Source organism: Vibrio atypicus (genome assembly GCF_009811315.1).
Lineage (GTDB): Bacteria > Pseudomonadota > Gammaproteobacteria > Enterobacterales > Vibrionaceae > Vibrio > Vibrio atypicus.
Genome location: NZ_BLID01000002.1, coordinates 393,859 through 451,529, shown reverse-complemented (window position 1 = coordinate 451,529; position 57,671 = coordinate 393,859). Strand labels below are relative to the sequence as shown.

At 44.3% G+C, this 57,671-nt stretch carries 54 protein-coding genes and 1 other annotated feature (2 of these 55 only partly in view); of the genes, 29 read left to right on the top strand and 25 right to left on the bottom strand.

The features are described from left to right. Positions 1-37 carry the final stretch of a heme ABC transporter permease/ATP-binding protein CydD gene (gene cydD, locus GVO60_RS06585; protein WP_159652097.1) on the top strand. The gene continues 1,748 nt to the left of window position 1, outside the view, so 37 of the gene's 1,785 nt are visible here — the last part of the coding sequence; the start codon falls outside the window, past its left edge; it ends in the stop codon at positions 35-37. Further along, positions 30-1,751, top strand: a complete 1,722-nt coding sequence (cydC, locus tag GVO60_RS06580; protein WP_159652095.1) for a heme ABC transporter ATP-binding protein/permease CydC — start codon at positions 30-32, stop codon at positions 1,749-1,751. Before cydD ends, cydC begins: the two co-directional genes overlap by 8 nt. 75 nt (positions 1,752-1,826) lie before the next feature. Here the strand turns inward: cydC and GVO60_RS06575 are convergent, their stop codons facing one another. The 4 genes from GVO60_RS06575 to GVO60_RS06560 all read right to left on the bottom strand — a co-directional run bounded on the left by GVO60_RS06575 (position 1,827) and on the right by GVO60_RS06560 (position 4,521). Continuing rightward, positions 1,827-2,105 carry a hypothetical protein gene (locus GVO60_RS06575; protein ID WP_159652093.1) on the bottom strand — a complete coding sequence of 93 codons (279 nt, stop codon included), beginning with the start codon at positions 2,103-2,105 and terminating at the stop codon, positions 1,827-1,829. Positions 2,106-2,113: 8 nt separating this feature from the next. Further along, complete coding sequence (locus GVO60_RS06570; RefSeq protein WP_159652091.1) at positions 2,114-2,764, bottom strand: hypothetical protein; 651 nt, start codon at positions 2,762-2,764, stop codon at positions 2,114-2,116. A 135-nt stretch (positions 2,765-2,899) separates the two neighbouring features. Beyond that, positions 2,900-3,511, bottom strand: coding sequence for a glutathione S-transferase (locus tag GVO60_RS06565; protein ID WP_159652089.1), 612 nt, complete (start codon positions 3,509-3,511; stop codon positions 2,900-2,902). A 113-nt stretch (positions 3,512-3,624) separates the two neighbouring features. Beyond that, positions 3,625-4,521 (bottom strand): response regulator, encoded by an 897-nt coding sequence (locus GVO60_RS06560; RefSeq protein WP_159652087.1) that lies wholly within the window; start codon positions 4,519-4,521, stop codon positions 3,625-3,627. 105 nt (positions 4,522-4,626) lie between these two features. On the opposite strand from GVO60_RS06560, the gene GVO60_RS06555 reads away from it, so the two are divergent. Next, the gene (locus GVO60_RS06555; protein ID WP_159652085.1) at positions 4,627-5,370 is read left to right on the top strand and encodes a chromosome partitioning protein ParA; all 744 of its coding nucleotides are present in this window, start codon (positions 4,627-4,629) and stop codon (positions 5,368-5,370) included. Between the two features lie 28 nt (positions 5,371-5,398). Here the strand turns inward: GVO60_RS06555 and rluB are convergent, their stop codons facing one another. The 3 genes from rluB to rnm form a co-directional block, all read right to left on the bottom strand. Continuing rightward, a complete protein-coding gene (gene rluB, locus GVO60_RS06550; RefSeq protein ID WP_159652083.1) occupies positions 5,399-6,364 on the bottom strand; it encodes a 23S rRNA pseudouridine(2605) synthase RluB in 966 nt (321 codons plus the stop codon). A gap of 107 nt (positions 6,365-6,471) precedes the next feature. After that, positions 6,472-7,092, bottom strand: coding sequence for an L-threonylcarbamoyladenylate synthase (locus GVO60_RS06545; protein ID WP_159652081.1), 621 nt, complete (start codon positions 7,090-7,092; stop codon positions 6,472-6,474). Between the two features lie 65 nt (positions 7,093-7,157). Next, on the bottom strand, positions 7,158-8,009 hold the full coding sequence (gene rnm, locus GVO60_RS06540; protein ID WP_159652079.1) for an RNase RNM: 852 nt from the start codon (positions 8,007-8,009) through the stop codon (positions 7,158-7,160). Positions 8,010-8,092: 83 nt separating this feature from the next. Between rnm and trpL2 the strand changes: the two genes are divergently transcribed. From trpL2 to trpA, 7 genes are all read left to right on the top strand, one after another. After that, complete coding sequence (gene trpL2 / locus GVO60_RS06535; protein WP_159652077.1) at positions 8,093-8,230, top strand: tryptophan operon leader peptide; 138 nt, start codon at positions 8,093-8,095, stop codon at positions 8,228-8,230. Continuing rightward, positions 8,177-8,280: a sequence feature (Trp leader region), on the top strand. Its footprint overlaps the gene before it by 54 nt. 129 nt (positions 8,281-8,409) lie before the next feature. Beyond that, positions 8,410-9,987, top strand: coding sequence for an anthranilate synthase component 1 (locus GVO60_RS06530; RefSeq protein WP_159652075.1), 1,578 nt, complete (start codon positions 8,410-8,412; stop codon positions 9,985-9,987). 5 nt (positions 9,988-9,992) lie between these two features. Then, positions 9,993-10,586: an aminodeoxychorismate/anthranilate synthase component II gene (locus GVO60_RS06525; protein ID WP_159652073.1), complete on the top strand. Its 594-nt coding sequence runs from the start codon at positions 9,993-9,995 to the stop codon at positions 10,584-10,586. A gap of 10 nt (positions 10,587-10,596) precedes the next feature. Further along, positions 10,597-11,595, top strand: a complete 999-nt coding sequence (gene trpD / locus GVO60_RS06520) for an anthranilate phosphoribosyltransferase (RefSeq protein WP_159652071.1) — start codon at positions 10,597-10,599, stop codon at positions 11,593-11,595. Positions 11,596-11,626: 31 nt separating this feature from the next. After that, the gene (gene trpCF / locus GVO60_RS06515) at positions 11,627-13,054 is read left to right on the top strand and encodes a bifunctional indole-3-glycerol-phosphate synthase TrpC/phosphoribosylanthranilate isomerase TrpF (RefSeq protein WP_159652069.1); all 1,428 of its coding nucleotides are present in this window, start codon (positions 11,627-11,629) and stop codon (positions 13,052-13,054) included. Positions 13,055-13,114: 60 nt separating this feature from the next. Continuing rightward, entirely contained in the window at positions 13,115-14,305 is a 1,191-nt protein-coding gene (gene trpB, locus GVO60_RS06510; RefSeq protein WP_159652067.1) for a tryptophan synthase subunit beta, read from the top strand. Next, positions 14,305-15,111, top strand: a complete 807-nt coding sequence (gene trpA / locus GVO60_RS06505; RefSeq protein ID WP_159652065.1) for a tryptophan synthase subunit alpha — start codon at positions 14,305-14,307, stop codon at positions 15,109-15,111. The genes trpB and trpA overlap by 1 nt, the downstream gene beginning before the upstream one ends. A gap of 66 nt (positions 15,112-15,177) precedes the next feature. Here the strand turns inward: trpA and GVO60_RS06500 are convergent, their stop codons facing one another. Genes GVO60_RS06500 through GVO60_RS06490 form a run of 3 tightly spaced genes read right to left on the bottom strand, consistent with a single transcriptional unit; the run spans position 15,178 to position 17,506 of the window. Further along, positions 15,178-15,852, bottom strand: coding sequence for a hypothetical protein (locus GVO60_RS06500; RefSeq protein ID WP_159652063.1), 675 nt, complete (start codon positions 15,850-15,852; stop codon positions 15,178-15,180). Continuing rightward, positions 15,852-16,742 carry a hypothetical protein gene (locus GVO60_RS06495; protein WP_159652061.1) on the bottom strand — a complete coding sequence of 297 codons (891 nt, stop codon included), beginning with the start codon at positions 16,740-16,742 and terminating at the stop codon, positions 15,852-15,854. Before GVO60_RS06495 ends, GVO60_RS06500 begins: the two co-directional genes overlap by 1 nt. A gap of 26 nt (positions 16,743-16,768) precedes the next feature. Then, positions 16,769-17,506 carry a hypothetical protein gene (locus GVO60_RS06490; protein WP_159652059.1) on the bottom strand — a complete coding sequence of 246 codons (738 nt, stop codon included), beginning with the start codon at positions 17,504-17,506 and terminating at the stop codon, positions 16,769-16,771. A 452-nt stretch (positions 17,507-17,958) separates the two neighbouring features. Between GVO60_RS06490 and GVO60_RS06485 the strand changes: the two genes are divergently transcribed. After that, positions 17,959-19,266, top strand: a complete 1,308-nt coding sequence (locus tag GVO60_RS06485) for a dicarboxylate/amino acid:cation symporter (protein WP_371862434.1) — start codon at positions 17,959-17,961, stop codon at positions 19,264-19,266. Positions 19,267-19,338: 72 nt separating this feature from the next. On the opposite strand, the gene GVO60_RS06480 is transcribed toward GVO60_RS06485, so the two are convergent. Both GVO60_RS06480 and GVO60_RS06475 read right to left on the bottom strand, forming a co-directional pair. After that, entirely contained in the window at positions 19,339-20,079 is a 741-nt protein-coding gene (locus GVO60_RS06480) for a hypothetical protein (protein ID WP_159652055.1), read from the bottom strand. 221 nt (positions 20,080-20,300) lie between these two features. After that, a complete protein-coding gene (locus tag GVO60_RS06475; protein WP_159652448.1) occupies positions 20,301-20,921 on the bottom strand; it encodes a DsbA family protein in 621 nt (206 codons plus the stop codon). A 141-nt stretch (positions 20,922-21,062) separates the two neighbouring features. Here GVO60_RS06475 and GVO60_RS06470 point away from each other — a divergent pair, with 141 nt between their 5' ends. Both GVO60_RS06470 and GVO60_RS06465 read left to right on the top strand, forming a co-directional pair. Further along, a complete protein-coding gene (locus GVO60_RS06470) occupies positions 21,063-21,842 on the top strand; it encodes a substrate-binding periplasmic protein (protein WP_159652053.1) in 780 nt (259 codons plus the stop codon). A gap of 73 nt (positions 21,843-21,915) precedes the next feature. Continuing rightward, on the top strand, positions 21,916-22,263 hold the full coding sequence (locus GVO60_RS06465; RefSeq protein WP_159652051.1) for a YajD family HNH nuclease: 348 nt from the start codon (positions 21,916-21,918) through the stop codon (positions 22,261-22,263). A 69-nt stretch (positions 22,264-22,332) separates the two neighbouring features. Here GVO60_RS06465 and GVO60_RS06460 read toward each other — a convergent pair whose 3' ends face one another. The 4 genes from GVO60_RS06460 to GVO60_RS06445 all read right to left on the bottom strand — a co-directional run bounded on the left by GVO60_RS06460 (position 22,333) and on the right by GVO60_RS06445 (position 28,929). Then, positions 22,333-22,848 (bottom strand): porin family protein, encoded by a 516-nt coding sequence (locus tag GVO60_RS06460; protein WP_159652049.1) that lies wholly within the window; start codon positions 22,846-22,848, stop codon positions 22,333-22,335. Positions 22,849-22,946: 98 nt separating this feature from the next. After that, entirely contained in the window at positions 22,947-23,444 is a 498-nt protein-coding gene (locus GVO60_RS06455; RefSeq protein WP_159652047.1) for a porin family protein, read from the bottom strand. A 106-nt stretch (positions 23,445-23,550) separates the two neighbouring features. After that, complete coding sequence (gene hrpA, locus GVO60_RS06450) at positions 23,551-27,501, bottom strand: ATP-dependent RNA helicase HrpA (protein WP_159652045.1); 3,951 nt, start codon at positions 27,499-27,501, stop codon at positions 23,551-23,553. 99 nt (positions 27,502-27,600) lie between these two features. Further along, positions 27,601-28,929 carry a MipA/OmpV family protein gene (locus tag GVO60_RS06445; protein WP_159652043.1) on the bottom strand — a complete coding sequence of 443 codons (1,329 nt, stop codon included), beginning with the start codon at positions 28,927-28,929 and terminating at the stop codon, positions 27,601-27,603. Between the two features lie 109 nt (positions 28,930-29,038). Here GVO60_RS06445 and GVO60_RS06440 point away from each other — a divergent pair, with 109 nt between their 5' ends. The 5 genes from GVO60_RS06440 to GVO60_RS06420 all read left to right on the top strand — a co-directional run bounded on the left by GVO60_RS06440 (position 29,039) and on the right by GVO60_RS06420 (position 34,937). Next, entirely contained in the window at positions 29,039-29,407 is a 369-nt protein-coding gene (locus GVO60_RS06440) for a VC1380 family protein (RefSeq protein ID WP_159652041.1), read from the top strand. After that, on the top strand, positions 29,404-31,311 hold the full coding sequence (locus tag GVO60_RS06435) for an alkaline phosphatase D family protein (protein WP_159652039.1): 1,908 nt from the start codon (positions 29,404-29,406) through the stop codon (positions 31,309-31,311). Before GVO60_RS06440 ends, GVO60_RS06435 begins: the two co-directional genes overlap by 4 nt. A gap of 78 nt (positions 31,312-31,389) precedes the next feature. Continuing rightward, positions 31,390-31,842, top strand: coding sequence for a tellurite resistance TerB family protein (locus tag GVO60_RS06430; protein ID WP_159652037.1), 453 nt, complete (start codon positions 31,390-31,392; stop codon positions 31,840-31,842). 274 nt (positions 31,843-32,116) lie between these two features. Further along, positions 32,117-34,624, top strand: a complete 2,508-nt coding sequence (locus GVO60_RS06425; protein WP_159652035.1) for a reprolysin-like metallopeptidase — start codon at positions 32,117-32,119, stop codon at positions 34,622-34,624. Next, complete coding sequence (locus GVO60_RS06420; protein WP_159652033.1) at positions 34,617-34,937, top strand: hypothetical protein; 321 nt, start codon at positions 34,617-34,619, stop codon at positions 34,935-34,937. Before GVO60_RS06425 ends, GVO60_RS06420 begins: the two co-directional genes overlap by 8 nt. 56 nt (positions 34,938-34,993) lie before the next feature. On the opposite strand, the gene GVO60_RS06415 is transcribed toward GVO60_RS06420, so the two are convergent. Then, positions 34,994-35,524 carry a 3'-5' exonuclease gene (locus GVO60_RS06415; RefSeq protein ID WP_159652446.1) on the bottom strand — a complete coding sequence of 177 codons (531 nt, stop codon included), beginning with the start codon at positions 35,522-35,524 and terminating at the stop codon, positions 34,994-34,996. Between the two features lie 87 nt (positions 35,525-35,611). After that, positions 35,612-37,141: a diguanylate cyclase gene (locus GVO60_RS06410; protein ID WP_159652031.1), complete on the bottom strand. Its 1,530-nt coding sequence runs from the start codon at positions 37,139-37,141 to the stop codon at positions 35,612-35,614. Positions 37,142-37,448: 307 nt separating this feature from the next. On the opposite strand from GVO60_RS06410, the gene GVO60_RS06405 reads away from it, so the two are divergent. From GVO60_RS06405 to GVO60_RS06390, 4 genes are all read left to right on the top strand, one after another. Continuing rightward, on the top strand, positions 37,449-38,081 hold the full coding sequence (locus tag GVO60_RS06405) for a DUF2760 domain-containing protein (protein WP_159652029.1): 633 nt from the start codon (positions 37,449-37,451) through the stop codon (positions 38,079-38,081). After that, positions 38,081-40,012, top strand: a complete 1,932-nt coding sequence (locus GVO60_RS06400; protein ID WP_159652027.1) for an Hsp70 family protein — start codon at positions 38,081-38,083, stop codon at positions 40,010-40,012. Before GVO60_RS06405 ends, GVO60_RS06400 begins: the two co-directional genes overlap by 1 nt. A 62-nt stretch (positions 40,013-40,074) precedes the next feature. Beyond that, the gene (locus GVO60_RS06395; RefSeq protein WP_159652025.1) at positions 40,075-42,882 is read left to right on the top strand and encodes an Hsp70 family protein; all 2,808 of its coding nucleotides are present in this window, start codon (positions 40,075-40,077) and stop codon (positions 42,880-42,882) included. Between the two features lie 114 nt (positions 42,883-42,996). Beyond that, complete coding sequence (locus tag GVO60_RS06390; RefSeq protein WP_159652023.1) at positions 42,997-43,215, top strand: VF530 family protein; 219 nt, start codon at positions 42,997-42,999, stop codon at positions 43,213-43,215. On the opposite strand, the gene GVO60_RS06385 is transcribed toward GVO60_RS06390, so the two are convergent. Continuing rightward, positions 43,212-44,240 carry an AraC family transcriptional regulator gene (locus GVO60_RS06385; RefSeq protein ID WP_159652021.1) on the bottom strand — a complete coding sequence of 343 codons (1,029 nt, stop codon included), beginning with the start codon at positions 44,238-44,240 and terminating at the stop codon, positions 43,212-43,214. The two genes, GVO60_RS06390 and GVO60_RS06385, sit on opposite strands and share 4 nt — an antisense overlap. Positions 44,241-44,383: 143 nt before the next feature. Here GVO60_RS06385 and GVO60_RS06380 point away from each other — a divergent pair, with 143 nt between their 5' ends. The 5 genes from GVO60_RS06380 to GVO60_RS06360 all read left to right on the top strand — a co-directional run bounded on the left by GVO60_RS06380 (position 44,384) and on the right by GVO60_RS06360 (position 48,399). Then, positions 44,384-45,406, top strand: coding sequence for a DUF2804 domain-containing protein (locus GVO60_RS06380; protein ID WP_159652019.1), 1,023 nt, complete (start codon positions 44,384-44,386; stop codon positions 45,404-45,406). 16 nt (positions 45,407-45,422) lie between these two features. After that, positions 45,423-46,280 (top strand): sterol desaturase family protein, encoded by an 858-nt coding sequence (locus GVO60_RS06375; RefSeq protein WP_159652017.1) that lies wholly within the window; start codon positions 45,423-45,425, stop codon positions 46,278-46,280. Between the two features lie 67 nt (positions 46,281-46,347). Beyond that, positions 46,348-46,710 (top strand): hypothetical protein, encoded by a 363-nt coding sequence (locus GVO60_RS06370; protein WP_225874901.1) that lies wholly within the window; start codon positions 46,348-46,350, stop codon positions 46,708-46,710. 71 nt (positions 46,711-46,781) lie between these two features. After that, the gene (locus GVO60_RS06365; RefSeq protein WP_159652015.1) at positions 46,782-47,381 is read left to right on the top strand and encodes a thiol:disulfide interchange protein DsbA/DsbL; all 600 of its coding nucleotides are present in this window, start codon (positions 46,782-46,784) and stop codon (positions 47,379-47,381) included. 331 nt (positions 47,382-47,712) lie between these two features. Continuing rightward, entirely contained in the window at positions 47,713-48,399 is a 687-nt protein-coding gene (locus GVO60_RS06360; protein ID WP_159652013.1) for a DNA-3-methyladenine glycosylase I, read from the top strand. A gap of 16 nt (positions 48,400-48,415) precedes the next feature. On the opposite strand, the gene ohrR is transcribed toward GVO60_RS06360, so the two are convergent. Next, the gene (ohrR, locus tag GVO60_RS06355; RefSeq protein ID WP_159652011.1) at positions 48,416-48,877 is read right to left on the bottom strand and encodes a transcriptional regulator OhrR; all 462 of its coding nucleotides are present in this window, start codon (positions 48,875-48,877) and stop codon (positions 48,416-48,418) included. Between the two features lie 119 nt (positions 48,878-48,996). Here ohrR and ohr point away from each other — a divergent pair, with 119 nt between their 5' ends. Further along, positions 48,997-49,419, top strand: coding sequence for an organic hydroperoxide reductase Ohr (gene ohr / locus GVO60_RS06350; protein WP_159652009.1), 423 nt, complete (start codon positions 48,997-48,999; stop codon positions 49,417-49,419). 80 nt (positions 49,420-49,499) lie between these two features. On the opposite strand, the gene metE is transcribed toward ohr, so the two are convergent. Beyond that, the gene (gene metE / locus GVO60_RS06345; RefSeq protein ID WP_159652007.1) at positions 49,500-51,791 is read right to left on the bottom strand and encodes a 5-methyltetrahydropteroyltriglutamate--homocysteine S-methyltransferase; all 2,292 of its coding nucleotides are present in this window, start codon (positions 51,789-51,791) and stop codon (positions 49,500-49,502) included. Positions 51,792-52,069: 278 nt separating this feature from the next. Here metE and metR point away from each other — a divergent pair, with 278 nt between their 5' ends. Then, positions 52,070-52,981 (top strand): HTH-type transcriptional regulator MetR, encoded by a 912-nt coding sequence (gene metR / locus GVO60_RS06340; protein WP_159652005.1) that lies wholly within the window; start codon positions 52,070-52,072, stop codon positions 52,979-52,981. 27 nt (positions 52,982-53,008) lie between these two features. Here the strand turns inward: metR and GVO60_RS06335 are convergent, their stop codons facing one another. From GVO60_RS06335 to GVO60_RS06320, 4 genes are all read right to left on the bottom strand, one after another. Further along, positions 53,009-53,209, bottom strand: coding sequence for a DUF4250 domain-containing protein (locus tag GVO60_RS06335; RefSeq protein WP_159652003.1), 201 nt, complete (start codon positions 53,207-53,209; stop codon positions 53,009-53,011). A 71-nt stretch (positions 53,210-53,280) separates the two neighbouring features. Further along, positions 53,281-53,961 carry an HI_1241 family integral membrane domain gene (locus tag GVO60_RS06330; RefSeq protein ID WP_159652001.1) on the bottom strand — a complete coding sequence of 227 codons (681 nt, stop codon included), beginning with the start codon at positions 53,959-53,961 and terminating at the stop codon, positions 53,281-53,283. 82 nt (positions 53,962-54,043) lie between these two features. After that, on the bottom strand, positions 54,044-56,521 hold the full coding sequence (locus GVO60_RS06325) for an EAL domain-containing protein (RefSeq protein ID WP_159651999.1): 2,478 nt from the start codon (positions 56,519-56,521) through the stop codon (positions 54,044-54,046). 90 nt (positions 56,522-56,611) lie between these two features. Beyond that, on the bottom strand, positions 56,612-57,671 hold the 3' end of the coding sequence (locus tag GVO60_RS06320) for an EAL domain-containing protein (protein ID WP_159651997.1). Its footprint extends 1,397 nt past the window's final position; the window shows 1,060 of its 2,457 coding nt (coding positions 1,398-2,457); its start codon lies beyond the right edge, outside the window; its stop codon occupies positions 56,612-56,614.

Below are 57,671 nucleotides of genomic sequence, written 5' to 3'. Positions count from 1 at the left end.
GCTAAACCAAGCCAATAAGGGGAATCTAGATGCGTGAGTTACTCCCTTATCTAAAACTGTATAAGAAGCACTGGTTTGGTTTATCTCTAGGTATGCTGCTAGCTTTCCTAACCCTAGCTGCGTCCATTGGTCTATTAACTTTATCAGGGTGGTTTCTCTCAGCTGCGGCTGTTGCGGGTTTAACAATTGCTCGCGAAACGTTTAACTACATGTTGCCTGGCGCATTTGTGCGTGGTTTTGCGATGGGCAGAACCGCTGGCCGCTGGGGCGAACGTGTTGTTAGCCATAATGCGACCTTCAAACTGCTTACCGATCTGCGTATTTTCTTTTTCTCTAAGCTAGCGCCTTTGATCCCAGGGCGAGTGTCTAACTTACGCGATGCCGATCTATTGAACCGTCTAGTGGCAGACATCGACGCAATGGATCATGTTTACTTAAGACTTGTGAGTCCTATGGTGGTGGGTTCACTCGGTATTGCTGGTCTGACAGCTCTTATTTGCTGGTTTGATACAGATCTTGGTCTAACACTTGGTGCCATCCTATTTGTTCTGCTTCTTAGTTGGCCGGTACTTTTCTACAAATTAGGTAAACGTAACGGTAGCGAGCTAACCCAAAACAAAGCTGACTTGCGCATTACCACATTAGATTGGTTACAAGGTTACAGTGAGCTGACTCTATTCGGTGCAGAAGAACGCTATCGTAATGCTATTCTGAATACGCAAGAGCGTTTGCTTAAGAATCAGATGTTCAATGCTCATTTTGCGGGTTTAGCGCAGGCATTATTGATGTTGGCAAACGGCTGGACTATCGCTTTAATGCTATGGCTCGCAGCAGATGGTGTAGGTGGAAACATGCCAGATCCCATGATTGCTTTAGTCGTATTTGCAACCATGGCCAGCGTAGAACTCTTGATGCCGATTGCCGGTGCTTTCCAGCATTTAGGCCAGACACTTACCTCTGCTCGCAGGCTTAATGACATTATTCTCTCTGAACCCGATGTACAGTTCCCAGAACAAAAGATTAATCACGACGAGCAATATTCGATTGAATACAATAGTGTGAGTTTCCATTACCCAGACAGTGACGCGCAAGTAGTTAAAGACATCAACCTGCATATTCCTGCCAAGCACAGAATTGCAGTGGTTGGTCAAACAGGTTCTGGTAAATCAACATTACTTCAACTTCTGAATCGCTATTGGGATGTCCAACAAGGGGAGATCAAACTCGCTGGCCAGCCCATTTCTCATTGGAGTGAGAGCCAATTGCGCGAAGCGATTAGCGTGGTTAGCCAACGCGTCGATATTCTCAACGGCTCGCTAAGAGACAACCTGCTCATGGCCTCTCCTGAAGCAGAGGATAGTGTTCTTGCTGCAACACTCACTAAAGTTGGTTTAGAGAAACTACTTGAAGACACCGGGTTAGATACTTGGCTTGGTGACGGGGGTCGTCAGCTTTCTGGTGGTGAAAAGCGTCGTATCGGTATTGCTCGAGCACTACTGCATAACGCACCGATTCTACTGCTCGATGAACCGACAGAAGGTTTGGATAAACAAACAGAACAGCAAATCATGCAGCTGTTTGAAGATCACTTCGAAGGTAAAACCGTGCTGTTTATTACTCATCGCTTAGTTAACTTAGACAAAATGGATTCCATCTGTCTAATTGAGCAAGGTGAAATCGTCGAGCACGGTAGCCATCAAGAGCTCATTTCCCAACACGGTCGTTACTACGAGTTAAATCAGACTCTTTAATCATTAAGCACAAAAAAGCCGAAGTCATTAAACTTCGGCTTTTTATTCCAACATATCTCAAGCTGCTATCGTCGTTTACGAGTTCTCACACACCGTCAGACGATTTAATTTGAACTTGCTGATTGCCATCAAGCGCAATTGTTCTGTCTCCATTAGCGGAACAAGGTAAGCTTGTTCGACTAACTCTTTGTCAAATTTTTCAAATAGTGTGTTGGTAGGAGCTAAACCCTGCTGGCGATATTGCATAACCTGTTCAGCATCTGTTGCCCACTGATCACACTCTTTTTTAATCTCAATACCGCAACCTGCAATACTAATACCGATACAAACTAAACCAATAAATCTGATGTTCATACCTTTGCCTAGTAGTAAATAGATTTGTTTGAATCAGGCAAAACGATAACATTCATACCCGGCCCATAGCCTTGCAGTTGATGTCTTTTGTCGTTGGGCAATTTGAGCTCTGTGCTCTCACTCTTCGCTGCGTCCTCATCTGAACAATAGTTATTGTGAGTCTGATAGATGGCTTTACCTGTGAGCAGATTGTAGTCCAAGGTATAACCACCACATCCCATATTCGCCCCATAACTGACCGTAGCACCAATTAACTCAAAATAGTCGTCTTGCGAATTGTAACGGAAACGATGAATATCTTGCCACTTCTGAGATGAGCCACCGAAGTGTTCGATCACCAATGAACCACGAGAAACCTTCAGATCCCAAAAGGGGTCACCCATAGCGCCGCCATCATTGGGCCCGAGGATACCCCCTTTGATATGTTTCCATAATTGCCAGTTATCTTTATTTTTTTTATAGATTAACACATAGCGTTCAGAGCTAGATTCAACAGGCGTTCCCAAATCGAGAATGACGACTTTTTCAGCCACTCCATCTTTATCAAGATCACCTGTTGCTTCAGCTAAGACATGCGCTGTTCTTTTCTCCGGTTCGGCCCAAGCAAAAGCAGGAAGAGAGAGAAATAACAATGTTAAAACTAACGAGTTCTTATTCATCGTACGACGCCAATACAATTGTGAGTAAACCCATAATACCTATAAATATCTAAAGTAGGCTAAAGTGCTTACAAAAGCATACAAGATTGGCGTATGGCAAGCTGACCCCATAAGTAACTTGTAACGATTTACTGGCTATTGGAAGCTCGGTCGAGAAGAGACTAAGTCAAACCATCGATTGATATTAGGATATGCCGGCAATACTTCTATTTCTAAACCATTTTGAGCAAAGCCAATCAAAATAAAAGTAGTGATATCGACAATAGTAAAACGTGAAGATGCAACATAGTCACTCTCAGCTAAACGCTGTTCTAGTTGTGGTAAAAATTGGACCAAGCGCTCTTTTGATTCAACACCCCAGTCATAGACACAAGTTTCACGATCGCTGTAAATTGAGGTTAGATTTCTAAATGCCTGAAAACCTACATATAGGCCTTGAAACTCAACCACGCGATGCCACATTTCGACATCCGCTTTCTCTTTTGCACTTGTGCCGAATAAGCCTTTGTCACTCTTTGTGATTTCATCAAAATAGCGGCAAATCGCAACGCTTTCGCAAATCGTTGTACCGTCATCAAGCTCTAACAATGGCACACGGCCATTCACCGATTTCGCAGCAAACTCATCGGTTAAGTTATTCCCCGCTCTAACGTTCAATTCTTCTCTAGGCACTTCAACCTGTAGCTCTTTGAGAAAAATAGAGACGCGTCGACAACTTGGAGTCATCGCTGTTTGGTAAATTTTCATTTAGACATTCCTTTGCAATTGAACAATCGTTCAACACAATAAAAATCTACGATGAATACGTCAAGATCTTTTATTCACTGATGATAAATTGCGCACAATCGCTACAGACCCAGTTAAAAGCCAACAAGAGTTATTTTACCTTGAGCCATATCACTCACTTGGCACGAGAAATCCACTCTGGTTTCCGCATCTTTCTCATAAAGTAGTTGAAGCTTTTCAAATGCTTTAGGAATGAAGCTTACGCTTTTTAAGCGCAAACTTTTGCGGGAATTGGAGTCAAGAAAGGCGATAGAAGAACGTTCAAGCACCTTATGACAGCCATCTAATACTTGCTTCGACACCACTTTGCTATGAATCGCCTGCTGAATATCATCGGCGGTAACCTTGTTACTACTTCGAGCAAATACGCACACTGCATAGATATCAAGTAAAGCGACGGCTTTAAGTCGCTGAGTTTCTGCATCTTCGTAAACAGCCATTAGACACGGAATTTTACTTTCATCAAATTTTTGCAGCTGGATATTACTGATCGTCACTTGATCCCCGATCTCTTTCTTCAGCAACTTGGTTAACTGAGACAGTTTCGGCAATGCCAACTCTTTTTGAACACTGCTTTCGGCCTCTAATAAGAGCTCGCTCTCCTCCGCACCTTGAACCAAAGGCAATAACTTATGATGTAACTCTTCATCTTCAAAAGGTTTTGACAATACAAACGACGCACCAGCCGAAGTTGCATCGCTAATCATCTGTTCATCATCAACGGTGGTAATCATCGCTAATTTTATCTCTGGATAAGATTTATGAAGCTTAGCAATCAGAGTTAACCCCGTCATTTCAGGCATATACCAGTCTGTTAGCACAATTTCTGGTTGCCACTCATCGACCAATTTAAGGGCTTCATTTGCACTACTCGTTTTCTTGATTGATAAGCGCCGATAGCCAAACGTTTTGAGCGAGCGTTTAACAATCTCCAGAGTGGCGATGCTGTCATCTACAATCAGAATTTTCACCCTTGATGCTTCTCCTATTACAGATCAACTGTCTCAATTATAGGTACATTTATTCTAGACAACTAAACTTAAGCTCTAAGAGCATCACTAAGTGAGATTAATAAAATGGAATTTAACTCGGATACTATCGTAGCGTTGGCCGTCGATGCGGGGCTCTTTATCCTTTTAGTTTGGTTCATAATACTGCTGCTCATTCTGCGCGAGTTCCGAAAATTTGCAGTTCAAGTCTCGGGTAATAACGGGACTAAGAATGACGATGAAACCTATACCTTATGCCAGCAATCCGTTGAACAGGCGCTGAATTACGCCAATGAAAATAGTGATACGCTAAATGACCTCGTCGCAATTCAACAAGCTCTTGAGCTGCAAGTATCGCAAATCAAGTCTGAAAATGATCGTATGCTGAGCGAGCAAGACCAAGCTACAGTGGATGAACTCAATATTAAACTGAGTAAATCTCACCAACTCATTCGTAAGCTTAGAGGCGACCTAGATAAAAGTGTGAAAGGGCTTCGCAGTGCCAAGTCGAAATTGCTCAAGCAACACGATACGGTTGAGAGCCTTCGTTCAGAGAAGACAAAAATCGAGAAAGAATTCGAACAACTAGAACACGAGTACATTCAAATTAGTGAATCCGGTGGCGTGGCCGACAGTACAAAAGTGTATCAAAGAGAAAAGGAGCAACTATTGGCAACCATTGAAAACTATAAACAGAAGCTGGCGACAATAGGTGATAGCGCTGAGCTGCAACAAGAGCTCGAAGCAACCAAAAATCAGCTAAGGCACATCGCGAAAGAAAAACAATTTATCGAAAAGAAATACATTGAATTAACGAAGAGTCAGCAATAAAAAAGCAGCCCTAAGGCTGCTTTTATAATTATTTGCGTTGTTGACGCTGAGGCTTATTCGCTTGTTTAGCTCGAGCCCCTTGCTCACCTGCGCTTTTCTTCGGCTTACGGCGTGAAGGGTTGTTGCTGCGACCACCACCAGTATTTACGCGTTCTTCGTGACGCTTAACCGCACGACGAATCTTCTGGCTACGAGAGCGCTCACGCTTACGAGAACTGTTGGCTTTGTTCTCATCTAATAGCGTTTCTTTCTCTGGGCGAAGTTCTACTAACTCACGTAGGTAGTTAACCTGTTTAAGGTCAAGTTCCATCCAACCACCACGAGGCAGTTTCTTATCTAAGTAGATATCACCGTAACGAACACGTTTTAGACGGCTAACGGTTGTTTCTTGTGATTCCCATAGACGACGAACTTCACGGTTACGGCCTTCGTTAATTGCAACGTAGAAAGTGTGGTTCATGCCATCACCGCCCGCGTAAACAACGTCTTCAAAACGTGCCATACCATCTTCTAGTTCAACACCGCGAACTAGGTTTTTAACTTTTTGCTCATTCACATCACCGAAGACGCGAACCAAATATTCACGTTCTACCTGACGGCTTGGGTGCATTAGACGGTTTGCTAACTCACCATCCGTTGTGAACAGTAGTAGACCTGATGTGTTCGCATCAAGACGACCTACTGAGATCCAGCGAGAGCCACGGATCTTAGGTAGACGGTCAAATACAGTGCGGCGGCCTTCTGGGTCATGACGAGTACACAGTTCGCCTTCAGGCTTGTAGTAAGCAAGAACACGACAGATTACTTCTTCCTGCGCTTTTGCAGACACAGTGTGACCGTCAATACGGACGACTGCGTTGTCATCTTCTAGTCGCTCACCCAGCTTAGCAACGACGCCATTCACACTTACACGGCCCGCTTTAATTAAAGCTTCCAGCTCGCGTCGTGATCCATGTCCAGCTCGTGCTAATACCTTCTGTAATTTTTCGTTCATTTATTTTCCTATGTGTCGTCTTCGCAGACGTCGAATAAAAAATGTGCGACCCAAAATCGCGGTCGCATATTATTGCAAAAAGTGTGTCAGAAATCACGAACTTTTAGTTATTCAAACGCAGCTGGATCCCCGGAGCCTACACGCGCTATCACTGGTTCATCATCACTAAAGTCTACAACCGTGGTTGGTTGTTCACCTAGGTAGCCACCGTTAAGGATACAGTCAACGGCATGCTCAAGCTTGTCGCGGATATCTTCTGGGTCTGATTCCGTGAAATTGTTCCCTGGCAAAATAAGTGAGGTCGACATTAATGGCTCACCCAGTGCTTCCAACAAATCCAAAGCAATACGGTTATCCGGAACACGGATACCAATCGTTTTACGCTTCGAGTTCATTAGACGACGAGGCACCTCTTTAGTTCCTTTAAAAATAAAGGTGTAAGGGCCCGGAGTATTGTTCTTTAGTAAGCGAAAAGCCGTATTGTCAACGCGTGCGTACAGAGATAGTTCAGACAAATCTCGGCACAAAAGCGTAAAGTTATGCTTTTCGTCTAAACGACGAATCTGACAGATGCGCTCAAGTGCCTGTTTGTTTTCTAACTGACAACCCAGCGCATAGCCTGAATCTGTAGGGTAGACGACTACCCCACCGTTACGAATGATTGCTACAGCCTGATTGATCAAGCGAGCCTGCGGGTTTTCTGGATGAACGTAAAAAAACTGGCTCATTGTAATTCCTCATTATCGAGTCTCTCGACTCTATAGTTAAATGGTATCGACATAAATCGCGCAAATTACTCTGCACTAGAAGGCTCAATACCCCAATCTTTCCATACAGGTTCAACGCCTGATGGTAACCAAAGGTTTCGACCCAACTCCATCCAAGGTGATGGATAATGGAAGTCGCTACCTTGAGCAGCTAATAGTTTGTATTGTATAGCATAATCAGCCAAGTTGCGCCTTTCTTGTTGGGCTTGCTGTGGTTGAGCGACTTCCATGGCATCCCCGCCGACTTCAGCAAAGGCATTCAACAGCCTTTTTATCCACTTAGCGGTTAAGTCGTAGCGACCTGGATGCGCAAGTACTGCCTCCCCACCAGCGGCATGAATGGCATCTATCGCCTCTTTCATGGAACACCAGGTTGGCGGCACATAACCTGGGTTATTGCGTGTCAGATACTTTTTGAACACTTGCTGCATGGTTTTCGCATAGCCATTATCCACCAACCACTTGGCGAAGTGAGCTCGAGTAATCGGTGCATCGCCAGCAATGAGTTTGACTTCTTCAAGCACGCCTTCACGAGTCGCCTTGCTTAAACGACTGGCGATCAGCTTTGCTCGACCTTCGCGGTGTTGCTTTTGTTGCTCAATCAGTGCCTTTAACTCTATAGAGTCAGGGTCGATGTTAAGCCCAACGATATGGATATCTTTGTTTTGCCATACCGTCGACACTTCGATTCCATTGATCAGTTTAATCGGTAATTGATTGGCATTGATATAGTCATGAGCAGGCTGCAAACCATCAGTAGTATCATGATCAGTAATGGCTAATACTTCTAGGTTAAAGCTTAGAGCACGATCAATTAATTCGTGTGGTGATAGTCGTCCATCAGAGGCAGTAGTGTGACTGTGTAAATCAATTCTCATAATTATATTTTTTTAGTTGACTTTTTACCTCTGCACTAGTTAACTAGTACACAAATACGAAGTAGCTGAAATAAAGGCCCACTATGTTACAAGAAATTAGCAACAATCAGAAAGTGAAAGTTGAAACGCCTATGCCGCGTAGCAGCTCTGCTGATCTTGCTTGTAACCTAGAATGGTGGCGCACTTGGACAAGTTCTTGGTGGGCGAGCGTATACTTCTAACTAATAGATTGTAAGTTACCAAAGCCCGCTCATTTAGCGGGCTTTTTGTTTTGTTGTCTGCCTCACATCTAAGTGCTTAAGAATCAACCAATTTATACCAAAACCAGATTGGGTGAACGTTTGCTTTATGCGACTATGTACGGCAGGAAGATTTAAGTTTTAAATAAAAAGGAGGTCTTGTGAACAAGGCCATTGAAATCAGAAAGCTAGGACATCTTGAAGTTATTCAAGCATCCGCACCTTACACGCAGGATCCAACGCGTCTGTTCCACACGCTATGTGAAAACAAGACCGATAGCCTGTTGTTAGAGTCGGCTGAAATCGATTCCAAACAAGACCTTAAAAGCCTGCTCATCGTCGACTCTGCCGTTCGTATTGTTTGCTTCGGTCATACGGTCACCATGACTGCATTAACAGACAACGGTAAAAACCTGCTGGCTCTCTTGAGCGAAAACATTCAGGCTAATGTCAAACAGAGCTTTTCGGGTGATACTCTTACTCTTACATTTGAAGCCCCTTGCGACACACTAGATGAAGACTCCCGACTACGCGAAGCTTCTTCATTTGATGCTCTTCGCTTAGTTCAACACAGCTTTGATATTAGCGAGCAGCATAAACACGCTATTTTTCTTGGCGGCTTATTTGCCTATGACTTAGTAGCAAACTTTGAACCTCTTGGTGAAGCCACGCAAACCAATCAATGTCCTGACTACGTGTTTTATGTGGCAGAGACATTATTAGTCGTCGATCACCAACGCCAGTCTTGCGATTTACAAGCGACTGTTTTCGTTGACCAAGAGCAAAAGGCGACACTCGAAGCACGCATCGAGGAGATCGCCGCGCAGTGTTCCGATCTAAAGCACCTGCCACAAGCATCTAAACTCTCAAACGTCGACGTTGTTCCAAGTGTCTCTGATGAAGATTTTTGCCAAACAGTGCGAGATCTAAAACAATTTGTCGTGAAAGGCGATGTATTCCAAGTTGTCCCTTCACGCCGATTCACATTACCTTGCCCTTCCCCACTTGCTGCGTACAAAGAATTAAAACAGAGCAACCCAAGTCCTTACATGTTCTACATGCAAGATGAACTGTTCACTCTGTTTGGCGCATCACCAGAAAGTGCCCTTAAATACGAAACCGAGACGAACCAAGTTGAAATCTACCCAATCGCTGGCACACGTCGTCGCGGTAAGCGCCCAAATGGCCAGATTGATTTCGACTTAGACAGCCGGATTGAACTAGAGCTGCGTACTGACAAGAAAGAAAACGCTGAACACATGATGCTAGTTGATTTGGCTCGTAACGATGTCGCCCGTATTGCTCAAGCAGGCTCTCGTCACGTAGCAGATCTACTTAAAGTAGACCGCTACAGCCATGTAATGCATTTGGTCTCACGTGTGGTTGGTCAACTGCGTGAAGACTTAGACGCCCTTCACGCCTATCAAGCTTGCATGAACATGGGCACGCTCACTGGCGCTCCTAAAATTCGAGCAATGCAATTGATTCGTGATGTAGAAGGCGCACGTCGTGGCAGCTATGGCGGCGCAGTCGGTTACTTAACCGGTGAAGGTACTCTTGATACTTGTATCGTCATTCGTTCTGCTTATGTGGAAAACGGTATTGCTCAAGTTCAAGCGGGCGCGGGTGTTGTGTTTGACTCTGATCCACAAGCAGAAGCGGATGAAACGCGTGGTAAAGCGCAAGCGGTTATCTCTGCAATTCAAGCAGCCCATTCTAAATCGGCGAACAAGGAGTAGTTGAGATGGCGAACATAGTATTTATCGATAACTTCGACTCGTTTACTTACAACCTAGTGGATCAATTTCGCTCGCTTGGCCATGAAGTTAAAATTTACCGCAACAACATTGCCGCGCAAACAATCGAATCCGCCGTTTCTGCCCTTGATAACCCTGTCGTATTGTTATCTCCTGGCCCAGGCGCGCCATCAGAAGCGGGCTCAATGCCTGAAATCATTCAACGATTAAAAAGCAAAGTGCCAATGATAGGTATTTGTTTAGGCCATCAAGCTATCGTTGAAGCCTACGGCGGCACGGTGGCAGGCGCCGGCGAAATTATTCACGGTAAAGTGTCTATGATGGAACACCAAAACCATCAGACCTACCAAGATTTGCCGTCTCCACTTGCAATCGCCCGTTATCACTCTCTTGTAGCAACAAAGATCCCAAGTGCATTGACGGTAACAGCAGAAGTCGACGATTTGGTGATGTCGGTCGTCCAAGAACAAGACAAAGTGTGCGGCTTTCAGTTTCACCCAGAATCGATCATGACTACTTACGGTGCGACGCTACTGGCAAATGCCATTGAGTGGGCCCTTGAAAAGAATGAGCAGCAATAAGGAAATTATCATGGAACAGATTATTAATAAGCTATATGAGCAACAATCGCTGACTCAAGAAGAGAGCCAACAGCTATTCGATGTCATTATTCGTGGAGAATTGGAGCCGATCTTAATGGCGTCTGCACTGACGGCGCTTAAAATCAAAGGTGAAACACCAGACGAGATCGCCGGAGCGGCCAAAGCATTGTTGGCCAATGCAAACCCTTTCCCACGTCCAGGTTACGACTTTGCTGACATTGTTGGTACTGGCGGCGACGGCCACAACACAATCAATATCTCAACGACCGCAGCATTTGTCGCAGCAGCGTGTGGCTTAAAAGTGGCAAAACACGGTAATCGTAGCGTATCAAGTAAGTCGGGCTCTTCAGACCTGCTTCATTCCTTTGGTATCAACTTAGTGATGAGCGCTGAAGAGACTCGTAGCGCCGTAGACGAACTCGGTGTCGCTTTCTTATTTGCGCCTCAATACCACGGTGGTGTTCGTCATGCGATGCCTGTACGCCAAACTATGAAGACACGCACCATCTTCAACATTCTTGGCCCTCTAATTAACCCGGCACGCCCTAACATTGAACTGATGGGTGTTTACAGCGAAGAGCTTGTTAAACCTATTGCTGAAACCATGCTGCAAATGGGTATGAAGCGCGCTGCAGTTGTCCACGGTAGCGGCTTAGATGAGGTTGCCATTCACGGTGAAACTACGGTTGCTGAAATCAAAGATGGTCAAATCACAGAGTACACATTGACCCCAGCAGATTTTGGCGTTGACGAACATCCGCTAGAAGCAATCAAAGGCGGCGATCCAGACGAAAACAGAGCCATCATCACCAATATATTAACGGGCAAAGGAACAGATGCCCAACTTGGCGCTGTAGCGGTTAATGTGGCATTGTTAATGCGTCTATTTGGTCACGAAGATCTTAAGGCCAACACCCAACAAGCAATTGATGCAATGAACTCTGGCAAAGCATACGAGCTAGTTAAAAAATTAGCGGCTCATGCTTAAGCGCAGCATTAGGGAATATTAGGTAGGACTCATGGCTCACACGAAAGAAAAATTATCAGAGCACGTTTCAGTTAACGAAGCTGAAATGGCTGAAGTATTAGCAAAAATTGTTCGCGACAAATACCTGTGGGTCGCAGCGCGCAAAGAAACTCAACCGCTAGAGACATTTCAATCAGAATTAAGCCCTTCTGATCGTGACTTCTATCAAGCATTAAAAAGTGGCAAAACGGCATTCATTACGGAATGTAAAAAAGCATCACCTTCCAAAGGGTTGATTCGCGAAGATTTTGACTTGGATTACATCGCCTCTGTTTACAACAATCACGCAGACGCCATCTCAGTATTAACCGATGAAAAGTACTTCCAAGGTAACTTTGATTTTCTCCCTCAGGTTCGTCAGCAAGTGAAGCAACCTGTCTTATGTAAAGACTTCATGGTAGATACTTACCAAGTTTACCTTGCACGTCACTACTCTGCTGATGCCGTACTGCTGATGCTGTCAGTGTTGAACGATGAGCAGTACCGTGAACTTGAGCAAGCCGCACACTCTCTCGATATGGGTATTCTGACTGAAGTCAGCAATGAAGAAGAGTTACATCGTGCAGTTAAGCTAGGCGCAAAAGTTATCGGTATTAACAACCGTAATCTACGTGACCTATCAACGGACCTCAATCGTACTAAAGAGCTAGCTCCGACCATTCGAGAGCTTGCGCCAGAAGCCACAGTTATCTCTGAGTCGGGTATTTACACTCACCAACAAGTTCGTGACTTATCCGCGTTCGCAGATGGCTTCTTAATTGGTAGCTCACTCATGGCAGAAGAAAACCTTGAATTGGCGGTTCGCAGCGTAACGCTAGGTGAAAACAAAGTGTGTGGCTTAACTCACCCAGACGATGCAGCGAAAGCGTATAAAGCAGGCTCTGTGTTTGGTGGCTTGATCTTTGTAGAACAATCCAAACGCTATGTGGATTTGGAAGCTGCTCGCCTAACCATGAGCGGTGCTCCTCTAAATTATGTGGGTGTATTCCAAAACCATAATGCTGAATTTATTGCAGAGCGAGTTAATGAACTTGGGCTGAAAGCTGTTCAGCTGCATGGCGAAGAAGACCAACTCTTTATTGATACCTTAAAGCCTCTCTTAAGTGAGCACGTGGAGATCTGGAAAGCGTATGGCGTAACAGACCAAGTGCCCGCTCTAATTGAAAACCACATTGATCGCCACCTATTAGACACCAAAGTTGGCACTCAGACAGGCGGTACAGGTTTAGTGTTCGATTGGTCACTTATCGGCGAGCCAGAAAAAGTAATGCTGGCAGGTGGCATTAACCCGTTCAACGCACAGAAAGCCTCTCAGCAAGGCTGCTTAGGATTAGATCTCAATTCAGGTGTCGAACATTCACCAGGTAAAAAAGATCAAGAAAAGCTGCTGCAGACATTCGCAGCGATCCGCGATTACTAGCGGCAACCCTATTTATTGAGCCGGAAACCCGACTCATACTGAATTAAAGGAAGATGAATCATGGCAAAACTTGATGCCTACTTTGGCGAATACGGTGGTCAATATGTACCGCAAATCTTAGTTCCAGCCCTAGAGCAACTCGAACAGGCGTTCATTGATGCGCAAGAAGACCCTGAGTTTCGTAGTGAGTTCATGGGTTTGTTGCAGGAGTATGCTGGACGTCCAACGGCATTGACGCTCACTCGTAACTTAACCAAAGGCACCAAAACCAAACTGTACCTAAAACGTGAAGACTTACTGCATGGCGGAGCACACAAAACTAACCAAGTTCTTGGTCAAGCACTGCTTGCAAAACGTATGGGTAAAGAACAGATCATTGCAGAAACGGGCGCAGGTCAACACGGCGTTGCAACGGCACTGGCTTGTGCGCTTCTAGGTCTTAAATGTCGCGTGTACATGGGTGCAAAAGACGTTGAGCGTCAGAGCCCGAACGTATTTCGTATGAAGCTAATGGGCGCGGAAGTTATTCCTGTTCATTCAGGTTCTGCAACGCTAAAAGATGCGTGTAACGAAGCGCTACGTGATTGGTCTGGTAGCTATGAAGATGCACACTACCTATTAGGTACTGCTGCTGGCCCTCACCCATTTCCAACCATCGTACGTGACTTCCAACGTATGATCGGTGAAGAAACAAAGAACCAAATTTTAGCTCGTGAAGGTCGCCTACCAGATGCGGTTATCGCATGTGTCGGTGGCGGTTCAAACGCAATCGGTATGTTTGCTGATTTCATTGAAGAAGAATCTGTTCGACTGATCGGTGTAGAGCCTGCGGGTAAAGGTATTGATACCGACCAACACGGCGCGCCGCTAAAACATGGCAAGACGGGTATTTTCTTTGGTATGAAAGCACCGTTAATGCAAGATTCTAACGGACAAGTTGAAGAGTCTTACTCTGTGTCTGCGGGCTTAGATTTCCCGTCAGTTGGTCCACAGCACGCACACCTTAATGCGATTGGTCGCGCAGAATACGACAACGTAACTGATGATGAAGCGCTAGAAGCATTCCAAGAATTGGCTCGCAGCGAAGGTATTATCCCTGCACTGGAGTCTTCTCACGCCCTTGCCCACGCTTTGCGCATGGCTCGCGAAAATCCAGAGAAAGAGCAACTGTTAGTAGTAAACCTATCCGGTCGTGGCGATAAAGACATCTTCACTGTCCACGATATTTTAGAACAGAAAGGAGTGATCTAATGAACCGTTATCAAGCGATGTTTGAGCGCCTAAACGAGAAAAACCAAGGCGCATTCGTACCGTTCGTGACGGTTTGCGATCCTAACCCTGAACAGTCTCTTAAGATCATGCAAACATTGGTAGCCGCAGGTGCCGATGCCCTAGAGCTAGGTATTCCGTTTTCTGATCCTTTAGCAGATGGCCCAACTATCCAAGGTGCCAATATCCGAGCATTGGATTCAGGTGCAACACCGGATATCTGTTTTGAGCAAATTGGCAAAATCCGCGCAGAAAACCCAGACCTTCCTATCGGGCTACTAATGTACGCAAATCTGGTTTTTGCTCGCGGTATTGATAGCTTTTACCAGCGCTGTGCGAAAGCAGGGATTGATTCAGTATTAATTGCGGACGTACCGACCAATGAAAGTGGTGAGTTTATTGCTGCGGCGAAAAAGCATGGTGTTGACCCTATCTTTATTGCACCGCCAACAGCTTCTGACGAGACACTAAAATCTGTTGCGGAGCTAGGTGGTGGATACACTTATCTGCTTTCTCGCGCCGGCGTAACAGGGGCAGAAACCAAGGCGAACATGCCTGTTGGCCACATGCTAGAGAAGCTAAACCAGTATGATGCACCACCAGCACTACTAGGCTTTGGTATTTCAGAGCCAGCCCAAGTCAAAGAGGCGATTGAATCTGGTGCTGCAGGGGCGATCTCTGGCTCTGCCGTTGTGAAGATCATCGAATCTAATGTCGAACAGCCTCAGCAGATGCTTGATCAACTCGAAAACTTTGTCACTTCAATGAAAGCGGCGACTCAGAAGTAATCTCACGCCTGAAAGCACTAAAAAAGCCAGTAGTTCCAAACTACTGGCTTTTTATTTGTTCAATCATTACGCCCGACTACGCCGTTGTCTGACTACTCGATAGTTAATCGCAGCAAAGTAGTCCTCTCTAAAACGTTTATCTTCCAACATCAAATGAGGAACATATAAACGGACGATAGAGCCCGCCACTGCAACCGTTTTAGAGCTGCTACTTACAATGAAAGAGATATTGCCCTTTTTACGTGTGACACCATGATGAAAGATAGGAGTATGGTTTGGATTAAGCCCTTTGACCAATTCAAAGCCAAACAGTGATAGCCCCTTCCCCGGCATCGAGATCGTTTCTTTAAACTCGACCTCAACCAATTTAGGTTCAGAATGAACCACCTCATACAGTTGATCGACTTTCTCTTTCACCGAAGCGGAGAACACCCACTCATTCAAAATTGGTTCCCATTTACCGCCTAACTTAACGCAAGTACGATAAGTGAAATTGTTCTTACGGCCCGCATTAAGGGTACAGATATCGATACATCCCTGCTCTGCAAAAGGCAACGTCAGCTTAAAGACACTGTCACGGCCATAGTGAACATATCGGTCAGTGATCTCTTCAACGTGAAGACGATGAAAGCCGAGTGGCATATCTTCACTAAACTCATCAATCACAATGCGGCAATGCATACCTTCAACAAGGCACAGAAAGTAAAGTTCGCGCTTTTCTAAGATTTCGAATTCGCGCATTAGTGGTTCTCAGTATCTTTTCTGATTCGGTCTGCTAATTTCTGTTGTTCAAGAGTCAACGCGTCATCTTCACTGATCTCTTCAAACTCAGGCTCTTTGTCTTGGAGCATCTTCTTAATGCGTTCACCGTATTTATTGTCGAAAGCGCGCCCTTCTGCGATTTCAGCTTCGCGACGTTTGTCATGCTCAGTTGGCGTCAAACTATCAATAGAATCCGAAATCGAGTCTTGCTTCTCGGCAATCTTAATATCCATATCCGCTAGCACAACTTCACGGAACCATTGGGTATAACGACGGTTGAATTCAGACTCAAAATACTTGTCAGAGAAATTACGAACCTCGGTCATTTTGTAGCGTTTAATATAGCGCTCCACTCGATTTAACTGCTCAACAGGTACCGGATTGTGAAACAGTCGTTGCCTTGCTTCATACATGGTTTCTTTGGTTGGAGAATCTGCAAGTTGGCTTAGGCGAACCAAAGACGGTGGCCACTCTTTGTCTTCATCCAAGCGCTCATATAAGTTCGCTTCCAATCGTTTATAACCGTCCGCAGTCAGCGATGCTGCAAAGGCCATAAAGCTTCTATCCGGTTCGTCACCGAAGAAGTAAGTAAACTTAGACCCGAACGCTTGCATCAGCATTGACCAAACACGAAGAATTTGAGCTTTCTGCTCTTTCGTTTGGTATTGCTGTAAGTTTTGCTCTGCTTTGGCGCTTAAAAAACCTTTTGACGCTTGTGTCTGTTGCTGCGCTGGCATAGACGATTTATTTTGGCCATAGGCATTACTAACAGCCGTGCTTTTCGCCATTTTACTTTTACGCAGCAATAGCTCTTCAAACGATTCACCAACCTCGGCAATCCCTTTGGGTTTATTGTATTCATTGCTCATAGTCATTCACCGATCGGTTGATTGTTTTAGTCGTCGAATCTTGATAAGTAGTTTGAAGCTTTTTCCTCAAACTCACTCAATGCAGATTGTCGCACTGCGCGAGTAGTATTGCCACGCTTGCCATCACCAAAAGCTTGGTCTTTGAAGTAATCGATTTTTTGATGCAGACGGTTGGTCAGCTGCTTTAACGAGAAAATCTTCTCTCCCGACTCATGCACGTCTACGACCAAAGAGTCCCAGATCTCTTTTCTGCCTAGAACCCCTTTTTGGAACATTATCGCTTCCGCCCAATCGGGCACTTTTTCCATATGGATTTCTAGCACATTATATTGTTTGCGCTGTGCGCTTGGATCTAATGGAGCAATCTGAGAGCGTTGAGAACGGTTTAACTTGCCACGATTATTTTGCTTATTGGCGTGAAGGCGCTCTTGCTGTTGCTGTACTTGAGCAAGTAAATCATCTTGTTCAGAGTAACTTGGCGCTGAATAAGATTGCTGTTCAATAAGCAACTTACCCGAAAATGTCTCACTACCTTTACCTTGATTTGGGTTTAGGGCGATTAAAGGTGAAGAAGGTGAAATAAAATGGCGTAAAACCGTACTGACAATACCTTCAGCGAGCCCAGTAAGTTCACGTAACTCCGCAATCGAAGTTTCAAAGTTACCTTTGTTATCAGCAATTTCAGCGAGAGCTAAGACAATCAATTTGTCTTCTGCTTTATTGGCTTTGAATTTCCACGCTATATTTGTCAAATGGCTCGACATAGTACACTTCACCCTAGATGGTTAACGGTTAATTATCTTCGAGATACCATTATTAATCAATGAACAATCCCCCCGTAGCAGTCATACCTCACTAACCAACCCTCAATGTTAATGGCAAGCATCAACTTTGTTTCTTTCTCGCCTAGAACCGTTATTTCTACACACTTAAAAAAACAAATTTTGTTATGAACTCTTTTTCTTAACACAACGCTCGAAAAGATCCATTTATTAACAACCGCACGAATCACTCAGCCTATCAACACCAATTACCTTATAAATTATAGAGCCTAAAACATAAGCCAAACCAATAGCAAACGATTACTATCGAGCAAAAAACTAGCAAATGTCAATAAAAGTGATAATAACCCTCTGTTTGGTGAGCGACTCATATTGCCAATTGTAAAAGAAACGTGTAAAAAGCGAGACGAAATTATTATCTATCAAAATTATCAATGATGGTGGGTAATTCTAGGATTTTAAATTTAATTAGCACAGAGGTTATGGAAGTGTTAAAAGAAAAGAGTTTATTAGGCAACATTGGTGTGCAAGTTGTGATTGCCATGATCGTCGGTACAGCGGTCGGTGCATTCATGGGCGAGAGCGCGACTATGTTTGCTCCACTGGGTGCGATTTTTATCAACCTAATTAAAATGTTGGTGATTCCTTTAGTCGCTGTTGCCCTGATTTCAGGCGCTGCAGGTCTAGGTAATAGCCAATCTGCGGGCAAAGTTGGCTTAGTTACTCTAGGTTACTTCGGCCTTACATCTGCTCTTGCTGTCGCACTTGCTCTATTCATGGGCGAAGTTTTCAAACCGGGTATGGGTATTGACCTGTCTGGCGTTGAAGGCATGTTCTCAGCAGAGTACGCTTCAAAAGGTGAACTACCTACTTTCTGGGCGACCATCACTGGTATGATCCCAACCAACGTTTTCCAATCACTGAACGAAGCTAACATCCTGCAAATCCTTGTATTCTGCATGTTCTTTGGTATTGCTATTTCACAGCAAGCAAAAGAAAAACGTGATCCAATTATTAATGGCGTAAACGCGATTGTTGATGCAATGGTTTGGATGATCAACAAAGTCATGATCATCGCACCTATCGGCGTATTTGGTCTGATGGCTGAAGCGGTGGGTACTTTTGGTTTCAGTGCGCTAATGGTTGTCTTCAAACTATTCATCGTTTACGTAGCAGCGATCTTAATCTTCGGTTTCGTCGCTTACCCGTTAATGGTTCACATCTTCACTAAGACATCAGCGAAGAAATTCCTAACAGCAATGAAGAAACCTCAAGCGGTTGCGCTGTCTACTGCGTCTTCAATGGCAACACTACCTGTTACACTAGATACGGTTGAGCATGAACTAGGTGTTAGAAACTCAACAGCATCATTTGTACTGCCTCTTGGCGCAACCATCAACATGTCGGGTAACGCGATTTACTACGGCCTAGTTGCGATCTTCTTTGCACAGCTGTTCAACATTGACCTAGGCATGGGCGCGTACATCGCGATCATTATTACGTCTACACTAGGTGCAGTTGGCCAAGCAGGTGTTCCTGGTCCTTCATTCCTTGTTGTAGCGGTACTACTTGCGGCAGGTATTCCAATTGAAGGCCTACCACTTCTATTCGCGTTAGACCGTATCTTTGACATGATTCGTACAGCTCTGAACATCACTGGTGATGCAGCATGTGCCGTTATCGTTGATGCGCTTATCGAAGACGAAGCAAAAGAAGCTGAGCTAGAAAAGCAACAAGCTTAATAGCTATTTAGGCTTATGATGAAGAGCTATTTAGAAGATAGCTCTTCATCCATTTCAAGTGATTAAGCTAGGTTAACTATCGAAAACGTTTTCTAACAAGCAAGAAGTGATCTTCCCACCTTTAAAGTTTGTTGTATCCATTTGCCCACTATCGTGTTTGTACGATATTTCATTTAACAAACCAGTACCTTTAACCGTAATATCCCTGATACCCATCCGATTTAAATCTTCGATGGAATAGTACCAACCATCTGTTTTTTGGCTAACTTGGCAGCTGTTTTCTATTGTTTGCCCATAGGAAGTAATTTGCTGATCGACACCCACATAGCCAAAAAAAGCGGTTTCTTTAATACGTAGGCGATTCAAATAAGCTTTAAACTCGGCTCTGTCTTTCTTCGGTACACTCAATTCCCATAACTCATCGGATTGCTTCGTTCCACCATGCCAACCGATCAAAGAGTTCGTGTTGATCACCACACTTTTTGCTGCAGGTAAAATGTAATTGGCACAAGATGAAAAACACAACTCGCTCACTTCTACTATGAGATCGTGCTCTTTGACAAAATAGCCGAACTCAATTCCAACCGACATTTCTCCGCCAGTGCTGGTAATTTTGAGTGTTTTAATTGGCTTGTTGCTTTCACGAACCACTCGCATTGCTTCGAGTACAGTTTCTCCGGTGATCATTCCATCGTAAACGAGCGTATCACCAACGACTAAAACTTTATAAGCCGGAGGATAAAAGGTTGCTATGTTCTGACAACCAACCAGAGAAAAGAGGGGAACTAAAGCGGACATAAACCTTAATTTCATATCACCTTCCATTGCGAGTAATTTATTCATGCTTAATGACTTAAGGTTTATCAGCGAAAAAACACTACCTATAGCTAATCCATTCAAGGGAACAGCCTCGCTCGAAAACCACCATGACTTTATAATATCTGCCCATTTTCATGGTTTAACGGAACCTAGCTTTTTTTGCGAGAGATATCTAAGGCAAACTCATACCGTTAGAAGCATTAACAGAATCAACGTTATTTCAACGACAATAACTGTTTAACCTGCTCAATCGTTTCTTTCGCATCTTGGTAGTTTATTGGTAGCTCAATAATGGAGTCTGAGGCAAGTACAAACAGTGAAGGGAAGCTGTTTCCACCAATACTCCTGGCATATTTGATCTCATCAAACAGTGCTTGATTAAGCGCATCTGAAAAATAGTCTTCTTTAAAACGCTCTATATTGAGACCAAGATCTTGTGCAAGTTCTAAAAGGATATGATCATCGCTTGGGTTTTTCGCCTCTAGGTAATAGGCTTTTTGAATAGCTGAAACCATCGCGACTTCTTGGTTTTGTTTGCGGGCAGCCAGCGCAGCTCGGCATGATGGGTAAGTCGAGCGCCTTGGGGTGTTCTTGGTCCAAAACTCATAGTTAAACTGAGTACCGAGAAAGCTTTCAATTTTCTTCCAGTAAGAAGCAATCTGTTGCTGCATCTCTATAGGCATAGGCTCATTGGAATCCGGTGATAATCCGCCGACGACGTATTGTACCTCTATCACCTCTTTGAGCGCTTCAGTGACTTGTTTCCAGACTGGTTGAAAACCCCAGCACCAAGAACACATCGGGTCGTAAACGTAATACAGCTTGTATTGGGTCATCATTTTTACTCATTGAGACAGAATATCACTCTACGTTACTCGATTTTCCATCCCAAACTCAATCCTACTTATTTATAAGTTCTACTTAACTTAAGCGCCAACTCCACTACACTCATTAGTATGAAATCATCGGAGATAGCTATGAACTATTTTATTAAAGGGTTAATTGCTTTCAGTTTGATATTCAATGCTCCTGCACATGCAAATAAAGTGACTATCATCTGTGAAGAAGGCATGTATCCATTCTCATGGAGTGAAGGCAATATCGCTCGAGGAATCGTCGTTGAACTCGTACAAGCCATGTTGGATGAGATGAATAGAACAGATACCGTTTTGATCTACCCTTGGTCACGAACATACAAAGCAGGGCTGACCGTACCCAACACTCTCATTTGTACTATGGCAAAAACCAAACAACGGGAAGCACTGTTTAAGTGGGTAGGAGAAGTGTTCTCAAGCCCTCCTGTTTTATTGGCTTTGAAAAGCAGAACAGATATTGAGGCAGACTCTCTCGAAGACCTTAAAAAATATCGTATTGGTACCCATCGAGCTTCTTTTCGTGAAAAACACCTAATCAGCAAAGGCTTTGTTGTTGGAGAAAACCTTGTTCCTGAAAACAATAACAACATAAATTATCGTAAGTTGAACAAAGGTAGAATTGACTTATGGTCAGTGCCTTTACTGCTCGCCTACGAGATCATCGAGGAGGAAGAGCTCGACCCAGAAGAGGATCTTCAAATTATCTATACCTTGAAAGAATTACCTCAAGGGCAAGATATGGCATTTAATATAGAAACCCCAGATGAGATCGTCGACGCTTTCCGCCACACTCTAAAAACACTCAAGGAAAACGGCACTTATGATCGAATCATGAGCAAGTATATAGACAAGCAATTACCCCCATCTCACACCAAGAATTAGGTGATAGCGAAGATACAAAACGTTGTGTTACATTAAGAAGAAATCTTGTTTACGCCAATAATGTAGGTGACATATGTCTTCTGATTACAACGGTTCCAGTGCAGCGTATGCTCGCAAAGAGCAGGGCTACCGTGAGAAAGCGTTGAAGCTTTACCCATGGGTTTGTGGTAAATGTGCACGCGAATTTGTCTACTCCAATTTACGTGAATTAACGGTTCACCACGTTGATCACAACCACACAAACAATCCAGAAGATGGCAGTAACTGGGAGCTTCTTTGCCTCTATTGTCATGATCATGAACATTCAAAATATCTAGATCACGAACGCTATGGGGTTGAAGCCACCGCTCGACTTGATGACCACCAGACGGCAACCCACAATCCATTTGCCGACCTGGCGAACATGATGAAGAAAAAGTAATTTGCGCAGTAATGACTCAATATAAAAATGGCGACCTCATAGGTCGCCATTTTTTATTCTTTCACTTCATTAAAGGAAGTGCAGCGTCGCGTTAACCGTAAAGCTATCAACGTTGTTACCACTGCCGTCAATTTCGAAGCCAAACGACTGGTAACTTGCACCCACTGTTAGACCAGGGAAAATGTTGTATTCCGCACCTACACCGTACATAAGACCAACACCTGAATCATTAGAAATACTGCTTAGGCTACCAGTGTATTCTACGTTGTAAGTGTTAATACCACCTTTGGCGTAAATATGTAGAGGACCAAAATCAATACTTGGCTTAGCCGCTGCGTAGAAAGAGCTAAAGTCAGCACTACCGCTTGTATTGCGCGCTTCTAAATCGATCGAACCATGGTTGAAATAACCCGCTTCAAGGCCAATAAATGGCAGAATGCCAGTGCCAACATGCAAACCATAAGCAGTTGAACTTTCGCTCTCTAAGTTAGATTTACCACCTTGAATACCAGCGTAAAGCCATGAGTCTGCGTGTGCAGACGCTGATACGCCCATAACCATAAGAGCTAAAAGTGTTTTTTTCATTTTTTATATCCCAAACACATAAGAAACAACATACCATATAGGTAAATAAAAATACCCAGCCACTCTGCTGGGTATTTCATCTCAAGAAGAGTGCCTAATTATAGGAAGTGGAACGTCGCGTTAATCGAAAAGTTCTTCACATCATCTTCTTTCATAGAGAATACGCTGTAGCTCGCACCCAAAGAAATTGGACCAGCCATGAAGTACTCGGCACCTACGCCATACATCATGTCGATCTCTTCTTCTTTAAAGTTCGCGCTACTGTCTTCGATTTTGTAAGAGTGTAAGCCCGCTTTCGCGTAAACATGGAGTGGACCAAAATCGATACTTGGTTTTGCCGCAAAATAGATAGCAGAACCTTCCAAATCTAGGTCTTTGCCATCGTAACGTGCATCAGTAAACTCGCCAAACGTCTGATAACCGGCTTCTAAACCAATAAATGGAAGAATACCTGTACCCACATGGATGTTGTACGAGGAAGCCGTTTCTCCACCCACATCTGCTTGGCCGACACTTGCACTACCGTAAATCCAAGAGTCCGCAGAAGCTGTTGCCGATGCGCCAATCAGAGCTAGCGCTAGTAGTGTCTTTTTCATAGTTAACCTTCTTTAAGTATCCGTTCGCAGTGGAAGCTGAGCGGCAATCCACTGCCAATTTCCGTCAAAAAACTACCCTTTGCTAATTTTAATGCAAATTACATACCTAACAAGCATCTATTGCATTTTTAACGCGCTTATCTGATACCGGATAAGGGGTACCAAGCTGTTGAGCAAAATAACTGACTCTGAGCTCTTCCAGCATCCAACGTACTTCTTTGACGTTGTCAGGAACAGCAACACCTTTCGGGATCTTGTTCAGCAGCTCTTTATAGTCACTTGCCACAGTTTCAATCTTAAGCATGTGCAATCGGTCTTTATTTGGATCCGTCGGCAATTTCTCCATTCGACGTTCAATCGCTTTCATGTATCGCAAGATATCTGGCAGACGCTTCCAACCGCACTCTGTTGCAAAACCTTTAAAGATAAGGCTTTCGATTTGCGCTTTAATATCTGACAACGCAAAAGCCATGCTGAAGTCTATTCTACCTTTTAATTTTTTATTGATATTGAACGCGGTCGTCAAAATTGTCTCGACCTGCTGAGCAATGTCTACTACGGTATCACCCAGTTCAGCGCGAACGTGTTCTTTCAGCGCTTCAAACTGCTCTGCTTCCCAAACCAAACCGCCTTTTTCTTCAATCAGCTTATCAACACCACAAGCGATACAGTCATCGATAAGATCCAGAACTTTTCCATAAGGGTTAAAATAGAGGCCCAATTTGGACTTATTCGGCAGGTTTGAGTGTAAATACTTAATCGGAGATGGCACGTTAAGTAAAACCAAACGACGCTGACCTGCTTTCATTGCGGAGATCTGCTCTTGCTCGGTTTCGTAAAGCTTAATTTCAACGCTGTCTTTACTATCAACAATCGCCGGATACGCTTTCACTTCATAACCACCACGTTTTTGCTGATACACTTTAGGCAACTCGCCAAAGCTCCAAGTATGCAATCCCTGTTGTTCAATATCGTCATCAGCAACTTTCGACAGTGTCTCTTGAACCTTATCTTTTAGGCTGTCTTTGAGCTCATGCAAATCACGATGTTCTTTCAGCTTGCGATTGCGGTGATCTACTGCACGGAAGGTTACTTTTAAGTGATCAGGAACTTGGTCTAACTTCCAATCCTCACGCAGTACTTCAACCCCTGTCATACGACGAAGTTCTTTCTCTAACGAATCGAGGAGTGGCGCTTCCATTGGCGTAGTTCGAGCTAAGAACGCATCAGCATAGTTTGGCGCAGGAACAAAATTCTTACGAATCGTCTTCGGCAACGCTTTAATCAAACTCACCACCAACTCATGGCGTAAACCTGGGATCTGCCAATCAAAACCAGAAGGTTCTACTTGGTTAAGGATCGGTAGTGGCAAATGCACTGTCACACCATCGTTATCTTCACCCGGTTCAAATTGATAGCTCAATTTCAGCTTGAGGCCGTTTTGATGCCAGAAGTTTGGATAATCTAAATCTGTAACATGGCTTGCATCGCCTTTAAACAGCATCTCTTTTTCAAAGTTAAGCAGTTCGCTGTTTTCTTTTGACGCTTTCTTCCACCATGTATCAAAGTGTTTTCCTGACACGACTTCTGTACCAACACGTTGGTCATAGAAATCAAACAGCTCATCATCATCCACAAGGATGTCACGACGACGAGATTTATGTTCTAGCTCTTCAACTTCTTGTAGCAATTTACGGTTTTGTTTAAAGAAAGCGTGTTTGGTTTCCCACTCCCCTTCTACCAGTGCACTACGAATAAACAGCTCGCGACTCACAACAGGATCGATACTGCCATAGTTCACCAAACGCTTCGGTACGATCGGCACTCCATATAGCATCACTTTTTCATGAGCCATCACTGCGGCACGCTTCTTAGACCAATGCGGCTCACTGTAGCTACGCTTGATCAAGTGCTTCGCTAGCGGCTCAATCCACTCTGGTTGGATTTTGGCAATAATGCGACCCCAGAGTTTTGAAGTTTCCACCAGCTCAGCAGACATGATCCATTTAGGTTGCTTCTTAAACAGGCCAGACGCAGGAAAAATATGGAAACGAGCGTTACGAGCACCCTGATAATCATTCTTTTCCTGATCTTTCATACCAATGTGTGAAAGCAAACCAACCAAAATCGCACTATGAACACTTTGGTAATTTGCTGGCTCGCTATTGAGTTTAAAGTCCATTTCGCGCATCGACTGATGCACTTGGAAGTAAACATCTTGCCACTCACGAACTCGCAAGTAGTTTAAGTAGTCCTGTTTGCATTGTTTACGGAACTGATTGCTCGATAGATCTTTTTGCTGCTTCTGAATGTAATCCCACAAGTTAACAAACGTAAGAAAGTCCGACTCTTCATGGAAGAATCGACGATGTTTATCGTCAGACGATTGTTGCTTGTCACTTGGTCGCTCTCGTGGATCTTGAATAGATAGTGCAGAGGCGATGATCATCAGCTCTTTCAGGGCGCCATATTTAGGCGCTTCCAAAACCATACGTGCCAATCGCGGATCGATAGGCAAACGCGCAAGTTGTCGTCCAGTTGGCGTTAAGCGTTTTTTTGGATCTTTCGCTGCAGGGTTGATTGCACCCAGCTCTTCAAGCAATCTCACACCGTCTTGGATGTTGCGTTTATCTGGCGCTTCAACGAATGGGAAAGCTTCAATATCACCCAGCCCCAGTGCCGTCATCTGCAAGATAACCGATGCTAAGTTAGTACGCAGGATCTCTGGATCAGTAAACTCCGGGCGTGACTCGAAATCTTCTTCCGCGTACAAGCGAATACAGATACCCTCTTCCACACGACCACATCGACCTTTACGCTGGTTAGCACTCGCTTGAGATACTGGCTCAATTGGAAGACGCTGAACCTTAGTACGGTAGCTATAGCGACTAATGCGCGCTGTACCTGGATCAATCACGTACTTGATGCCAGGAACCGTTAACGAGGTTTCCGCCACGTTAGTTGCTAGTACAATTCGGCGACCTGCGTGTGGTTGGAAAATCTTATTCTGTTCACCAGCAGATAAACGCGCATAAAGCGGGACAATTTCCGTGCTTTTCAGATTACGTTTTGAAAGTGCACCTGCGGTGTCGCGGATCTCACGTTCACCATTCATGAAAATTAGGATGTCACCCAAGCCTTCATCGCAAAGCTCATCTACGGCTTCGAAAATACCTTCAAGCTGATCACGATCGACATCGTCGTCACCACGTAATGGGCGGTAGCGAGTTTCAACTGGGTAAGTACGACCTGATACTTCAATAATCGGCGCATTGCTAAAGTGCTTTGAGAATCGCTCTGGGTCGATAGTTGCCGATGTGATGATCACTTTTAGGTCAGGTCGGCGTGGTAGCAACTCTTTTAGATAACCCAAGATAAAATCGATGTTTAAGCTGCGCTCGTGCGCTTCATCGATAATGATGGTGTCATATTGATTTAGAAAACGGTCATGTTGAATCTCAGCCAGCAAGATACCGTCTGTCATCAATTTAACTTGCGTGTTCTCAGAGATCTGGTCGTTAAATCGAACCTTATAGCCGACAAATTCGCCGAGCTTGGTTTCCATCTCTTCGGCAATGCGGTTAGCAACCGAGCGAGCCGCAAGACGACGTGGCTGGGTGTGGCCAATCAGACCAAACTTGCCACGGCCAAGCTCTGCACAAATTTTGGGTAGCTGGGTCGTTTTACCCGAGCCTGTTTCACCTGCGACGATAACCACTTGATTCTCTTCAATTGCTTTTGCAATGTCGTCACGCTTTTGGCTAACAGGTAAGATTTCAGGATATTCGATAGTTGGACGCTCGCTCGCTCGCTGCTCAACATCCATCATTGATTTGGCAATATCTAATGCTATTTCGTCAAACACGGCGTTACGCGAGGCTTCTTTTTTAATCTTGCTTGCCCCAGCAATACGCTTACTTAAACGAAATCTATCTTTCAGCATGCACTGTTCGAGTGCCTTGCGAAGAGACGCCGTGCTATTAGCCTGAGCTTTCTCTTCAGGTGCGGCGATTTTTTTTGGCTGTGACGAAGTCAAAGCGTTTCCTATTCTTTTCATTACATAAAACTGGGCGAATTGTATCACAAGCTATTTGGTCGATTGAAAAAAAACGCCCACAACCTTTCGGTGGTGGGCGCTGTTCGTTCATTTCAAGCGTTAGAAATCAAACTGCAAGTAGACCGTATTGTAGTTACTGCCACCTTTAATTCGACCGAACTGAGATGCTTTTTCAAAAATAGCGCTGCGGTGATGCAATGAGTAACCAAACCACATGTTATTGAGTTCAGGTGCGTTAAACAGGTCACCCATATTCACATCAAATGAGAAATCCAGATAGTTCAATAAGTGGCTCGCGGTATAGCCTTTTCTATCCATTTCGTCTTGTTCGATATAAGTAACGTTATCGATGTAAGACAGGCCTTCCGCAACACCAAAGCGCCACTTGGTTGGCCAATCTATGGTGTAATACGCTTTAATGGCAGCAACATACTCGGTGCTGGCTGATTGCACATCTGAAGACCAATGGTGAACAATACCTGGCGTCACATAAATATCGAGTGGTAATCCAAACAGTTCATCCGTTAATGGATGCCCATAAAACAATGACGTTAACTGGTTGTTGTATTTATCTTTTTCGCTTTCAAACGCGAAAATCTCTCCAATATTTGAAGGTGTCGCCCAACCATGAGCCACACGCCAATAACGCTTGTTAGTTAACTCAGATTTAGGCGCTTTGGTTTTATCGTTGAAGAAACCAAAACCAACAAAAAACTCACCTTCAAAACGGTCTTCCACAATTGATGAACTGTAAGCATTGTCATCAAGACGAGTCACGCTAGTAGAGCCTAACAAGTAGAGATTAGAAATGACGTGGTAACGCGCATCAATTCCGATATTTACATCCATACCAGCGCCGACTCGGTCACCGCCATACTCAGAGAAACCATAGTAAACGCTGTTAAACTCTGCTTCTTTGTAGCGCAAAGTAACACTCGGCTTAAACTCCCAATCTCCAGATTCAAACTCTCCTGACACACGGAAGTTACCATGAAGACGATACTCATCATCGGTCATAAACTCGGTATCAATATGCCAGCTCTCATCCATTTTATAGCGCGCTTGCAAACCGAAATCAGCGGAGTCCCCTTCATTAATATTCTGATAAGACTTAGGAATATCAACAAACCTTAGACGAGTCAGTGCATTTAGCTGCCACTTTTCATCGTCTGATTCATATAAATGTATCCCACCTTCAGTACCATCGATGAACACATAATCGTTCTCGAAATACATCATTGGTACAAAAGTGCTTACTGTTTGATCACCACCCTCTGTATTAAACGGAATCGACCCCGTTCGATACATGGCAGCGATACCCCACTCTTGCTCACTGATCGATTTTGATTCCGCTGCAAACAATGTTGTTGAAAGACATGCTGCGCCAATACCCACTGCTACGCGGCAAATTTTCCACTGATTTATCATTTTTTTGTCCTGAAGGCTCAATATTTGACCTATTGAGTCACTTAATGCTTATGATTAATAGTAATTCGTCGTTAAAATAAGAATATATGTTCTCCTATATCATTTAATTGTGAAAGCATCAAAGTTAAAGAATTTACTAGAATCTCTTCCTAAAGACATCGATCCTGAAGTTGTCTGCGGTGAAATGTGGTTACCCGAGCGTTTAGTTGGCACCCAACTTGACGGTGAATTACTGTTTTTGGAATTTGACTCTGCACCAGAGGATTCTCAAGGAGAGGAAGAAGGTCGCGGCTTTGTTGAGCACGAAATTGAAATGATCCGACACCGCTTTGAACAGATGTTAGATGAAAGCTCTGACACTAAAACCAAAGCAGATGCTATGCTCGCGTTATTCTTAATGGGCCATGAGCTATCAAGCTCGGAAGTAATCGAAATTCTTGAAGACCCAGACGTACCCAACGACCCTACAGAGCAATGATGACACCTGAGAACTTACCGTTTGTAATCGCCGGTCCTATTCTACGTAAAGCAACGCCAAGCCAACTTGTTTTTTGGCTAGTCACCAGTGAACCACTTAGCGGCCAATTTACACTTTTTCACTCGATTGATGACGGCGAAATATACTCAGCTAACCTAGAAGATTGTCAATCGATTCAGGTGGGCACACAAGCGTATGTCACCTTAGCTGATTTTCGTTTCGACTTCCTAGCCAATACGGCACTAAGTTATGACTTTGAAACTCAGTACGGTAAGTTGTCCAAGCTCGTACCTCATATACTCTATCGTGATGAAAACCGCCCTAGCCTGATTATTTCCACCAAAGCGGATTATGTATTGCACGGCTCTTGTCGTAACCCTCATCATCCAAGCCCCGATGCACTTGTAGCAGCAGACAAAAAAATTGAACTGCAAGCGATAGAGCAACGCCCTGACTTATTGATGATGAGTGGGGACCAGATTTACGCCGACCATGTCGCGGGCCCTACTCTGGATGCCATTGATCAAGTCATCGATCTATTGGGGTTACCTAAAGAAACATTTGTTGATAGCCCGATTCAAGACTGTAATGAACTGCGTCAACACCCTGAATTTTACTATGGCCGCGATAAGATCTTGCCCCACTATGTTGATGACGGGCATTGGCTTACGCGTCTATTACCTCACCGTAATACACCTATTTTCAGCTCACGAGAATGTGAAAATCACCTAGTGACCTTCTCCGAATTTTTCGCTATGTATCTATTGGTTTGGTCACCAAGCCTTTGGGCTGCGATCAATTCTAGCCGCTTACAAGACAAAGCGTTCACTCATAGTGGTAAAAAGCTGAGCCCTAGTTGGCAGCAAAAGTGGCGTGATGAAAAAGCGATTATTGATGAGTTTGTTTCAGGGTTACCTAACGTTCAACGTTTATTTGCTCACATCCCGACTTACATGATTTTCGATGATCACGATGTCACTGATGATTGGAACCTTACGATAGGCTGGGAAAAAGCCGCTTACGAGAACCCATTTTCTAAGCGCATCATAGGTAACGGGTTAATTGCCTATTGGCTGTGTCAAGGTTGGGGCAACGAGCCAGATAACTTCAATCAAGAGTTTCTGGATGTCGCGACAAAATATTTTGAATCCGCGTCAGCAAACACTCAAGACATATTCATTCAATACCTGTACAGTTTTGAAAGGTGGCATTACACCATTCATACCTCGCCGAAAGTAGTCGTGCTCGATACGCGAACTCGACGTTGGCGCTCAGAATCCCGTATGAACAAACCATCGGGCCTCATGGACTGGGAGGCGATGATTGAGTTTCAGCATGAACTCATGCATCAAGATAAAGTCATTATCGTTTCAGCAGCACCCATGTTTGGGGTAAAGTTCATTGAAACACTGCAAAAAGGGATGACAACTCTAGGACAACCATTAGTAATCGATGCAGAAAACTGGATGGCACACCCAGGCAGTGCCAATACCTTGTTGAGCATATTTACACACACGAAAACTCCAACCAATTTTGTGATTTTGTCTGGCGATGTTCACTACTCCTTTGCCTACGATATTAAACTGCGCTTTCGCAAAAGCAGCCCTAATATCTACCAAATCACCTGCAGCGGCTTTAAAAATCAGTTTCCAGAGCCTCTACTAGGAATTTGCGATCATACCGATAGGTTACTTTACTCACCTCGCTCACCTCTCAACTTCTTGACCAAACGTAAACGACTTAAAATAAAGAAGCGAGACCCAAACACACCGGGTGTACGTCGACTGGTCAATACCAGTGCTATTGGGGAGCTTAAGCTCGACGAGCACGGAAAGCCTACACGTATCTCTATTTTGACAGGTAAACACACCGAAATTGAGTTTCTACCAATCGAAGAAAAGTAAGGTTTCTGTAAAGAGGCTTGTGATCGGCTTCAATAATCCTTATCTATAACTCATAGAGAACAAATTGAGGCAGCAACGATGTTGAATTCTATTACTAAGCTTTTTAAACAGCTTCTTGAAGGTAACGATCTAGGTAACCACTCAGCCACCGATCCTAATCTAGCGATCGCGTGCTTGTTGTGTGAAGTGGCAGGCGCTGACCACCAAGTAGGAGAAGAAGAAAAAGAAGCAAAACTGAGACTGCTGTCTAAGCTATTGAACTTAGAACCCAATAACGCTCAGGCACTGCTGGCAAGAGCCAATACCAGCAGCCAAGAATCTGCTTCACTTTACGATTTTACCTCTCAACTTAGAGAGTTAGATCAAGAAACTCGCTTTGCACTCATTGAGGCAATGTGGGAAGTGGCCAATGCCGACGGAAAAATCGACCCGCTGGAAGACGCTGTCATTCGAAAAGCAGCAGAATTGCTCTATGTGGACCACAGTGAGTTTATTCGCGCTAAGCTTTCTGCGACGGGGCCAAAATCCTAATAGCAACATAAGCATACAAACAGCCGTTCAAACCAGCACTAATACCACTTTTTAGCAGTAAAATTGCGCTGATATTTTGTTTATAAAACATTGGCGTAACTCATTTCGTAGGTGTCGATATCTACTAATCACTATTCCTAATTAAATAGAGAAAAACCTAGAAGCAGGTTACATAATTCACTGCGGTAATTTATAAATTATTGAGCATTCACTCCAGTTATATTACTTTCCCCAATCATTTAACTTGTACGATAGATGCATTAGGGAATAATAAATGAAGTACAGTACGTTAGTCGGCGCAATATCCCTGTCTTTTTTAGTTAGTTCAAACGCAGTAGCCAGTGAACTTTGGCAATCTGTTTATTCCGAAAGAACACAAAATAGTAAATCATCCGCAACCTTTGCGGTTGATGCAGATAAACTAGAAAGTCACTTTACAAATACACAAGCTAGAGGTGGCTTAACGCTTCAAGTACCTTTACCTGAAGGAGAGTTGGTTGATTTTGTTTTAGCTTATGACTCCATCCTCTCGCCTGAAATGCAGGCAAAATATCCAGAGCTAAGAACGTATACTGGTCACGCAGTTGGTGATACAAGTGTACAAGGTCGATTTGATTACACGCCGAAGGGATTCCACGGCATGTTTAGTCACAATGGCAAGTATGTTTATGTAGAGCCAAAACCAGATGGTTCAGGTCACTATGTATCGTACAATCACACCCTCTCTAGCCCATTTCAAGATCAGGTTTTAAAGTACTTACAAACCAACCAAGTTGAAACTGAACAAAATCGTGTCGCTGCGCGAGCTAATATTGAGTCACGCACTTATCGATTAATTGTTTCTGCAACCGGTGAATACTCACAATACCACGGTGGTACTGAGGCTTTGACTCGCGCAGCGATCACAACAGCAATCAACAGAGTCAATCAGGTTTATAACTCCGACTTGGCGGTTGAGTTGCAACTAGTCAATTTCAATATATATACCAATGCGTCTACGGACCCATTTACTGACTTCGATGCAAGCGAGGACATTGGTCTCAACCACGACGATCTCACCAGTAAGTTTGGTAGTGACGCATTCGATGTTGGCCATATCTTTACCACCGGAGGTGGTGGTTTGGCCGCTCTAGGCGCAGTATGTGATGATTTTCGAAAAGGGGCTGGAGTAACAGGCCGATCTGATCCAGAAACCGATGCGTTTTATATCGACTATGTTGCCCATGAGCTAGGCCACCAGTTTGGAGCGAATCACACGTTCAACGGTAACAGGGATAACTGCCAAGGCGGTAATCGCAACGACCTAACCGCTTTCGAACCTGGTAGTGGTAGCACGATCATGGCTTACGCAGGCATCTGTGGTAGCGATGATTTACAAGTTAATTCTGACGCCTACTTTCACGCTGCAAGTATTAAAGAGATCAACGACTACCTAGCAACTCAAAACTGTGAAACGGTGGAGGTTTCAGCAACTGAAGTACCCGCTGTCGACGCAGGTTCTGACCATACTGTACCAGTAAGCACACCTCTAGTATTAACTGGCTCAGCAACGGGAACTGGCAGCCTAACCTATGTTTGGGAGCAGATGGACTCAGGTACGGGTAGTTCAAACTTAACAACCGATCTTGGCAATGGCCCACTGTTCCGCTCTTGGACGCCAACAGCAGAACCTAAGCGTTACTTACCGAGATTAGAAGATGTGATTGATGGCACGCTTGCCAAGGGTGAAACTTACGCGACCACAAGCCGTGATTTGAACTTTAGGCTCACAGTTAGAGATGGCAATGGTGGGGTGTCGAGTGATGACCTGCTGATAACCGTCGATGCTAACAGTGGACCATTTAGTGTTATCTCCCCTACAACAAACGCAACAATAGTAGGTAATGCAAACGTAGAGTGGGACGAAGCAGGTACAGCTCAAGCGCCTGTAAGCTGTTCAACCGTTGATATCCTACTATCAACAGATGGCGGCGTGACGTTCAGTCAAACCTTGCTCTCTGCGACGAATAATGATGGTTCGGAATCTGTAGACTTCCCAGCTCAAGCACACAACAATGCACGTTTGATGATCCAGTGTAGCAACAACATCTTCTTTGCTGTTTCGAAGGGTTTCTCAATTGCGTTACCTGAAGAAGTAAAAGCCGTTGACGATGCTTATACGATTATTCAAGACAGTGCTCAAACATCATTCGATGTACTAGCAAACGATAGAGGCGAAGGCACACTTAAGATCACTGCCATTAGTTACAGCGGTGCAGGTACGGCTTCTTATACAGATACAGAGGTTAGCTACCAACCTCAGGCAAGCTTTGTTGGCACTGAAACCATCACTTACACTATCGTTGACAGCGCTAACCAAACCGCAACAGGAACACTGACCATTGCTGTTAATTCCAACATTGCAACTATAGCGGCAGTCAATGATCGTTATGATCTAGACCATAATAGCTCGGCGACGGTGCTAGATGTATTGGCTAATGACGCCGGTCAAGGCTCACTAACGATCAGCGCTATCAATTACTCTGGCAGCGGTGTTCTAACCAATTCTGGTACAGGTGTGAACTATCAACCTTCACAGGGCTTCTCGGGTGTTGACTCGTTTACATACACGATCACCGATGAGGCCTCTCAAACTGCCACGACAACAGTAACAATCAATGTCGCAGCAGAGTCAACTGGCAGTGGTAGCGCGCCATCTTCAAGTGGTGGAGGCGGCGGCAGCTTAAACTGGTTCAGCCTATTAGTGTTGGCAGTATTCTGGGGAAGGAGAAATAATGATTAAAAAAATTCTGCCCTTCGCTCTGATTCTCTTGAGTGGCTGTGCTGCTGAGAAGCAAGCAGAAGTGGATGCACAAAACGCGCTCAATGCTGATGACTATCGACTTTTACAGATGCCAGGGCGAGGTAACGTTCTTCCGGGTATCGAGACGGAAGAAAGAGCATTAGCAGCTGAATTATGCGGAGTAAAAATAGTAGAAGGAATCAGTGACGTCGTACGAAGTGATGACGAGCTGGACAAGATCAAACTGTTAACTCAGTATGCGGCGGAGTATAACCTTCAAGTTTATCCAAAGTGCAAAAAAGCTAAGCAATAACGTGGCTTAATAACCTCAAATAGAAAAGGGAGCTCATAGCTCCCTTTTTAACGTTTCTAAAGCATGGTCAAGGCTAATTTGGCTAGGTTATAGGCATCAACGTAACCGGAGTGCTGTCTGCCCTCCCACTCGATACCTTTACTCTCTTGAGCGGCTTTGTGACCTATGCGTTTGTCCTTAAGACGATTCTGAACTCGATACAAGGTTGCAAGGTTGATGAACTCTTTAAAAGGCATTTCAATCCCTTTATCAGCACACTCTTTAGCCAAAACCAAATCATCACGGCCCCAAGACGCGAAAATCTTATTCGAACCACCAAAGTTCTTAATCATCGACTTTAGCACTTCTTCTAATGGTCGACCTTGCTTCTCCACCTTACGAGGTGTGATTCCTGTCAATTCAACGCAGAATAGCGAAACTTCGTCTTTCTCAGGCTTGACGTAATATTGAGCGCGCTTAACGATTTCGCCTTTTGCTAGGTCAATTTCGGCTAACCCAACCTCAATGATTTCACCAGTGGTACCGACACCGTTTTCATTCCAACAGCACATCTCTAAATCGAAACAAACTATACGGTTATGGTTCATCATTTGCCTTATTTGAAACTATTACAAAGTGCGCGATTCTACATGAGAAAAACTGACAATTCGAATTTTGCCTGTTTAACTGATTAGTTATTCCGCAACCGTGACGCAGTTACGGCCAGCTTTCTTACTCTTATAAAGCTGAGTATCGGCCAGCTGCAAAATGTCTTCTTCAGACTCAATCGTTCTCACTACTGCTCCGATACTTAATGAGCAACGAATTTTCTGCTCTCCATTATCATGACTAGAAAGCGCTACGATACGAGCAAGGTTATTTAAATATCGGTAGAGTTCATCCCTATCCGTGATCGAAGATATAATACAAAACTCATCTCCCCCCATACGAACAAATATATCATCAGGGGCAAGGTTCTCTGTGACGAGTTCTGCAACATGAATCAGCATCTCATCACCGACGATATGACCAAAACTATCGTTGATGTTCTTGAACTTATCAACATCAAACGCCGCCAGTGAAAATACCTTTTCTTGAAAAACTAAGTCATGCAGCTGCTCATTGAAAGCACGTCGATTTAAAAGTCCTGTCAGCGCATCATGATTTACCATGAACTGTAATTCTTTTGTTCGCTCATCAAGCATAACAGACAAGTACTCTTTTTCGCGAACCTGCAAAAACACGATATAGCCCAGCAAACAGGCAATAACAAATCCACCAACGATAATACTACGTAAGACTAGGCGATCATTATTGCTGACACGCCCAGCGAGTTTAAAATCGACGATCCATTCACGGTTTGGTAATTCAATTTGCTTACTTATCTCTAGGCCTTGCGTCGCTTCCCATTCCTTACTTTGATAAAGAATCGGATCATCTTCAGCATCAAAACCCATGTCTGTTACCTTAATTAAAAGGTCTTGCTCAGAGGCGGTACGTGCCATCAGGTCTTCAAAGTAACGAGTGGTTCGAATTACGCCGACCACCACACCAATTAAGTGCTGCCTAGAATCACCATCAAACACGGGGTGATAAACCAGCATTCCTGTCTTTTCTAATGATTGATCTAGACCATCTTGCAGTAAACGTACTTTATCAGACACGTTTGGTTCACCCGTTGCGCGTATGCCATCCAAGATCAGTTGAAAGCGAACACGTGAAGAATAGAAACCGAGCAAACCTAGATTCGCTTCGCTTCGAGGATAAATATCAGAGGCAACATAAATGGGTTCGTGATTAGCCATGATGTAACCCATAGTTTTAGGTCCATCTTTTGGTACGGTATATAACTGAAAATTCGGAAACGTTTCACGTACCATTGCAATATGTGCTTCTAACTTATTTTCTTCCACACGCTGCATCCACTGTAACCCGACCAAGGTATCGGAAGAGGACACTAGCTCATCTGCAAACACTTCAAATTGCCCCCAGTTCTCTGGTTTAGTCGCATGGAAGAAGTTCGCACCCGCTCCGATAAAATGGAGATCACTATCAAGTACTTGCGCTAAGTTATCGGTTTGCTGCTGAGCAAGATTATTGAATAAAGATTTGGTGTATTTAAGTTGAGACTGATAAGAAAAATAAACAACCAAAACAGTCGCAAGCACAGTCAAAAGAAATGTGAGCACCGGATAAATAATCTTTTTGGAGAAACCGAATTGCATAACGCCTTCATGGTTGTTTTAAATGAATCTACATCGCTATCTTATCCTTATACAATCAATAACATAAAGGGGTAATCCGCGATAAAGCTCAAAAATACTGCCCGCTTCACTCAATCTATAAATTACATTCGCCAAAGCGCTTAAAATCTCATCACTTAGTCCGTATATCAGATGATAAAAAGCGAAATCTAGCAGCGCGAGCTATTGAATATGCTACTATCCATCCCAATTTATCAAAATAATTAGGCTCAGAGCCAAAGCAGAGATTGAGCCAATCTCTCCTTAAACTAAACATAAGAGAATTGTCATGACGTTCGATTTACAAATGATCCCTCAAACGTTCGATATGCTTCACGCAGGTCTAGCAGCCTCAAGCGTACTGCTGCTTTTAATCGCTGTCTCTCGTAAATCTACTGTGGTTGAAAAAGTAATTGAAAAGCCAGTCGAGAAAATCGTTGAAGTAGAGAAACCTGTCGAAAAGATTGTTGAAGTAGAAAAAGTTGTCGAAGTTGAAAAAATTATCGAGAAAGTCGTCGAAGTTGAATCGAAACTGGCGACCGCTTCAACCGACTCAGCAATGCAGTTGCTATCGATTATGCAGCAAGAAGCTCGTCTAATTGACTTCCTAAAAGAAGACCTAACCTCGTTTTCAGATGATGAAGTGGGCGCTGCTGCTCGCGTTATCCATACAGGTGGTCAAAAAGTTCTGAATGACTACGTTACGCTTGAGCACATCCGCACTGAAGACGAAGAAACTCGTATCACGGTAGCGGAAGGCTTTAACCCACAAGAAATTCGTCTTACTGGCAATGTAACCGGTCAAGCACCATTCAACGGTACGTTAGTACACAAAGGTTGGAAAGCAAGCTCGATGAACCTGCCTAAATTAGCTGAGAATTACGACGCATCGGTCATTGCACCTGCAGAGGTAGAGCTGTAATGGAAAACGTACAAGCGACTACCGAGCAACAAGCGCCTAAATTTAGCGTAGGTATCGACCTAGGCACTACCCATTGTGTGCTCTCTTACGTTGATACGACTAACGAAGAAGCACGCGTTGAAGTTCTACCCATTCAGCAGCTTACTGCCCCGGGTACAGTAGAAACACGCAGCCAACTTGGTTCATTCCTATACCAACCGCATGAGCATGAGATGAATCCATCATCTCGCGTTTTGCCTTGGTCTTCAGAACCAACGGCGTTAGTCGGCGCAATCGCACGTAACCTAGGTTCGAAAACACCAATTCGCCTTATTGCGAGTGCTAAATCTTGGTTGTGCCACGGTGGTGTGAACCGCCGTGACGCCTTCTTACCAGCGGGTAGCCCAGAAGAAGTGGAAAAAGTATCACCACTTCGCGCGACTGAGCTTTACCTAGAGCACCTAAAAAACGCTTGGGATCATGCTAATCCGTCTTACCCGCTGACAGAGCAAGACGTGACCATTACCGTTCCAGCGTCATTTGACCCTGCAGCGCGCGACTTAACTGCTGAAGCGGCTCGCAATGTTGGCCTGGCTCATTTGACTCTGTTGGAAGAACCTCAAGCGGCACTGTACAACTGGATCGACAACAGTAATGACAAATGGCGCGACGAAGTCTCTGTGGGAGACATCGTGCTTGTGGTCGATATCGGTGGTGGTACTACCGACCTTTCTTTGGTTGAAGTTACTGAAGAAGACGGCAATCTGACGCTAAATCGTATCGCGGTAGGTGAACACATCCTACTGGGCGGTGACAACATGGACTTAGCGCTTGCTTACCGTCTGAAAATGAAGCTGGCTCAAGACGGCAAAGAGCTTCAACCATGGCAAGTTCAAGCAATGACTCACGCATGTCGTGATGCAAAAGAAGCACTGTTAAATGATGCTGACCTGCAAGCGGTGCCTATTGTGGTTCCTAGTCGTGGCTCTAAACTACTTGGCGCGACACTAAAAACAGAACTAACCCAGCAAGAAGTTCAGCAAACGCTAGTGGATGGTTTCTTCCCGAAAGTTGCAGTAACAGAGCATCCAGTACAACGTAATCGCGGCGCACTGACTCAAATGGGTCTTCCTTATGCGCAGGATGCTGGGATTACACGTCACATTGCGGCTTTCTTAACCAAGCAAGCCAATGCTTTGTCTGGTAATGATGCTGCCCCTGCTCAAGAGTACAATCCTTTTGCTGGTATGCCGGGTATGGGTGACGTATCAACCCAAAGCGCTGACTTTATCAAACCAACCGCAATTCTATTTAACGGCGGTGTGCTTAAATCAACCTTGCTAGCAAATCGTTTAGAAGAAACCATCAATGAATGGCTGATCGATGCTGACAGCGAAATGGCTCAACGTCTTTCTGGTGTCGACCTTGATCTAGCAGTGGCAAGTGGCGCTTCATACTACGGCAGCGTCCGTCGTGGTCAAGGTGTACGCATCCGCGGTGGTATTGCGTCAAGCTACTATGTAGGTATTGAAAGCGCGATGCCAGCTATCCCAGGAATGGCACCACCAATGGAAGCGCTTTGTGTTGCGCCATTTGGTATGGAAGAGGGTTCAAGTGTTGATGTTCCTAGTCAAGAGTTTGGCTTGATCATCGGTCAACCGGTTAACTTCCAGTTCTTTGGTTCAACCACACGCCGTGACGACCTAGCCGGTACACACCTTGATCATTGGGCACCAGAAGAGTTGGAAGAGCTCCCTGAGATCCAAGTGACTCTGCCAGTTTCCGAAGGTCGCCGCGAAGGTGAAGTCGTACCCGTCACACTTGCCTCTCGCGTTACTGAGCTAGGCACGCTTTACTTAGAAGCGATCGCAGCAGATAACGGTCAAAAATGGCATGTTGAATTTGATGTTCGTGAAGATGCGAGCAGCAGTGAAACGACAGACCAAGCGTAATAAATACACGGCACCTAAGGGTGCCGTTTTTAGATTATATATGTAGAACAAAAAGGTTTTGTATGGCATCACCTCGTTTTCTCGTCGGTATTGATTTAGGTACAACCAACACGGTTGTTGCATTCTGTGAAATTACTGACAACCTTGAGCAATCTGACGTTTCCCTGTTCGACATTGACCAGCTCATTGGCCCCGGTGAAGTCGTCAGAAAACCACTACTGCCCTCTTTCCGTTATCACGCAGCCCAAAGCCAAATCGCACCAAATGATCTCGTTCTACCTTGGGATGACCAGTTGGTAGAAGGTGATATTCAAAACGTCATTATTGGTGAATGGGCTCGAGAACTTGGCGCCAAAGTCGAAGGCCGTCAGGTCTCGAGCGCCAAAAGTTGGTTGTCTCACCAAGCTGTTGATCGCAGTTCAGATATCCTTCCTTGGGCTGGTGCCAATGATGTAGACAAAGTCTCTCCTGTCATCGCAAGCGCGAGTTACCTCAACCATATTCGTCAAGCTTGGAATTACCGCAATCCGAGCAACAAGCTCGAAGACCAAGATGTAGTAGTGACGGTTCCCGCTTCATTTGATGAAACCGCACGAAAACTGACACTAGAAGCGGCAGCTCTTGCCGGGCTAAACAAAATCGTTCTTCTAGAAGAGCCTCAAGCCGTTTGTTATGACTGGTACGCACGCCATCAACACACAGCATCAGAGCAATTGAAAGAACTACCTCTGATTTTGGTTTGCGATGTCGGTGGTGGTACGACTGACTTGAGCTTAATTGAAGCTAAGTTTGACAACGAAGAGCTGGCACTTGATCGTATTGGCGTTGGCGAACACTTGATGCTGGGTGGTGATAACCTCGATTTGGCTCTCGCTCATCTTGCAGAGCAGCGCTTTAACCAATCGAAAAAGCTCAATGCGGCAAGCCTAACGAAGCTGATTCAACAAACTCGTAAAGCAAAAGAGAACCTACTCTCTGCCAACGCACCTGAAGAAGTCAAGATTACTATGCTAGGCAGTGGCTCTAAACTGCTTGGTGGAACGAAAAGCATTGGCCTCACTAAACAGGAAGTACACCAGATCGCATTAGATGGTTTCTTCCCTTTGTCTGATTTTACCCAAACGCCCGACAAACGCCGTAGTGCTGTGGTGGAATTTGGTTTGCCTTATGTCGCTGACCCTGCGGTAAGCAAACATGTAGCCGAATTTTTAACTCAGCATCAGCAGGTCTCTCATGCCGCATTGGGCAGTGAAGAGAGCGATAAACCAGCCATCCCTGTCGGTTTGCTGCTAAATGGCGGTGTGTTCAACAGTGATCTAGTGACAGAACGTGTGACTAATCTACTGGAAAATTGGCGTGGTGAACCGGTCACGGTACTCGATAACCCGCATCCTGATTGGTCCGTCGCACTGGGCGCTGTTGCTTTTGGTAAGGCACGACGTGGTGCGCAGCTTAAAATCGGTGGTGGCGCTGCTCGTTCTTACTTCTTGCACTTACAAGAAAAGAACAAAATGGGTAAGGCGCTCTGCTTACTTGCCAAAGGCACCGAAGAAGGACACGAGATTCGCTTGAGTGGTCGTCGCTTCTCCCTCACTTTAGGTGAGCCAGTGCGCTTTAACTTGCTAACATCAACCCATGACACGCTAAGTAATAACACAGCGATTCAAAATGGTGTGATGGTAGACGTTGATCCCGACTTGTTCATGCCTCTTCCTCCTTACATTTCCACATTGGAAGGTGAAGGCGTTGAGCTTCAAGCTAACCAGAAAGAGCGTGTAGAAGTCCAATTAGCTTGTCAGCTAACCGAAGTGGGCACTCTTAAAATGGAGTGTGTACATGTAGAAAACGACAACAAACGCTGGGCGTTAGAGTTCGAAGTGCGCAACCAGAAAGCTGAAGAAAGCGAACAAGCAGCACTGCATCCTCGACTTTCTGAGTGCAAAGAGTTGATTGGCCGCATATACAGCGGAAACAAAAAAAGTGCGGACGGCAAAGAGATTAAAACACTTGCTAAAGACCTTGAGAAAAAGCTCGGCAAACGCGATGAGTGGGATTTTACGACCCTTCGCCATCTGTTCGATGCTTTCGCGCAAGGTCGAAAACGTCGCCGTCGCTCTGAGCCACACGAAAAAAATTGGCTCCGCTTAGCTGGCTTTGCACTACGACCTGGATTTGGTGACGCAACGGATTCGTGGCGAATCGAACAAGTTTGGGGGCTGTATCAGCAAGGAATTCAATTTAAGAATCATCAAGGCTGGACAGACTGGTGGGTGTTCTGGCGTCGTATTGCCGGTGGTTTAAACCAAGAGCAGCAAGAAACGATCTTAGCCGACATAGCTAAGTATTTACATCCAGGCGCAATGAAAAATCCTCAATCGGCAAAAGCTGCGCAAGAGATGGGTTACGAATCAATGGTTCGTTTGGCTGCTTCGTTGGAGCATCTAGAAGTGGAAGATAAAGTCCTGCTTTCTACTTGGTGTTTGAGTAAAGCAATCAATCACAACCAGTTTGAGCAAGCACATTGGTGGGCTCTTGGCCGTTTAGCATCACGCACGCCACTTTATGGCAGTCAACATAATGTTATTCCACGTGAACAGGCAGAACAGTGGCTACCTAAACTGCTTGAACAAAATTGGCAAAAAGAGCCAATGATTGCGTTTGCAGCGGTAATGATTTGTCGTAAAACGGGAGATCGTCTATTTGATATATCAGACGACTATCGCCAGCAAGTGTTAGACAAACTCAAACAGAGCAAAGTCCCTGAATCTTGGGTTTCTCTCGTCGCAGAAGTGAAAGAGCTCTCTGACAGTGAATCGAAACGCGTCTTTGGTGATGCATTGCCAAGCGGTTTGACTTTAGTTCACCAGTAAAAGTGCCACAAGATAAACTGCCAGATCTATACTGGCAGTTTTTCCATGAGTAGACTCTCAAACCTTATAACTCTCAAAAAGAGTACAATGCTCTTTTATTAATTGGAAAGCATCATGAGCCAACAACAACCCAACAACCCTCTGCACGGACTGTCGCTAGAGAAAATTCTCACTCGACTTGTTGAGCATTATGGTTGGAAAGGGCTGCACGACCAGATCAACGTCAACTGTTTTAGCAAAGATCCTTCAATAAAGTCTTCACTCAAATTTTTAAGAAAGACTCAATGGGCAAGGGATAAAGTTGAAGCACTTTATATCAACACATTTAGCTAACGTTCTCTTAGTTTAGAAGGTGGCACGCCCGTCCAATTTTTGAAAGCCCTTCTAAAATTAGCCGCATCACTAAAGCCGAGTTGATACGCAATCTCTTCAACCGTCAACTCGGTTTCCATTAGATACTCTTTAGCTAACGCACACTTAACGTCATTAATGAGCAATTGAAAACTTGTTCCCTGCTCTTTTAAATGACGCCTTAAAGTTCTCGATGAACAGCCATACTCACTTGCAATGGTTTCTATCGTCGGAAAGGATGTAGCTCTTTGAAACAAATCCACTTTTATTTGATTGATCAATAAATATGGGGACTCAGCAGCATCCATAAGCAAGTGACAATTGTTCAGTGTTTGGCTGAGCATTGCCGCATCGTGTTGAAGCAGCGGTTGATCTAGCACATCACGCTCAAATATGAGTTGAGTCTTTGGCTGTTCAAATAGGACGGAGCTACCAAATCGCTGTTGATAGCGCTCTGCATAGCTAGGTTTTCGATACCGTAAGGAGAGTCTCGTAATATTGAGCCTATGCCCTGTCATTTGGTTAAACAGTGACACTATTGAGCTAAGAAAGAATTCCGAGCAGAAAGGGAGCAGCTCACCGATGTCAAAACTATTGTCGATTTCAATAATGACGCTGTTTTGATCCTGCACCATTTTTACGGAAAATAGAGGGCCGTTCAGCCGTAAGTGTTTAAACCCTATCTGCGCTGCTTGAAGCACATCTCGGCTTGTCGCCATTGCATAACCAAGTGCGCCAAAATGACTAAACGAAGCTTGCTCGCCAGCAAATAAGCCAATGCCTTCGTTTGGGTATAGATATGTTACGCGCTGGAAGATTCTCAGTTTATCTGAATAAGTCATTTGAACATCATCACTTTGCCAATCAAGTGTCGCTACCCCTGCCTCATCAAGTAGCAGCGAGATGTTTGCCCCCTTTTTTTCCAATGCGGTAAATAGCAACGAAATATCCATCGCTCCTAATTGATAGCGGTGATCCACGGGCTTATATTGCGCGATAATATTCATAGCATCCTCTTCGAGATAAATAGGCTACCCCCTATCGCAAACAAATAAAGTGATATTGCTTTCATTAGTGTCCGAAATTAACCTCCAATATTAGCCAATTACATCGCACCATAGTAAAGATGTTAATAAACGGTAAAATACACATGTTAGCACCTAGCCAAACAATACCCGCACCAGAATCGCTCATTGATTCATCTGGCCAGCCGGTATTTGGTCAATTCAATGGAATCCCGAAACAATTAGGTATCGAAAAGTTCAACTATCGAGATAGTATGGATAGAGGTGCTAATCTGTGGGGCAGATATTTCGACTATAAGCAGTTTCAGTTTATTAGTGTAGTGACATCTCGTTTCATAATTGGAGTTGCCATTGCCGATATTCGTTATCTTGGTTCTTCGTTTTGCTACGTTTATGACATCCAACAAAATAAACTTGTCGAACAAACTTGGCTACGTCCTCTCTCAATAGACAAAGTAATGTCCTCATCCCCACATCATGGTCTATCTCATATTGCAGGTCGAAGCGTGATGTTTAATATCGACGCTGGCGTTTGGCAAATATCAATTGATACGAAAACCATCACCGCCAATATCACGCTATCCCCTCCTGAAAGCAGTCTGCCACTCTCTATGTGCACTCCGACAGGTTATTCAGGTTGGACATATACACAAAAACATAACGCGCTATCTGTCTCCGGTTGGCTAATCATCAACGGCCGCCCTGTAAAACTGGATAACGCTTTGGCTGGCTATGACTTCTCGGCAGGTTACATGCGTCGTGAGACCAGTTGGCGATGGGCAAGTATCCACCACCAGCTGAACGGAAAAACGCTAGGGCTCAATCTGGCGGCCGGAGTCAACGAAACGGGCAGCTGTGAGAATGCTCTTTGGATAAACGGTGAGCGGCATCTTTTAGGCCCAGTATTTTTTAATTTTGATCGAGCTAACCAACAAGTCCCTTGGCATATCCATTCGCTAGACGGTCGCATTGAATTAACCTTTCAGGCCAAAAATCAACGAAGCGAGAAACTCAATCTTTGGTTACTCAAAAGCAATTTTCGCCAATTTATCGGCTTTTTTAACGGCATGATTATCGACAATCACGGTGTTACACACCACTTAGACAATGTCATTGGTCTAACTGAAGATCACTTTGCACGTTGGTAAAACTGGGGAAATGAATATGAATCTAGCGACACTCGTAAACAACCCGGAATGGCTGCTAATTGTACTCGCCCCAGTTTTTATTATTTGCATGTTGGCTGAGTATTTTGTCGGTCAAAAACAAGGTTACCTACCGGAGAATTCTCACTACCGTTTGGCTGAAGTTGCTTGTAACTTTACCCTCGCTGGCATGCATCAACTCTCTGATTTACTAACGGGGTTTTTTATCGCCTATCTTTATCTTTGGCTATTCGATTGGCGAATGTTTGAGATTCAAATGGGTGTGATGAGTTTCATCACCCTAATGATCTTACAAGACTTTTTCTACTATTGGTTTCACAGAGCCAGTCACCGTGTGCGTTGGATGTGGGCTGCACATGTCGCTCACCATAGTTCTGAGAAGATGAATTTTAGTACTGCGTTTAGACAAAGTTTAATGTACCCGCTTGCAGGAATGTGGTTGTTCTGGGTTCCGCTAGTTATCATTGGGTTTGAACCTAAATGGGTGGTCTTTGTGGTACTACTCAATCTAGGTCTGCAGTTTTTCGTTCATACTCAGTGGATACGTTCTATCGGCCCGTTTGAGTACCTCTTTAACTCACCATCTCATCATCGAGTTCACCACGGCCAAAACCCGCAGTATATTGATAAGAACTACGCCGGCGTACTCATCATATGGGATAAATTATTTGGCACTTTTGAACCGGAAGTTGAAACGGTGCGCTACGGCATCACAAAACCTGTAAATAGCTTTAATCCGATCACCGTGACTTTTCAAGAGTGGAAAGAGATGCTCCGCCAAGCCTCTCAGCAAGGCATCTCAATCAAGCAACGATTAACCATTTTATTCTCGCCGCCTTCGAATTCAAATGGCTGAGACTCCACTTATTCAGCCAGTCGTTTTTCTTTTATGAATAAATCGGTTAGTCTAAAGCGGATTTGAATTGTTAGGTAAACCATCTTTGCTAAGTCGTCAGTTTGTTATTACGTTTATCGCCGTTTTTACGCTGTTTTTTACAAGCGTAGCGGTGAGCGTGCAAGCTAACGAGCAAGCGGAAGTCAACCTTTCATCGTTCGCCTCTCAAGGTTCAAACCTCATTCACCCACTAGAATGTCCAAAGCCCGAGCATTCAGAGCAACAATCCAGTCACCACTGTTGTGCGTCGATCTGTCTACTAAAGATGCCATGTGCTCAAACACTGGTTAGCACCTACTCTCCACCCGCATCATTGGCTTTGATTGGCCAAGATGATAACCAAAAAGCCATTGCGAGAGTCAAAACTCTCTTTCGCCCTCCCATTGCGTAATTCCCAACCCTTTTTATTCGGTTTATGCCTGTCATAGACCCAGCTGTATATAAATTAGTTAGGAATACCCAATGAAAAAGTTATTTACTCTTTTCGCGACTCTGCTCGTCGCAATCAATGTACAAGCCGCACAGTTTGAAGAAGGTACCCATTACAAGGTTCTAGACGTGGAGAAATCCGCCGCGCCTAAAGTGACCGAGTTTTTCTCCTTCTACTGCCCTCACTGCTATAAATTTGAACCGGTTATCGACAACTTGAAAGCCTCGCTACCAGAAGGCGCTAAGTTTGAGAAAGTACACGTTGCTTTTATGGGGCAAAACATGGCGGTTCCGATGGCAAAATCATACGCAACCATGGTGGAGCTAGATGCCGAAAAGACAATGGTTCCAGCCATGTTTAAGCAAATCCACGAACTACGTAGCGCTCCTAAAGATGAAGCGGCTTTACGTCAGATTTTCATCGACAATGGTGTTGATGCTGATAAGTTCGATTCGGCTTACAACAGCTTTGTCGTGAACTCTATGCAACGCGGCTTTGACAAACAGTTCGAGAAAAGCACCTTAACGGGTGTACCTGGCGTACTTGTGAATAACAAATACATTGTGAAAGCAGACCAAATCCGCTCGTTTGAAGAGTACAACCAACTAGTCAACTACTTACTGACCCTTTAATCGAGTCTCTATGACCAAAACCAGCGCTTTAAGCGCTGGTTTTATTTCTTAACAACGTCCCTTTTTAGCCTGACCTGGTGGGCAGAACTGACCATTAGAACTTGCCTCTTTGTTTTTGAGTTTCACCTCTACGTCCTTGTACTCCCCTTCTATACTATTTATCTGGCAGCCTGCTAATAACCCGCTGATACAAATCGCCAACCATATTTTAATCATCATTCGACACCCTCTACATTTGTGCCTGACTTTATTCGCACCTAGATCTAGAATGTCATCGGCTAGTCAACTTCTGTTTAGTCTCTGTCAAGCTCAGTTAGAAAGGAGAACTCCGTTGGTATTGGAACGTTTTGACGATATTTATCGCCGTGCCGCCGAACGTAAAGGTGGTGTAGAAAAGCTAGAATCTCTGTTTTCAATCCCATTGAGCCCAGAACAAATAGCTACAATCCCCAACGATCGTTGGCTATCAGCATTTAGTATGAAAATTTTCCAGAGTGGAATTTCATGGCAAGTGGTTCGCAATAAGTGGCCCAATTTCGAAGAGGTTTTCTTTGGTTTTAAAATAGAGCCGCTGTTGATGCTGTCTGATGAACAGTGGGACTTAAAAGCGGCGGATAAGCGCATCATTCGCCACCACGCCAAAGTCAAATCAATTCAAGCCAATGCGCAGTTAATGCACGAAACCTCGCTTCATCATGGCTCTTTTGGCCAAATGGTCGCAAATTGGCCGAGTGATGATATCACTGGACTGTGGTTGTTTTTGAAAAAGCATGGGCAACGCTTAGGCGGTAATACAGGGCCGTACAGTCTGCGTCAAATGGGCGTCGATACGTTTATTTTATCCGGTGACGTCGAGTCTTACCTAAGAAGCTACAAAATCATTGAGGGTGGTAAAGATACCAAGCGCTCCCTAACAGCAATTAACGCCGCTTTCTCTCATTGGCAACAAGAAAGCGGTCGAAGCTTATCCGAAATTAGTCAGACGATCGCGTTTAGTACTGGTGACAATCGCGTCTAGGTTTAATGGAGCAATGCTAGTCATTAACTGAGTTGATGAGTTTTTCACACAACGTTTTCAGAGTGATTAACTCATCCAATTCAAGATCGATTTTACATTTCATCTGCTGAGGAACGGCAAATGCTTGCTGTTTCAGACCTCGCCCAGCATCCGTCAACAACAATACCCGTACCCGTTCATCAAGATCACTGCGTCCTCGAACAACATAACCTTTCACTTCCAAACGTTTAAGTAATGGCGTCAACGTACCAGAGTCAAGATGGAGTCGAGCCCCTAAGTCTTTTACGCTAATCCCGTCGGTTTCCCACAGAACCATCATGACGAGATATTGCGAATAGGTTAAGTCCAACGCATCAAGCAACGGTCGATAAGTACGAATCACCGCATTAGCAGCGCTGTAGAGAGGAAAACATACCTGGTTATCCAATAGCAACTGCGCGTCTGTGCTCAAACCAGGCTCTTGTCTGCATTGACTCATTGTTACTTCCCCAACAAAAATACATTAATTGCGCACAATATAGTTGCATTCTACCTAAAGTTCGATCTAATATTGCTAACAATTAGATTGCGCACAACTTAAATTAACAGGAACGAATAATGACAACTCTATACAAAACCAAAGCTACTGCTCTTGCTGGTCGTAACGGTCAAGTTAAAACAGACGACGGCCTTCTAGAATTAAACCTAGCTTACCCGAAAGAAATGGGCGGTACTGGCGCAGCAACAAATCCAGAGCAACTGTTCGCTGCCGGTTACTCTGCTTGTTTCTCTAACGCTATCTTACACGTAGCACGTGAAGCAAAAGTAGCGTTAACAAACGCGCCTGTCACTGCAGAAGTTGGAATTGGGCCAAATGCAACAGGTGGTTTTGCACTAACAGTGAGCCTTGCTGTTGAACTAGAACTGCCTCAAGAGCAAGCTCTGGAATTGACCCGAGTCGCGCACCAAGTGTGCCCTTACTCTAATGCCGTTCGTGGCAACATCGATGTCCAAGTGATCGTAAACGGTGACGCTATCTAACGCTATCTATTACACGATTTGTTTTCACTGCCGAAAACAAAATGCCGGCTGATTAAAGCCGGCATTTATTTATCTATTAATTATACTTGCTCAGAAAACTCTTTCCGTAGCTTCTTCGCGGCGGTCACCATATTGGCCAGTGACGCTTCTGTTTCTTCCCAGTTTCGAGTTTTCAAGCCACAATCCGGGTTTACCCACAGTCGCTTGGCAGGAATTTGCTCTGCCGCTTTATGAATCAAACCTTCGATCCACTCTTGGGTTGGAATATTCGGAGAGTGGATATCGTATACTCCAGGACCAATTTCATTTGGATAGTTGAATGCTTCAAATGCTTTCAATAATTCCATGTTTGAGCGTGATGTTTCAATCGTAATCACATCAGCATCTAAAGCCGCAACTGAGTCAATGATTTCGTTGAACTCTGAGTAACACATGTGTGTGTGGATCTGAGTCTCTGGCTTCGCGCTGGCTGCGGAGATCTTAAACGCGTCCACCGCCCACTCTAAATACTCTTTATGATCGCGCTTCTTAAGTGGTAGACCCTCTCGAATAGCGGGCTCATCGATTTGGATAATATTGATTCCCGCATCTTGCAAATCCGACACTTCGTCTCGAAGCGCTAACGCTAATTGGTCAGCAATTTGTTTTCGAGTAATATCTTCACGCGGGAACGTCCAGCACAAAATGGTGACAGGGCCAGTCAGCATCCCTTTCATCTGCTTAGATGTCAGCGATTGTGCGTAAGTCGACCACTCAACCGTAATCGGCTTTTCTCGCTCTATATCCGCGACCACAATTGCAGGTTTCACGCAGCGTGAACCGTAACTTTGAACCCAGCCAAACTTGGTTGTTTGAAACCCTGCAAGATTCTCCGCAAAGTATTCCACCATATCATTGCGCTCAGCTTCACCATGAACCAACACATCGAGATCAAGCGCTTCTTGACGTTTCACGGCATCTTCAATATGGCCTTTTAGTGCTGTCTGATATTCAGACTCCGATAACTTCCCCGTGCGATAAGCGCTACGCTGAACTCGTATTTCACTGGTCTGTGGAAATGAGCCAATCGTTGTTGTTGGGAACAAAGGCAGCCCAAGTACTTCACTCTGATGAGCCGCACGTTCGGCATAAGGGGCGCTGCGCTCGGCTAATGCTTTAGTGACGCTATTTAATCGCGACTGAACATGAGGCTTATTAACATGAGTTGCAGTTTTACGCGCTTGAATCGGTGCGCTGTATGTATCGCACGCTAAAATCGCATCGTGATCGCCATCTAGCGCTTTACCAAGCAAAGCTACTTCGGTCACCTTCTGCTTAGCGAATGCAAACCAGCTGCGGACCTCTTCACTCAACTCTTCTTCTTGCGCTAAGTCGACAGGGCTGTGAAGTAAAGAACATGAGCTCGACACCCAAAGTTTGTCACCTAACTTCTCCTTTATAGGTTGAAGCTTCGCCAATTGTTCACTGAGGTCGGCGCGCCATACGTTGCGACCATTAACAACCCCCGCAGAAAGCACCCACTCTTTTGGTAGCTGATTCACTACTTGCTCTAGCTGATTGGGCGCCGCCGACAAATCAAGGTGTAAGCCATCCACATCCAACTCAACGATTTTATCCAAGGTATCAACGACAGAGTCAAAATAGGTGGTTAGCAGCACTTTCACATCACTGCGGATTACTTGATAAGCGAGTTTAAACGAATCTAACCACTTAGATTCAAGCTCTAACGACAAAATAGGTTCGTCGATTTGTACCCACTCAACACCATTTTTCGCCAACTTTGCCAATATCGCTTGGTACGCCGTTAACAAACGCGGAAGCAACGTCAAGCGTTCATAGTCATCTTCAACTTCTTTGCCTAGGTATAAATAGCTCAGAGGGCCAAGCAGTACAGGTTTGACTTTATGCCCTGCTTTAGTCGCTTCGTTAACTTCTTCAAATAGCTGAGGCCAACTCACTTCAAACGTATCATCTCGGCTAAATTCCGGCACGATGTAATGGTAATTGGTATTAAACCATTTCGTCATATCTGAAGCTGCGCTTCCACTGCAACCGCAACTTGCTTGTGATTGACCACGACCCACCTTAAACAAGGTATCAAGATCTGGGAATCCATTGCGGTGGCGTTTAGGTACATGACCAAGAAGCAAAGTCGTCGTCAGTACCTGATCGTACCAAGCGAAATCACCAGCAGCAACGAAGTCTAATCCAGCGTCTGCTTGCGTATTCCAGTTATTGCCACGAAGTTGTGCGCCAACACTTTTCAGCTGCGCTTGATCAATCTCACCTCGCCAATATTTCTCTAGTGCAAATTTTAATTCTCGTTTTTCACCGATGCGTGGGTAGCCAAGTATGTGAGTCGTTGTTGTCATAATCCTAGTCCTTTATTCCGTACTCTTTGAGCTTTGCTTATTCAGTTCAGAACACCATAAGATGTCTGGATGGCTAAACTATCTCGTTTATTTACGACTAGAACAATCTCCAAATATTCAACATGTTTATTAAATTTCTTCATGATAATAAAACGAAACTTATGCTTACCTCATGACTGAAATGGATTAAAATTTTAGACGTCTAGATGTTTACACATCCTATAAAACAGCGTAAGTTAAAAATACTCATGCTAACTAAGTTTGTCTGAAGGGATTTCATGATAGAGCTCAAGCACCTAAGAACACTCACCGCGTTAAGAGATACCGGGTCACTCACGGCAACGGCGACGACTCTGCATTTAACCCAATCGGCTCTATCGCATCAGATTAAAGATCTCGAAGCTAGAATTGGAGGACAGCTCTTTCTACGAAAAACTCGTCCAGTGAAATTCACATCAGAGGGAGAGATTCTTTTAAGACTGGCGGATGACCTGTTACCACGTCTAGCAAAGGCTGAAAATGAGCTCGCAAGTTTAAAAGAGGATGTGAATGGTCGCTTGCACATGGCGATTGAATGTCACTCTTGCTTTCAATGGTTGATGCCTGCGTTAAAAGAATATCAAGTCGCTTGGCCAAGTGTAACCCTCGACTTTTCATCGGGTTTTGGCTTCGAACCTCTGCCAGCGCTCATGGCAGGAGAACTCGACTTGGTTATCACCTCAGACATCCAACCGCGCTCTGAAGTGCATTACGAGCCCTTATTTGACTTTGAAATGCGCTTGGTTACATCGATCTCTCATCCACTCGCACAGAAATCTCAGATAGAACCAAATGATCTCGCAGATCAAACCATGCTCTCTTACCCGGTTCAAAAAAATCGCTTAGATGTGGTTAAACACTTCTTACAGCCAGCGGGAATCGAGCCAGCGAAATGGAAGCAAGCGGACAATACGCTTATGTTGATTCAAATGGTTTCGGCTGGATTAGGTGTAGCTGCATTACCAAACTGGGCAATCAGTGAATTTTCTCGCCAAGGTTTGATTGCGAGTATACCGTTAGGAGAAGGTTTGTGGCGCCGATTGTTTGCTGCAACTCGCCACTCAGACAAAGACAAGCGATATCTACAAGCATTTTTTAACACCGCTCGCGTGCAATCAAAAAGTCATTTGGATGGGATAAAAACCGTATAAAAAAGGAGGCTGAGTGCCTCCTTTCCGCTATCTTGGATAAGATTTAAATTGATTGGTTAATGGGTCATACTGATAGCCGAGTACATCCAATTTCCCGATCACCGCTTCAACGTCCATTTCATACATGCTGACAAGGTCTTCAAAACTGTCGCATTCTAGTCTTAACTTTTCGTTGACGATTCCAAGTAGAATAATGCTATCAAAACCGCTGACATTGCTCAGATCCATAGCTACGCTCCTTTGCACATATCCTACAAACAAGCCTAGCCTCAAATTCAAAAATTAAAAGTGAGCCACTTCTAAAGAACAAACAAGCCTTGATTAGAAGTCAACGCAAGTAACATCACCGCCAACCCGAAACCCAATTGCGCTTTGTTGATCTCACGAGACGCCAACATATGCCAACACCAAACAATGACTCCCGAAATCATCAAGGCAAAGCCCACCAGCAAAGGTTGAATCGCCGCCATTAGAGTTTGTTCATCGATTGACATCGCCTTTAACAAAATAACCAAAGCCATCAGCATGGCAGACACCACACCCGCCACAGGTAAAATTCTGTGAAATGCTTGAAGGCGAGTACGTGCGATTGTTAACAACAAATGAGCAAACAAAGCACCCAATAAAGGAATCTGAACCACGACATTCAAACTCGCCGCTAGGCTAGTTTGTTCACCGACAAGAATCGCCACATAAGATATAGCCAAACCATTCGCAAGATAGAGTACCCACATTGGCCCCTGATCTCTGGTCTTTTTGGTCTGAACCTTTGAATAAAAATAGGCAATGGCAAACACCACCATCATGGCTTCAATTTTCAGTGATGCCACCGCTAACCACAATACTGCGATAGTAGGCAACACTTTGTGAATACGGCCTCGCTGACCAGGGCAGATATCCCCCTTGATAAGGATAAGCGTCAAGATAAGCTGCGCACCTAATAGCATTGGCGCGCACACGGCTAATAATTGCTGAACCATGATGTATTAATCTATTAAAATTTGATGGAAGCGGATGATAGCAAACTTAGCCGATTGATGTCAGCGACTTGTTGGCGATAGCCTAACGAAGAGAAGCAAAATAATTCAGTACGTCTTGAGTCGTGACAATACCTAAATACTCACCAATTTCATTTTCAACCACCCATGGCAGCTTTATTCCGCTGCGAATGAAATCAGATATTTCAATGAGCTTGGTTTGATAGGAAATTTTATGGACATCTGGCTGCATGACTTGATTCAGGCGTTTTTTAGCAATAGTAAGATCACGCGTCGTTTCGAGTTTTGTCCCCAGCGTCGGTGTGAGGTGATAGTTGAGTTCTTTACGACCAACAATTCCGAGGCAAGTTTGACCATCTACAATTGGGACAACTTGTAAATCAAATCGAGGAGAGTTAAACAGTGCCAGCGCTTGTTCAACAGTATCTCTCGGCCCTAAAGTTGGAATGTGAGTTTGAGTAATCGTCAGAATCCCTACCTTACGCATACTTGACGTGCGGCTGAGAAAATCTTCCAACTTGTCATAGTATGCCCAAGCTTTTTCAAGCTGCTCGAACGGCAAAGGTTTAGAAAAGAAGTAGCCCTGAATATAATCGACGCCAAGCCCACACAAGACTTCGAGCTCATGTCGAGTTTCGACGCCTTCAGCGACCACGCGAACATTGAGTGTATGAGCAAGCTCCGTAATCATTTTAACGATAAAATATTTGTGCGAGCCTATTTTTATGTCGGTTACAAACTCTCTGTCAATTTTAAGCAAATCAAAGTTTGAATCGCTCAAATAGCTAAAAGAACTATAACCGGTACCAAAGTCATCAATTGCGACTGTGACACCCTTACGCCGAATGTTTCGAATGAGTGACGACTGGCGAGATTCGCTATCAAAATAAGCGCTTTCCGTCAGCTCAATAGTGACCAAATCTGGGGTCTTTGCGTATTGATAAATCAATGACTCTGCACTTTGCAGCACTTCATCCACTTCAAGTTTAGTATTCAAAGACCGGTTGATCGTCACACCCAGTTTCGCCCCAAACCTTTCTTGGATCGCACTTAGTTCCTGTAAAGCTTTCTTTCCCACACACCAATCTAGATCTGAGACCAAGTCGAGGTCTTCGGCAATTGTCACCATCTCTTGAGTATTCAGCATTTGCCCATTAGGCCCTTTAAATCGGCTTAACGCTTCAAACTTCACAATATCCCAAGTTTTGGTGTCCACTATGGGCTGATAAAACACTTCTATGCTTTGTGATTTAATCAGCTTACTGGCCCACTCCTCTAACTCTTTCCGTCGCAGCACTTCTTTGTGAATCGCTCCATGGTAAAAGGTAATTTGACCTTGGCTATTATTGCTCTGTTCTAATAGAGCTTGAACAGCGTGAGAAACTAACAACTTAGGGTTATACGTATCATGCCCTAGTACGGAGACCCCTACCTTCCCTTTCATAATGGCGCGATGAATCACCTTCCCAGCTAAATGATTGAGCGTGGCAAAAAAGCGTCGAATTGTTTGATGAATTATACGAACCTGAGAAGGAGACTCAGCTTTAGCGCACTCAAGACACGCAACAAAATGGTTGTTGCCAATATAACCAACAAATTGAGCATTTCGATTGCGAGAAAGGTGCTCTGAAAGCATAGACTTAAGGTCAAAATCGTCCGTTTGTTCAAAGTTGGGAACAAACGCCACAACCATACTGATACTTTCAGCATGCTCGTTCATCCAGCGCTTAGCGACCATATAGGTAAATTGAGACTCCGTCGGCAACTGAGTCAGTAACTCAACGCCACCCAATTCAACATCTGCCACGCGATAAAGGTTCTTCGATATGTCTAAGTAATAACCTAAGTAAAAAGTCCGCTCACCAAAATTAACTTTCTGCAGCGTCAAATCTTGAGGGATTGTTTTTCCCTGAGCTTGCTTAATCAAGACAACACCGGACCAGTAACCTTTATCTTCGACTTCAAACCAAAGGTTGCGATAAAAATCTTGGCTATGTTTATCTGAATCCAACACATCTATCGGCTTCATCAAAAGTTCGCGCGCACTAAAGCCAGTGTGATTTAGGAAATAGGTATTACACGCCAAAATGGACTTATTACTATCAGCCAAAATAACGCCATGATGTGGGTTTTCAAACAGTTGCTGGAAAAACTCATTGAAGAGTGAGGTCGTCACCGAAAAATATAGAAGCGGCGTAATATGCCCTTTGACTAGGTAGGTATTCTCTCCAGAAAACGAAAAATTTACGTAGCAGCATTGTTCGCCCTCAAGGGTCATGCAACACGCGTAAGTGAGGGTCTGTTGGCTACGGCACGCTTCTTTGATCAACTCAAGAAAACGAGCTTGATCATCGAAATCTAAGCATGAAAGAATCACATTACCCGATACAGAAGGTAAAGAAGAGTGTAACAATTGGCCGAGAGCCCTTCGATCAACGTCCAACTTGTGGTGCTTAATATCCCAAGACCATTCAATTGACGTTAAGCTTGGATCAAGGACGTTGCGAAATTTATTATCTTGTACCTTAGGTCCACTAAGCATTATCCATCGCTCACCCTATGTCATCCCTTTAATATTAACTTTAGGACAAGAGTTCGGTTAACACCTACGCATTAGTAATGAATTAGTAAATTAAATCCCTCCCTGAGAGAAAAACTCAAACGCCGTTTTCATTTCTACTAACCCTTTGAAACTGCCCGCGTCGTCTACCAGCACCCAAGGAAAACTATTACCCTGTGAAGATAACTCTGCCATTTCACTTGTCGGTGTCTGACAGTCAATCACTCTGCTAATTGGTGTCATCATTCTATTGACACTTTTATGCCAGTTTTCACGCTCTTTATTATTCTCTAAATCCGTCCCCATCCCTGGCGTCATGTGCAAATTCATGGTCGAACGCGTTAAAAGACCTACGCAGACCTTCCCATCAACAACAGGTAAGTAATCCCCCGAGTGATGCTCAAAGTACTGGTAAGCGAGCGATAGTGGGTCCCCAGGGTCGAGGTGATGAGCGTGTTTACTGACTAAGCTCAGCAAGGTTCCGCTAGGTTTGGCAGGTTTCAAGAAAGGCCAATGACCATAACTTTCATCATTGAGTATTTTGTTTAAAGGCTTTGGTTTAGCGAACAAATAACCTTGCACATAATCAGCCCCTAATTCACGAACTACATTCAACTCCTCTTCCGTCTCAACGCCTTCAGCTACAACTTTCAGGTTCAATTGATGAGCTAACTGAATCAGCGCACTCACAATATGGTATTCACGGGTATTTAGGGCAAGATCAGAAATAAACTGCCTATCAATTTTCAGTACATCAAAACAGTGCTCTTTTAGATATTGGAACGAAGCATATCCGCTACCAAAATCATCTACCGCAACTTCTACTCCAGAGTCTCGTAGCATTTGAAGAACCTGAGTACTGTGCTCATCATTTTTTAACAGCGCGCTTTCCGTAAACTCTATGGTCAATTTGTCGGTAGGCATTCCCTCTTTATCAAGCGCTAGTGCCGTTTGTTTTAATACTTCAACAACACCAATTTCCGTGTTCAAAGAACGGTTAATCGACAGACCGACATGCTCTCCGAATACCGTTTTTAAGCTCTGAAAATGTTGAAATGCGAGACGACAAACCAGATCATCCAACTCAACGATTTTCCCTGTATCTTCTGCGACTAAGATATAATCTTGGGTT

What these genes read in the sequence shown, in the direction of transcription:
- cydC (WP_159652095.1), top strand. Translation starts at nt 30, where the DNA reads ATGCGTGAGTTACTCCCTTATCTAAAACTGTATAAGAAGCACTGGTTT.
- GVO60_RS06575 (WP_159652093.1), bottom strand. Translation starts at nt 2,105, where the DNA reads ATGAACATCAGATTTATTGGTTTAGTTTGTATCGGTATTAGTATTGCA.
- GVO60_RS06570 (WP_159652091.1), bottom strand. Translation starts at nt 2,764, where the DNA reads ATGAATAAGAACTCGTTAGTTTTAACATTGTTATTTCTCTCTCTTCCT.
- GVO60_RS06565 (WP_159652089.1), bottom strand. Translation starts at nt 3,511, where the DNA reads ATGAAAATTTACCAAACAGCGATGACTCCAAGTTGTCGACGCGTCTCT.
- GVO60_RS06555 (WP_159652085.1), top strand. Translation starts at nt 4,627, where the DNA reads ATGGAATTTAACTCGGATACTATCGTAGCGTTGGCCGTCGATGCGGGG.
- rluB (WP_159652083.1), bottom strand. Translation starts at nt 6,364, where the DNA reads ATGAACGAAAAATTACAGAAGGTATTAGCACGAGCTGGACATGGATCA.
- GVO60_RS06545 (WP_159652081.1), bottom strand. Translation starts at nt 7,092, where the DNA reads ATGAGCCAGTTTTTTTACGTTCATCCAGAAAACCCGCAGGCTCGCTTG.
- rnm (WP_159652079.1), bottom strand. Translation starts at nt 8,009, where the DNA reads ATGAGAATTGATTTACACAGTCACACTACTGCCTCTGATGGACGACTA.
- trpL2 (WP_159652077.1), top strand. Translation starts at nt 8,093, where the DNA reads ATGTTACAAGAAATTAGCAACAATCAGAAAGTGAAAGTTGAAACGCCT.
- GVO60_RS06525 (WP_159652073.1), top strand. Translation starts at nt 9,993, where the DNA reads ATGGCGAACATAGTATTTATCGATAACTTCGACTCGTTTACTTACAAC.
- trpD (WP_159652071.1), top strand. Translation starts at nt 10,597, where the DNA reads ATGGAACAGATTATTAATAAGCTATATGAGCAACAATCGCTGACTCAA.
- trpCF (WP_159652069.1), top strand. Translation starts at nt 11,627, where the DNA reads ATGGCTCACACGAAAGAAAAATTATCAGAGCACGTTTCAGTTAACGAA.
- trpB (WP_159652067.1), top strand. Translation starts at nt 13,115, where the DNA reads ATGGCAAAACTTGATGCCTACTTTGGCGAATACGGTGGTCAATATGTA.
- trpA (WP_159652065.1), top strand. Translation starts at nt 14,305, where the DNA reads ATGAACCGTTATCAAGCGATGTTTGAGCGCCTAAACGAGAAAAACCAA.
- GVO60_RS06500 (WP_159652063.1), bottom strand. Translation starts at nt 15,852, where the DNA reads ATGCGCGAATTCGAAATCTTAGAAAAGCGCGAACTTTACTTTCTGTGC.
- GVO60_RS06495 (WP_159652061.1), bottom strand. Translation starts at nt 16,742, where the DNA reads ATGAGCAATGAATACAATAAACCCAAAGGGATTGCCGAGGTTGGTGAA.
- GVO60_RS06490 (WP_159652059.1), bottom strand. Translation starts at nt 17,506, where the DNA reads ATGTCGAGCCATTTGACAAATATAGCGTGGAAATTCAAAGCCAATAAA.
- GVO60_RS06485 (WP_371862434.1), top strand. Translation starts at nt 17,959, where the DNA reads ATGATGGTGGGTAATTCTAGGATTTTAAATTTAATTAGCACAGAGGTT.
- GVO60_RS06480 (WP_159652055.1), bottom strand. Translation starts at nt 20,079, where the DNA reads ATGAAATTAAGGTTTATGTCCGCTTTAGTTCCCCTCTTTTCTCTGGTT.
- GVO60_RS06475 (WP_159652448.1), bottom strand. Translation starts at nt 20,921, where the DNA reads ATGACCCAATACAAGCTGTATTACGTTTACGACCCGATGTGTTCTTGG.
- GVO60_RS06470 (WP_159652053.1), top strand. Translation starts at nt 21,063, where the DNA reads ATGAACTATTTTATTAAAGGGTTAATTGCTTTCAGTTTGATATTCAAT.
- GVO60_RS06465 (WP_159652051.1), top strand. Translation starts at nt 21,916, where the DNA reads ATGTCTTCTGATTACAACGGTTCCAGTGCAGCGTATGCTCGCAAAGAG.
- GVO60_RS06460 (WP_159652049.1), bottom strand. Translation starts at nt 22,848, where the DNA reads ATGAAAAAAACACTTTTAGCTCTTATGGTTATGGGCGTATCAGCGTCT.
- GVO60_RS06455 (WP_159652047.1), bottom strand. Translation starts at nt 23,444, where the DNA reads ATGAAAAAGACACTACTAGCGCTAGCTCTGATTGGCGCATCGGCAACA.
- hrpA (WP_159652045.1), bottom strand. Translation starts at nt 27,501, where the DNA reads ATGAAAAGAATAGGAAACGCTTTGACTTCGTCACAGCCAAAAAAAATC.
- GVO60_RS06445 (WP_159652043.1), bottom strand. Translation starts at nt 28,929, where the DNA reads ATGATAAATCAGTGGAAAATTTGCCGCGTAGCAGTGGGTATTGGCGCA.
- GVO60_RS06435 (WP_159652039.1), top strand. Translation starts at nt 29,404, where the DNA reads ATGATGACACCTGAGAACTTACCGTTTGTAATCGCCGGTCCTATTCTA.
- GVO60_RS06430 (WP_159652037.1), top strand. Translation starts at nt 31,390, where the DNA reads ATGTTGAATTCTATTACTAAGCTTTTTAAACAGCTTCTTGAAGGTAAC.
- GVO60_RS06425 (WP_159652035.1), top strand. Translation starts at nt 32,117, where the DNA reads ATGAAGTACAGTACGTTAGTCGGCGCAATATCCCTGTCTTTTTTAGTT.
- GVO60_RS06420 (WP_159652033.1), top strand. Translation starts at nt 34,617, where the DNA reads ATGATTAAAAAAATTCTGCCCTTCGCTCTGATTCTCTTGAGTGGCTGT.
- GVO60_RS06415 (WP_159652446.1), bottom strand. Translation starts at nt 35,524, where the DNA reads ATGAACCATAACCGTATAGTTTGTTTCGATTTAGAGATGTGCTGTTGG.
- GVO60_RS06410 (WP_159652031.1), bottom strand. Translation starts at nt 37,141, where the DNA reads ATGCAATTCGGTTTCTCCAAAAAGATTATTTATCCGGTGCTCACATTT.
- GVO60_RS06405 (WP_159652029.1), top strand. Translation starts at nt 37,449, where the DNA reads ATGACGTTCGATTTACAAATGATCCCTCAAACGTTCGATATGCTTCAC.
- GVO60_RS06400 (WP_159652027.1), top strand. Translation starts at nt 38,081, where the DNA reads ATGGAAAACGTACAAGCGACTACCGAGCAACAAGCGCCTAAATTTAGC.
- GVO60_RS06395 (WP_159652025.1), top strand. Translation starts at nt 40,075, where the DNA reads ATGGCATCACCTCGTTTTCTCGTCGGTATTGATTTAGGTACAACCAAC.
- GVO60_RS06390 (WP_159652023.1), top strand. Translation starts at nt 42,997, where the DNA reads ATGAGCCAACAACAACCCAACAACCCTCTGCACGGACTGTCGCTAGAG.
- GVO60_RS06385 (WP_159652021.1), bottom strand. Translation starts at nt 44,240, where the DNA reads ATGAATATTATCGCGCAATATAAGCCCGTGGATCACCGCTATCAATTA.
- GVO60_RS06380 (WP_159652019.1), top strand. Translation starts at nt 44,384, where the DNA reads ATGTTAGCACCTAGCCAAACAATACCCGCACCAGAATCGCTCATTGAT.
- GVO60_RS06375 (WP_159652017.1), top strand. Translation starts at nt 45,423, where the DNA reads ATGAATCTAGCGACACTCGTAAACAACCCGGAATGGCTGCTAATTGTA.
- GVO60_RS06365 (WP_159652015.1), top strand. Translation starts at nt 46,782, where the DNA reads ATGAAAAAGTTATTTACTCTTTTCGCGACTCTGCTCGTCGCAATCAAT.
- ohrR (WP_159652011.1), bottom strand. Translation starts at nt 48,877, where the DNA reads ATGAGTCAATGCAGACAAGAGCCTGGTTTGAGCACAGACGCGCAGTTG.
- ohr (WP_159652009.1), top strand. Translation starts at nt 48,997, where the DNA reads ATGACAACTCTATACAAAACCAAAGCTACTGCTCTTGCTGGTCGTAAC.
- metE (WP_159652007.1), bottom strand. Translation starts at nt 51,791, where the DNA reads ATGACAACAACGACTCACATACTTGGCTACCCACGCATCGGTGAAAAA.
- metR (WP_159652005.1), top strand. Translation starts at nt 52,070, where the DNA reads ATGATAGAGCTCAAGCACCTAAGAACACTCACCGCGTTAAGAGATACC.
- GVO60_RS06335 (WP_159652003.1), bottom strand. Translation starts at nt 53,209, where the DNA reads ATGGATCTGAGCAATGTCAGCGGTTTTGATAGCATTATTCTACTTGGA.
- GVO60_RS06330 (WP_159652001.1), bottom strand. Translation starts at nt 53,961, where the DNA reads ATGGTTCAGCAATTATTAGCCGTGTGCGCGCCAATGCTATTAGGTGCG.
- GVO60_RS06325 (WP_159651999.1), bottom strand. Translation starts at nt 56,521, where the DNA reads ATGCTTAGTGGACCTAAGGTACAAGATAATAAATTTCGCAACGTCCTT.